At 70.8% G+C, this 55513-nt stretch carries 56 protein-coding genes and 1 riboswitch (2 of these 57 cut by a window edge); of the genes, 17 read left to right on the top strand and 39 right to left on the bottom strand.

Annotation, left to right across the window (positions count from 1 at the left end):
- The 4 genes in view from BLR68_RS07645 to ddaH are tightly spaced (at most 48 nt apart) and all read right to left on the bottom strand, a layout consistent with a single transcriptional unit that may run on beyond the window.
- Nucleotides 1-115, bottom strand: partial view of an alpha-E domain-containing protein gene (locus tag BLR68_RS07645; protein WP_018187417.1) — the beginning only. It extends 818 nt beyond the left edge of the window; only the first 115 of its 933 coding nucleotides appear in the window; it begins with the start codon at nucleotides 113-115; its stop codon lies beyond the left edge, outside the window.
- Complete coding sequence (locus tag BLR68_RS07640) at nucleotides 109-1794, bottom strand: circularly permuted type 2 ATP-grasp protein (RefSeq protein WP_018187418.1); 1686 nt, start codon at nucleotides 1792-1794, stop codon at nucleotides 109-111. The genes BLR68_RS07645 and BLR68_RS07640 overlap by 7 nt, the downstream gene beginning before the upstream one ends.
- 48 nt (nucleotides 1795-1842) lie before the next feature.
- Nucleotides 1843-3060, bottom strand: a complete 1218-nt coding sequence (rocD, locus tag BLR68_RS07635) for an ornithine--oxo-acid transaminase (protein ID WP_018187419.1) — start codon at nucleotides 3058-3060, stop codon at nucleotides 1843-1845.
- On the bottom strand, nucleotides 3057-3920 hold the full coding sequence (gene ddaH, locus BLR68_RS07630; protein WP_018187420.1) for a dimethylargininase: 864 nt from the start codon (nucleotides 3918-3920) through the stop codon (nucleotides 3057-3059). The genes rocD and ddaH overlap by 4 nt, the downstream gene beginning before the upstream one ends.
- 166 nt (nucleotides 3921-4086) lie before the next feature.
- On the opposite strand from ddaH, the gene BLR68_RS07625 reads away from it, so the two are divergent.
- Nucleotides 4087-4836, top strand: coding sequence for a hypothetical protein (locus tag BLR68_RS07625; RefSeq protein WP_018187421.1), 750 nt, complete (start codon nucleotides 4087-4089; stop codon nucleotides 4834-4836).
- 190 nt (nucleotides 4837-5026) lie between these two features.
- Here the strand turns inward: BLR68_RS07625 and BLR68_RS07620 are convergent, their stop codons facing one another.
- Both BLR68_RS07620 and BLR68_RS07615 read right to left on the bottom strand, forming a co-directional pair.
- A complete protein-coding gene (locus BLR68_RS07620) occupies nucleotides 5027-8749 on the bottom strand; it encodes a proline dehydrogenase family protein (protein WP_018187422.1) in 3723 nt (1240 codons plus the stop codon).
- Between the two features lie 57 nt (nucleotides 8750-8806).
- Nucleotides 8807-9367, bottom strand: coding sequence for an acyl-CoA thioesterase (locus BLR68_RS07615; RefSeq protein ID WP_026302916.1), 561 nt, complete (start codon nucleotides 9365-9367; stop codon nucleotides 8807-8809).
- Nucleotides 9368-9499: 132 nt separating this feature from the next.
- Between BLR68_RS07615 and BLR68_RS07610 the strand changes: the two genes are divergently transcribed.
- Nucleotides 9500-10009 (top strand): GNAT family N-acetyltransferase, encoded by a 510-nt coding sequence (locus tag BLR68_RS07610; protein ID WP_018187424.1) that lies wholly within the window; start codon nucleotides 9500-9502, stop codon nucleotides 10007-10009.
- Nucleotides 10010-10197: 188 nt separating this feature from the next.
- Here BLR68_RS07610 and BLR68_RS07605 read toward each other — a convergent pair whose 3' ends face one another.
- The 12 genes from BLR68_RS07605 to BLR68_RS07550 form a co-directional block, all read right to left on the bottom strand.
- The gene (locus BLR68_RS07605) at nucleotides 10198-11922 is read right to left on the bottom strand and encodes a cytochrome b/b6 domain-containing protein (protein ID WP_018187425.1); all 1725 of its coding nucleotides are present in this window, start codon (nucleotides 11920-11922) and stop codon (nucleotides 10198-10200) included.
- 6 nt (nucleotides 11923-11928) lie between these two features.
- On the bottom strand, nucleotides 11929-12918 hold the full coding sequence (locus BLR68_RS07600; protein WP_018187426.1) for an electron transfer flavoprotein subunit alpha/FixB family protein: 990 nt from the start codon (nucleotides 12916-12918) through the stop codon (nucleotides 11929-11931).
- Between the two features lie 18 nt (nucleotides 12919-12936).
- Complete coding sequence (locus BLR68_RS07595) at nucleotides 12937-13713, bottom strand: electron transfer flavoprotein subunit beta/FixA family protein (RefSeq protein ID WP_018187427.1); 777 nt, start codon at nucleotides 13711-13713, stop codon at nucleotides 12937-12939.
- Nucleotides 13714-13791: 78 nt separating this feature from the next.
- Nucleotides 13792-14196 (bottom strand): RidA family protein, encoded by a 405-nt coding sequence (locus BLR68_RS07590; protein ID WP_018187428.1) that lies wholly within the window; start codon nucleotides 14194-14196, stop codon nucleotides 13792-13794.
- Nucleotides 14193-14969 (bottom strand): enoyl-CoA hydratase-related protein, encoded by a 777-nt coding sequence (locus tag BLR68_RS07585; protein ID WP_018187429.1) that lies wholly within the window; start codon nucleotides 14967-14969, stop codon nucleotides 14193-14195. The genes BLR68_RS07590 and BLR68_RS07585 overlap by 4 nt, the downstream gene beginning before the upstream one ends.
- A 29-nt stretch (nucleotides 14970-14998) precedes the next feature.
- Entirely contained in the window at nucleotides 14999-16195 is a 1197-nt protein-coding gene (locus BLR68_RS07580) for a thiolase family protein (RefSeq protein ID WP_040570593.1), read from the bottom strand.
- Between the two features lie 91 nt (nucleotides 16196-16286).
- Complete coding sequence (locus BLR68_RS07575) at nucleotides 16287-18128, bottom strand: hypothetical protein (protein ID WP_256335341.1); 1842 nt, start codon at nucleotides 18126-18128, stop codon at nucleotides 16287-16289.
- A 107-nt stretch (nucleotides 18129-18235) separates the two neighbouring features.
- Nucleotides 18236-19426, bottom strand: coding sequence for a bifunctional 2-methylcitrate synthase/citrate synthase (locus BLR68_RS07570; RefSeq protein WP_018187432.1), 1191 nt, complete (start codon nucleotides 19424-19426; stop codon nucleotides 18236-18238).
- Between the two features lie 22 nt (nucleotides 19427-19448).
- Nucleotides 19449-20348 (bottom strand): methylisocitrate lyase, encoded by a 900-nt coding sequence (gene prpB / locus BLR68_RS07565; protein WP_018187433.1) that lies wholly within the window; start codon nucleotides 20346-20348, stop codon nucleotides 19449-19451.
- A gap of 160 nt (nucleotides 20349-20508) precedes the next feature.
- Nucleotides 20509-22035 (bottom strand): MmgE/PrpD family protein, encoded by a 1527-nt coding sequence (locus BLR68_RS07560; RefSeq protein WP_018187434.1) that lies wholly within the window; start codon nucleotides 22033-22035, stop codon nucleotides 20509-20511.
- On the bottom strand, nucleotides 22032-22703 hold the full coding sequence (locus BLR68_RS07555; RefSeq protein ID WP_018187435.1) for a GntR family transcriptional regulator: 672 nt from the start codon (nucleotides 22701-22703) through the stop codon (nucleotides 22032-22034). The genes BLR68_RS07560 and BLR68_RS07555 overlap by 4 nt, the downstream gene beginning before the upstream one ends.
- A gap of 57 nt (nucleotides 22704-22760) precedes the next feature.
- Nucleotides 22761-23369: a TetR/AcrR family transcriptional regulator gene (locus tag BLR68_RS07550; protein WP_018187436.1), complete on the bottom strand. Its 609-nt coding sequence runs from the start codon at nucleotides 23367-23369 to the stop codon at nucleotides 22761-22763.
- A gap of 66 nt (nucleotides 23370-23435) precedes the next feature.
- On the opposite strand from BLR68_RS07550, the gene BLR68_RS07545 reads away from it, so the two are divergent.
- Together BLR68_RS07545 and BLR68_RS07540 are read left to right on the top strand one after the other, a co-directional pair.
- Nucleotides 23436-24413 (top strand): zinc-binding dehydrogenase, encoded by a 978-nt coding sequence (locus BLR68_RS07545; RefSeq protein WP_018187437.1) that lies wholly within the window; start codon nucleotides 23436-23438, stop codon nucleotides 24411-24413.
- Between the two features lie 49 nt (nucleotides 24414-24462).
- Complete coding sequence (locus BLR68_RS07540; protein WP_018187438.1) at nucleotides 24463-24996, top strand: ribonuclease H family protein; 534 nt, start codon at nucleotides 24463-24465, stop codon at nucleotides 24994-24996.
- A 1-nt stretch (nucleotide 24997) separates the two neighbouring features.
- On the opposite strand, the gene BLR68_RS07535 is transcribed toward BLR68_RS07540, so the two are convergent.
- Both BLR68_RS07535 and BLR68_RS07530 read right to left on the bottom strand, forming a co-directional pair.
- Nucleotides 24998-25474, bottom strand: a complete 477-nt coding sequence (locus tag BLR68_RS07535) for an NUDIX hydrolase (RefSeq protein WP_018187439.1) — start codon at nucleotides 25472-25474, stop codon at nucleotides 24998-25000.
- 16 nt (nucleotides 25475-25490) lie between these two features.
- Nucleotides 25491-26504 carry an aldo/keto reductase family protein gene (locus BLR68_RS07530; RefSeq protein WP_018187440.1) on the bottom strand — a complete coding sequence of 338 codons (1014 nt, stop codon included), beginning with the start codon at nucleotides 26502-26504 and terminating at the stop codon, nucleotides 25491-25493.
- Between the two features lie 171 nt (nucleotides 26505-26675).
- Here BLR68_RS07530 and BLR68_RS07525 point away from each other — a divergent pair, with 171 nt between their 5' ends.
- Genes BLR68_RS07525 through BLR68_RS07515 form a run of 3 tightly spaced genes read left to right on the top strand, consistent with a single transcriptional unit; the run spans nucleotide 26676 to nucleotide 29526 of the window.
- Nucleotides 26676-27719 carry an ABC transporter substrate-binding protein gene (locus BLR68_RS07525; RefSeq protein WP_018187441.1) on the top strand — a complete coding sequence of 348 codons (1044 nt, stop codon included), beginning with the start codon at nucleotides 26676-26678 and terminating at the stop codon, nucleotides 27717-27719.
- Complete coding sequence (locus BLR68_RS07520) at nucleotides 27692-28768, top strand: FecCD family ABC transporter permease (protein ID WP_018187442.1); 1077 nt, start codon at nucleotides 27692-27694, stop codon at nucleotides 28766-28768. Before BLR68_RS07525 ends, BLR68_RS07520 begins: the two co-directional genes overlap by 28 nt.
- The gene (locus BLR68_RS07515) at nucleotides 28765-29526 is read left to right on the top strand and encodes an ABC transporter ATP-binding protein (RefSeq protein ID WP_018187443.1); all 762 of its coding nucleotides are present in this window, start codon (nucleotides 28765-28767) and stop codon (nucleotides 29524-29526) included. The genes BLR68_RS07520 and BLR68_RS07515 overlap by 4 nt, the downstream gene beginning before the upstream one ends.
- A gap of 6 nt (nucleotides 29527-29532) precedes the next feature.
- On the opposite strand, the gene rlmN is transcribed toward BLR68_RS07515, so the two are convergent.
- Nucleotides 29533-30756, bottom strand: coding sequence for a dual-specificity RNA methyltransferase RlmN (rlmN, locus tag BLR68_RS07510; protein WP_018187444.1), 1224 nt, complete (start codon nucleotides 30754-30756; stop codon nucleotides 29533-29535).
- A gap of 90 nt (nucleotides 30757-30846) precedes the next feature.
- On the opposite strand from rlmN, the gene BLR68_RS07505 reads away from it, so the two are divergent.
- The 3 genes from BLR68_RS07505 (at nucleotide 30847) to BLR68_RS07495 (ending at nucleotide 35321) form a co-directional block, all read left to right on the top strand.
- Nucleotides 30847-31731 carry a PRD domain-containing protein gene (locus BLR68_RS07505; RefSeq protein ID WP_018187445.1) on the top strand — a complete coding sequence of 295 codons (885 nt, stop codon included), beginning with the start codon at nucleotides 30847-30849 and terminating at the stop codon, nucleotides 31729-31731.
- A 217-nt stretch (nucleotides 31732-31948) separates the two neighbouring features.
- Nucleotides 31949-33808 carry a beta-glucoside-specific PTS transporter subunit IIABC gene (locus BLR68_RS07500; RefSeq protein ID WP_018187446.1) on the top strand — a complete coding sequence of 620 codons (1860 nt, stop codon included), beginning with the start codon at nucleotides 31949-31951 and terminating at the stop codon, nucleotides 33806-33808.
- Between the two features lie 94 nt (nucleotides 33809-33902).
- Complete coding sequence (locus BLR68_RS07495) at nucleotides 33903-35321, top strand: glycoside hydrolase family 1 protein (RefSeq protein ID WP_018187447.1); 1419 nt, start codon at nucleotides 33903-33905, stop codon at nucleotides 35319-35321.
- Nucleotide 35322: 1 nt separating this feature from the next.
- Here the strand turns inward: BLR68_RS07495 and mmuM are convergent, their stop codons facing one another.
- A complete protein-coding gene (gene mmuM / locus BLR68_RS07490) occupies nucleotides 35323-36246 on the bottom strand; it encodes a homocysteine S-methyltransferase (RefSeq protein ID WP_018187448.1) in 924 nt (307 codons plus the stop codon).
- A gap of 56 nt (nucleotides 36247-36302) precedes the next feature.
- Between mmuM and BLR68_RS07485 the strand changes: the two genes are divergently transcribed.
- On the top strand, nucleotides 36303-36770 hold the full coding sequence (locus BLR68_RS07485) for a GNAT family N-acetyltransferase (RefSeq protein ID WP_018187449.1): 468 nt from the start codon (nucleotides 36303-36305) through the stop codon (nucleotides 36768-36770).
- 46 nt (nucleotides 36771-36816) lie between these two features.
- A complete protein-coding gene (locus tag BLR68_RS07480; RefSeq protein WP_018187450.1) occupies nucleotides 36817-37665 on the top strand; it encodes a Cof-type HAD-IIB family hydrolase in 849 nt (282 codons plus the stop codon).
- A 141-nt stretch (nucleotides 37666-37806) separates the two neighbouring features.
- On the opposite strand, the gene BLR68_RS07475 is transcribed toward BLR68_RS07480, so the two are convergent.
- From BLR68_RS07475 to BLR68_RS07465, 3 genes are read right to left on the bottom strand one after another with little or no spacing between them, the layout of a single operon-like run.
- Complete coding sequence (locus BLR68_RS07475) at nucleotides 37807-38637, bottom strand: SDR family oxidoreductase (RefSeq protein ID WP_018187451.1); 831 nt, start codon at nucleotides 38635-38637, stop codon at nucleotides 37807-37809.
- Nucleotides 38638-38652: 15 nt separating this feature from the next.
- A complete protein-coding gene (locus tag BLR68_RS07470; protein ID WP_018187452.1) occupies nucleotides 38653-39423 on the bottom strand; it encodes an enoyl-CoA hydratase/isomerase family protein in 771 nt (256 codons plus the stop codon).
- Between the two features lie 11 nt (nucleotides 39424-39434).
- On the bottom strand, nucleotides 39435-40196 hold the full coding sequence (locus BLR68_RS07465; RefSeq protein WP_018187453.1) for an SDR family NAD(P)-dependent oxidoreductase: 762 nt from the start codon (nucleotides 40194-40196) through the stop codon (nucleotides 39435-39437).
- Between the two features lie 131 nt (nucleotides 40197-40327).
- Here BLR68_RS07465 and BLR68_RS07460 point away from each other — a divergent pair, with 131 nt between their 5' ends.
- Nucleotides 40328-41053, top strand: coding sequence for an aminoglycoside 3'-phosphotransferase (locus BLR68_RS07460; RefSeq protein ID WP_018187454.1), 726 nt, complete (start codon nucleotides 40328-40330; stop codon nucleotides 41051-41053).
- A 4-nt stretch (nucleotides 41054-41057) separates the two neighbouring features.
- Here BLR68_RS07460 and BLR68_RS07455 read toward each other — a convergent pair whose 3' ends face one another.
- Nucleotides 41058-41399, bottom strand: a complete 342-nt coding sequence (locus tag BLR68_RS07455) for a hypothetical protein (protein ID WP_018187455.1) — start codon at nucleotides 41397-41399, stop codon at nucleotides 41058-41060.
- Between the two features lie 122 nt (nucleotides 41400-41521).
- Between BLR68_RS07455 and BLR68_RS07450 the strand changes: the two genes are divergently transcribed.
- Entirely contained in the window at nucleotides 41522-42025 is a 504-nt protein-coding gene (locus tag BLR68_RS07450) for a GNAT family N-acetyltransferase (protein WP_018187456.1), read from the top strand.
- Nucleotides 42026-42056: 31 nt separating this feature from the next.
- Here the strand turns inward: BLR68_RS07450 and BLR68_RS07445 are convergent, their stop codons facing one another.
- From BLR68_RS07445 to BLR68_RS07435, 3 genes are all read right to left on the bottom strand, one after another.
- Nucleotides 42057-42851, bottom strand: a complete 795-nt coding sequence (locus tag BLR68_RS07445) for an energy-coupling factor transporter transmembrane component T family protein (protein ID WP_018187457.1) — start codon at nucleotides 42849-42851, stop codon at nucleotides 42057-42059.
- The gene (locus BLR68_RS07440) at nucleotides 42848-44233 is read right to left on the bottom strand and encodes an ABC transporter ATP-binding protein (RefSeq protein ID WP_018187458.1); all 1386 of its coding nucleotides are present in this window, start codon (nucleotides 44231-44233) and stop codon (nucleotides 42848-42850) included. Before BLR68_RS07440 ends, BLR68_RS07445 begins: the two co-directional genes overlap by 4 nt.
- A 74-nt stretch (nucleotides 44234-44307) precedes the next feature.
- On the bottom strand, nucleotides 44308-44946 hold the full coding sequence (locus BLR68_RS07435; RefSeq protein WP_018187459.1) for an ECF transporter S component: 639 nt from the start codon (nucleotides 44944-44946) through the stop codon (nucleotides 44308-44310).
- A riboswitch (TPP riboswitch) is annotated at nucleotides 44941-45050 on the bottom strand. It overlaps the preceding gene by 6 nt.
- A gap of 39 nt (nucleotides 45051-45089) precedes the next feature.
- Here BLR68_RS07435 and BLR68_RS07430 point away from each other — a divergent pair.
- Complete coding sequence (locus tag BLR68_RS07430) at nucleotides 45090-46484, top strand: D-alanyl-D-alanine carboxypeptidase family protein (RefSeq protein ID WP_018187460.1); 1395 nt, start codon at nucleotides 45090-45092, stop codon at nucleotides 46482-46484.
- Nucleotides 46485-46487: 3 nt separating this feature from the next.
- Here the strand turns inward: BLR68_RS07430 and BLR68_RS07425 are convergent, their stop codons facing one another.
- From BLR68_RS07425 to BLR68_RS07390, 8 genes are all read right to left on the bottom strand, one after another.
- The gene (locus BLR68_RS07425) at nucleotides 46488-47420 is read right to left on the bottom strand and encodes a J domain-containing protein (protein ID WP_018187461.1); all 933 of its coding nucleotides are present in this window, start codon (nucleotides 47418-47420) and stop codon (nucleotides 46488-46490) included.
- A 1-nt stretch (nucleotide 47421) separates the two neighbouring features.
- Nucleotides 47422-48483: an enoyl-CoA hydratase/isomerase family protein gene (locus BLR68_RS07420; RefSeq protein ID WP_018187462.1), complete on the bottom strand. Its 1062-nt coding sequence runs from the start codon at nucleotides 48481-48483 to the stop codon at nucleotides 47422-47424.
- Between the two features lie 66 nt (nucleotides 48484-48549).
- Complete coding sequence (locus BLR68_RS07415) at nucleotides 48550-49026, bottom strand: hypothetical protein (RefSeq protein ID WP_018187463.1); 477 nt, start codon at nucleotides 49024-49026, stop codon at nucleotides 48550-48552.
- Between the two features lie 71 nt (nucleotides 49027-49097).
- Complete coding sequence (locus tag BLR68_RS07410) at nucleotides 49098-49925, bottom strand: uroporphyrinogen-III synthase (protein ID WP_018187464.1); 828 nt, start codon at nucleotides 49923-49925, stop codon at nucleotides 49098-49100.
- Between the two features lie 169 nt (nucleotides 49926-50094).
- Nucleotides 50095-50361 (bottom strand): hypothetical protein, encoded by a 267-nt coding sequence (locus BLR68_RS07405; protein WP_018187465.1) that lies wholly within the window; start codon nucleotides 50359-50361, stop codon nucleotides 50095-50097.
- Nucleotides 50351-50761: a phage holin family protein gene (locus BLR68_RS07400; protein WP_018187466.1), complete on the bottom strand. Its 411-nt coding sequence runs from the start codon at nucleotides 50759-50761 to the stop codon at nucleotides 50351-50353. Before BLR68_RS07400 ends, BLR68_RS07405 begins: the two co-directional genes overlap by 11 nt.
- A complete protein-coding gene (locus BLR68_RS07395) occupies nucleotides 50758-51171 on the bottom strand; it encodes a hypothetical protein (protein WP_018187467.1) in 414 nt (137 codons plus the stop codon). Before BLR68_RS07395 ends, BLR68_RS07400 begins: the two co-directional genes overlap by 4 nt.
- An 88-nt stretch (nucleotides 51172-51259) precedes the next feature.
- Nucleotides 51260-52681: a protoporphyrinogen/coproporphyrinogen oxidase gene (locus BLR68_RS07390; RefSeq protein WP_018187468.1), complete on the bottom strand. Its 1422-nt coding sequence runs from the start codon at nucleotides 52679-52681 to the stop codon at nucleotides 51260-51262.
- A gap of 50 nt (nucleotides 52682-52731) precedes the next feature.
- On the opposite strand from BLR68_RS07390, the gene BLR68_RS07385 reads away from it, so the two are divergent.
- Complete coding sequence (locus tag BLR68_RS07385; protein WP_018187469.1) at nucleotides 52732-53307, top strand: HhH-GPD-type base excision DNA repair protein; 576 nt, start codon at nucleotides 52732-52734, stop codon at nucleotides 53305-53307.
- A gap of 36 nt (nucleotides 53308-53343) precedes the next feature.
- On the opposite strand, the gene BLR68_RS07380 is transcribed toward BLR68_RS07385, so the two are convergent.
- On the bottom strand, nucleotides 53344-54732 hold the full coding sequence (locus BLR68_RS07380) for a glycine--tRNA ligase (RefSeq protein WP_018187470.1): 1389 nt from the start codon (nucleotides 54730-54732) through the stop codon (nucleotides 53344-53346).
- Between the two features lie 103 nt (nucleotides 54733-54835).
- Nucleotides 54836-55225 carry a DUF4870 domain-containing protein gene (locus BLR68_RS07375; RefSeq protein ID WP_040570577.1) on the bottom strand — a complete coding sequence of 130 codons (390 nt, stop codon included), beginning with the start codon at nucleotides 55223-55225 and terminating at the stop codon, nucleotides 54836-54838.
- A 117-nt stretch (nucleotides 55226-55342) separates the two neighbouring features.
- Between BLR68_RS07375 and BLR68_RS07370 the strand changes: the two genes are divergently transcribed.
- Nucleotides 55343-55513 carry the start of an SPFH domain-containing protein gene (locus tag BLR68_RS07370; protein ID WP_018187472.1) on the top strand. Its footprint extends 1272 nt past the window's final position, so only the first 171 of its 1443 coding nucleotides appear in the window; it begins with the start codon at nucleotides 55343-55345; the stop codon falls past the right edge of the window.

The following is a 55513-nucleotide window of genomic DNA, read 5'->3' as shown; positions in this document are numbered from 1 at the left end:
TCCACGGGTCCTCGAGGAGGAGCTGCAGGTGCACGTCGAGGATGCGGGCGGTGCCGTCGGATCGTTCGATGTAGCGGCCGATCCAGAACAGGCTCTCGGCGATGCGGCTCAGCATCCCTCATCCCCTCCCTCGGCGTCACTGCCCTGCTGCTGCTGCTCCTGCTGTTCGGACAGCGTGCGCGGCCGATCCTGCGGGGAGTGATCCGGCTCGTCCTGTGCGTCGTAGATGATCGGGATGGCCGAGGTCGCGGTGGCCTGCTCGGCGACGAGACCGGCGAGGGACTGCGACTGCCCGTACTCGCCGCGATTCGGCGCGTCGCCGCCGACGATCCAGGTGTCCTTCGAGCCGCCGCCCTGGCTCGAGTTGACCACGAGCTGCCCCTCGGGGAGGGCGACGCGCGTCAGCCCGCCGGGGAGCACCCACACCTCGTCGCCGGTGTTGACGGCGAAGGGGCGCAGATCGGCGTGGCGCGGACGCATCCCGTCGTCGACCAGGGTCGGGATCGTGGAGAGCATCACGACGGGCTGTGCGATCCAGCCGCGCGGATCGGCGCGGAGCTTCGTGCGGAGCGCGTCGAGTTCGGCGGGACTCGCGTCGGGGCCTACGACGAGCCCCTTGCCGCCGGAGCCGTCCACGGGCTTCACGACGAGCTCGTCGAGCCGGTCGAGCACCTCTTCGAGGGCGCCCGGATCCTCGAGGCGCCAGGTGTCGACGTTCTTGAGGATCGGTTCCTCGGCGAGGTAGTACCGGATGAGATCGGGAACGTACGTGTAGAGCAGCTTGTCGTCGGCGACGCCGTTGCCCACCGCGTTCGCGATCGTGACGTTCCCGAGCCGTGCGGCGAGCATGAGCCCGGGGGCGCCGAGCATCGAGTCGGCCCGGAACTGCAGCGGGTCGAGGAAGTCGTCGTCGACGCGGCGGTAGATGACGTCGACGCGGCGCGGTCCGCGCGTCGTGCGCATGAACACCCGGCCGCCCTGGCAGACCAGGTCGCGCCCCTCGACGAGTTCGACGCCCATGAGCCGCGCGAGGAGCGTGTGCTCGAAGTACGCGGAGTTGTAGACGCCCGGCGTGAGGACGACGACGTTCGGGTCGTCGACCCCGGGAGGGGCGGAGTTGCGGAGCGCCTGCAGCAGCTTGTTCGGGTAGTCGCCGACCGGCCGCACGCGCATCGAGACGAAGAGCTCGGGCAACGTCTGCGCCATGACCCGGCGGTTCGAGATGACGTAGCTCACCCCCGACGGCACGCGGACGTTGTCCTCGAGAACGCGCATCTCGCCGTGCTCGTCGCGGATGAGGTCGATGCCGGAGACCTGGATGCGGACGCCGTTGGCGGGACGGATGCCGGCGGCCTGACGGTAGAAGTACTGCGACGACGCGATCAGCTTCGCCGGCAGCACGCCGTCGCGGACGACGTGCTGGTGCCCGTAGGCGTCGTCGAGGAAGGCCTCGAGCGCGCGGACGCGCTGCTGCACGCCCTTCTCGATGCGCGACCACTCGTCGTAGGCGATGACGCGGGGCACGGCATCCAACGGGAAGGGTCGCTCCTCGCCCGCGAAGTCGAACGTGACGCCCTGCGCGAGGTACGAACTGGCGAGCGATTCGGTGCGCCCGCGCAGCTCCTCCTGGGTCATCTGCGCGAGCGCCTGATAGAGCTCGCGATACGACGATCGGGACCGGGCCGCCTCGCCCGGGTGCGCGATCTCGGCGAACATCTCGTCGAACGCCGGAATACCGGACGGGGTCTTGCGAGGCGCCAGCGTGGAGCCGTATCCGTCGAAGAGGTCACCCATGCGACGAGCCTAATCCGGGCGGTGTTGCCGGAGTGTTTCGCCGTGCGGTCAGTCCGCGAGCGCGAGGCGCAGCTGCTCGACGGCCCAGTCGATCTCGGTGGCGCGGATGATCAGCGGCGGCGCCATGCGGATCGTCTGACCGTGCGTGTCCTTGACCAGGACGCCGCGTGCGAGGAGCCGCTCCGCGACCTCGCGCCCGGCCCCCTTCGCCGGGTCGATGTCGACGCCCGCCCAGAGGCCCGCGACGCGGATCCCCGTGACACCCGCGCCGATCAGCGGCTCGAGGCGCGCGCGCAGGTGGTCGCCGAGCGCGAGCGCGCGACGCTGCAGGTCTCCGGTCGCGAGCATCTCGACGACGGCGAGCCCGACGGCTGCGGCGAGCGGATTGCCACCGAAGGTCGACCCGTGCTCGCCGGGGTGGATCACCCCGAGGACGTCGCGGTCGCCGACGACGGCCGACACCGGCAGGATGCCGCCGCCCAGCGCCTTGCCGAGCAGGTACAGGTCGGGCACCACACCCTCGCGCTCGCACGCGAACGTCGTGCCGACCCGGCCGAGCCCCGACTGGATCTCATCGGCGACGAAGAGGACATTCGCCGCCGTGCACGCCTCGCGGACGGCGCGCAGGTACCCGTCCGGCGGGATGACGACGCCGGCCTCGCCCTGGATGGGCTCGATCAGCACCGCGGCGGTGTCGTCGTCGATTGCCGCGGTGAGCGCCGCGGCATCCCCGTAGGGCATGATCTCGAATCCGGGCGCGAACGGGCCGAAGCCGTCCCGCGCCTGCGGGTCGTCGCTGAAGCCGACGATCGTGGTCGTCCGACCGTGGAAGTTGCCCGACGCGACGAGGATCTTGGCACGCCCCTCGGGGACGCCCTTCACCCGGTACGCCCACGCGCGGGCGACTTTGATGCCGGTCTCGACCGCTTCGGCGCCGGTGTTCATCGGCAGGACCATGTCCTTGCCCGACAGCTCGGCGAGCGCCGCGGCGAAGGCGCCGAGCCGGTCGTTGTGGAACGCGCGGCTCGTGAGCGTGAGCCGGCCAAGCTGCTCGGTCGCCGCGGCGACGAGGGCCGGATGCCGGTGCCCGAAGTTGAGCGCCGAGTAGGCCGACAGCAGGTCGAGGTACCGCTTGCCCTCGACGTCGGTCACCCACGAACCCTCGCCCTCGGCGACGACAACCGGGAGCGGGTGGTAGTTGTGGGCGACGTGGGCCTCTTCGGCCGAGATCACGGCGTCCGACGTGGGCAGATCGAGATCGGTCATCGCGCACCTCCGCGCAGTTCGAGCGTGCAGCACTTGATGCCGCCGCCGCCGAGCAGCAGCTCGGACAGGTCGATGGGGACGGGGACGTAGCCGCGCTCCTCGAGCTGCGCGGCGAAGGCGGTCGCGCGGGGCGAGACGAAGACGTGGAGTCCGTCGCTGGCCGCGTTCAGCCCGAAGACGGCACCGTCGGCATCCGACACCTGGATCGCGTCGGGATAGCGCTCGGCGAGGATCCGACGCGACTCGTCGTCGAAGGCGGAGGGGAGGTAGGCGATGTTGGCCCGCTCGACGCCGCCCGGTCCCTCGACGGGATCGAGCACGGTGATCGCGGTGTCGAGGTGGTAGAACCGCGGGTCGACGAGGCGCAGCGAGACGACCTCGCGCTCGAAGACCCGAGCCAGCTCGCGGTGGCTGTCGCCGACGGAGCGGAACCCGGTCCCGGCGAGGATCGTGTCGCCGACGAGCAGGAAATCGCCCTCGCCCTCCTGGACCTCGACGGGTTCGACGACCTCGAAGCCGTGCGCGGCGAACCAGTCCATGAACGGACGCTCCTCGCCGCGCCTTTCGTCGACGCGGAAGCGGACGCCCAACGCCCGACCGCCCACGATGAAACCGCCGTTCGCGGTGTAGACCATGTCGGGCAGACCCGGCACCGCGTCGATGAGCTCGACCTCGTGGCCGAGCGCGACGTACGCGTCGTAAAGCGCCTGCCACTGGCGCACGGCTCTCGCGGTGTCGGTGGGCCGCGAGGGCTCCATCCACGGATTGATGCTGTACGACACCGTGAAGTGCTCGGGCCGGCACATCAGGTATCGACGGTGCTGGGCGATGCGGGTGACCGTGTCGGACTGCGTCGTCATTCTCGCTCCTCGTCTCCGGGGCGGCGGACGCTGTCCAGAGGCCCGACGGAGCTTGCAGAAGCCGACGGATCGGGCACGCCGGATTCCATCATGGCAGGTCGCACCGACGCCGTAGCCGGTGGATGCATGCCGCGCGGGGTGGCCGGTAACTGACAGGATGCAGACCATGGCCAGACGCACGGGTGAACAGACCAGAGCCCTCCTGCTGCGCGCCGGGATGCAGATGCTCCTCGAACGCGGGGTCAGCGCGGGAGTGCAGCACATCCGGCTGCAGGACGTCCTCCGCCGCGCAGGCCTGACGACCGGAGCGGCGTACCGCCTGTGGGACGACCAGGCCGACTACCACCGCGACCTCGCTGTGGCGATGGTGCGGATGCGGGTGGCCGGCCCGGCCGATGCGATCCGCGCCCGCGTCGATGAGCTGATCGCAGCGGGCGCCTCGGGCGAGGAGATCATCCGCGGGGCAGCGCTCGCGCACGTGCAGGCCTCGGAGCTCACGACCGAGGATCCCACCGACCTCCTGGACGCGCAGTCGTTCCGCGTCGCCCTCGCCCTGCGGACGACCGCGGACACGTGGCCCGAGCTGACCGAGGCCAGCTACGAGCGGCATCGGGAGTCGATCGAAGCCTTCATCGAGGTGTACCAGTACGTCATCGACGCCTACGGTATGCGCCTCCGGGAGGGCCTGACGATCGAGGACTTCGCCGAGGCGATGGCCGCTCTGGCGGAGGGATTCGCGATCCGGTCACTCGAGCGACTCGGCCACCCGACGTATCAGCTCTCGGGAGCCGACGGCACCCCGGCGGGCGAGTGGACGCTGCTCGGCCTCACGGTGCGGGCGCTCGTCGATTCGTTCATGACGCCACGCGACGACGCGGACCCCGAGGCCTCCGTCCGCCTGCCGCGTTACGCCTGAACGAACGGATGCCCCGAGCCCGAGACCAGAGGATCTCGGACCCGGGGCCACACTCCCCCCGAAGTGTTCCATGCGCGCTCCCCAGAAGCGCTCGACTATTCAAACAACACGAACGCCGTCGAATCCAGAAAGATAAGTTGTTTTCTTCTGCGGATCGATAAATCCAAGCACATCAGACCGCCGGAGTCCGTCAGATGACCGATTCGCTCCAGTGATCGGGGTTCCCGAACCGGTGAGCGGTGATGGAGATGGCCTGCTCCCGGAGGAACGGGAGCAGCTCGATGCGCCCCGCCTGCGTCATCTCGTCGGCGTAGACGGCGAGGTCGGGGTCGCCGGCGATCGCCACGGCGAGCGCTCCCGCGACCTCGTCCATCTCGGCGCGGGACCCGACCAGCCGCACGCGATCGGCCCGCGACGGGCCGTCCTCCGCGGCAGGCCCGGCCATCCGCGCGATCCACTGCTCGTTCGATTCGACGAACACCTGAACCTCCAGCGCCGTGAGCGCCGAGCGGACCATGGCGGGAAGACCCGTCGGCGTGCTGACGGTGAACGCCGAGCCGGCGCGCACCGCCGCGATGATCGCCCGCACGAGCGCCTGGGGCGCGGCATCCGTCGTCGAACGGATCTCGACGCTCGCGGGCCGGTACCGGAACAGGTTGCGCTCGACACCCAGGTGCGACACGTCGACGACCTTGCCGAAGGTGCGGTTCCACGCGATGGCATCCGAGAGCGCGGCCCGGCGGAGCCACTCGAACGCTTCGTAGCCGAGGGTGGGCTGCGCGGCCTCGATGACGTCGGTGATCGACGAGTCGAGACCCTTCAGGTGCAGAGTCGACGACGCTCCGGCGCCCGCCGTCGGCCGCCACGACCCGAGCCCGATGAGGTGGTTCGGGCCGCCTGCCTTCGCTCCCCCGCCGACCGATGAGCGCTTCCAGCCGCCGAACGGCTGACGCTGGACGATCGCGCCCGTCGTGCCGCGGTTGACGTAGAGGTTGCCGGCTTCGACGCGGTCGAGCCAGAGCGCGAGGTCGTCGGGGTTCTGCGTGTAGAGCCCGGCGGTCAGCCCGTAGTCGACGGCGTTCTGCAGCTCGATCGCGTGCTCGAGCGAACGCGCGTGCATGACACCGAGGACCGGACCGAAGAACTCCTCGAGATGCACGCGCGACCCCGGCTTCACCCCGGTGCGGATGCCGGGGCTCCACAGTCGACCGTCGTACCGCTCGCTCGGCAGTTCGCGCGGCTCGACGAGCCACTGCTCGTCCTCGTCGAGCGTCGTGAGCGCCCACGCGAGCTTGCCGGAGGGCTTCTCGACGAGAGGTCCGACCTCGGTCAGCGGGTCCTCGGGCGAACCGACGCGGAGAGAGGTCGCGGCATCCACCAGCTGACGAGAGAAACGCTGCGACCGGGCGACCGGGCCGACGAGGATCGCGATCGACGCAGCCGAGCACTTCTGACCCGCGTGACCGAACGCCGAACGGACGAGATCGGATGCCGCGAGGTCGAGGTCGGCCGACGGCATCACGATCATGGCGTTCTTGCCGCTCGTCTCGGCCTGCAGCGGAAGGTCGGGCCGCCACGAGCGGAACAGCGACGCCGTCTCGAACGACCCGGTGAGGATCACCCGGTCGACCACCGGATGCGTGATCAGCTGCTTTCCGAGCCCACCCTCGTCGAGGTCGACCAGGGCGAGGACGTCGCGACCGACACCGGCCTCGTCGAGCGCCTCCCAGATCGCCTCGGCGACGACAGCGGCGCAGCGGCGCGCCTGGGGCGCGGGCTTGAAGACCACACCCGATCCGGCCGCGAGCGCGGCGAGCGCTCCCCCCGCCGGGATCGCGACGGGGAAGTTCCAGGGCGGGGTGACCACGGTCACACGGGCCGGCACGAAGACCGCGCCGCTGACGCTGTCGAGCTCTCGCGCGGTCGCGGCGTAGTAGCGGGCGAAGTCGACCGCCTCACTGACCTCGACGTCCGCTTCGGCAAGGGTCTTCCCCGTCTCGGATGCCGCGACCTCGATGAGTTCGCCCCGGCGACCTTCGAGCGCACGCGCCGCGCGCAGCAGCACCTCGGCTCGATCCGCAGCCGGCAGCGAACCCCACGCGTCGGACGCCGCCGTCACCCGGGCGAGGGTCGTCTCGAGCTCCGACTCGGTGCCGATGCGGGCGGCGGTGATCGCGGCATCCCCCGCCGTCGACGTCGCGACCCTGCCGAGGATCGATCGCGCCCACTCACGGTTCGCGGGGAGCGCCGGATCGGTGTCGGCCGTATTGCGGAAGCCGGGGGCACCCGCGGAGACCGCGGTCTCGCGCGAGGAGAACACGGCGGTCTCGACGAACGCGTCGCCGCCGAAGAGGGCGGGACGTCCGGTGGCATCGGCGGGCTGAGTCTCGCCGAGGTCGGTCGGGCGGGAGTCCCTGGCCGCGATCCCGAGGACGACCTGCGTGAGAGCGGCGTCGTCGGCGTCGGTCGCGGGGGCGGCATCCGCCGTCACCGCGTTCTCACCGGCGTCGGGGTTCGCGGTGCGATCCTGGCGGCGCCGCGGGCCCGTGGTCAGCGCGCGGTCGGCGGCGCGCTCGAGCGACGCCGTGAAGCGATCGCGCTCGCGGACGAACATGGCGCGGTCGAAGGCGAGGTCGAACGCGGCGGAGAGGAAGTTCTCGTTCGACGCGTTCTCCTCGAGACGGCGGACGAGGTAGCTGATGGCGACGTCGAACTCGTCGGGGCGCACCACCGGGACGTACAGCAGGACGTGCCCGATCTCGCGCGCGACGGCCTGCACCTGGCCCTGCGCCATGCCGAGGAGCATCTCGACCTCGAGATCGCGCTGCACGCCGCGCTGACCGGCGAGCAGCCAGGCGTACGCGATGTGGAAGAGGTTGTGGCCGGCGACGCCGATGCGCACGGCCTCGGTGTTCTCGGGGCGGAGCGCTTCGTCGAGGCAGCGGACGTAGTTCGCGTCCGTGTCGAGCTTGGTGTCGTACGGAGCGGCCGGCCAGTCGTGCATGACGGCGTCGACGTGCTCCATCGCGAGGTTCGCGCCCTTGACGAGACGGATCTTGATGCGCGCACCACCCGCGGCGACGCGCTCGCGCGCCCACGCGGTCAGCGTGCGGAGGGCGGGGAGGGCGTCGGGCAGGTAGGCCTGCAGCACGATGCCGGCCTCGAGGTCGCGCAGCCGCGGATCGTCGAGGACGCGCATGAACACGGCCATCGTCAGGTCGAGGTCGCGGTACTCCTCCATGTCGAGGTTGAGGAACGTGCCGTCCTCCGCCGCCGACAGGTAGAGGGGACGCAGCCGCTCGACGACGCGCTCTACGATCTCGTCGAAGGCCCACATCGAGAGGTGACTGGCGATGGCCGACACCTTGACCGAGACGTAGTCGACGTCGTCTCGGCGGACGAGCTCGTGGATGCCTTCGAGGCGACGGAGCGCCTCCGACTCGCCCAGGACGGCTTCGCCGAGGAGGTTGAGGTTCAGGCGCGCGCCGGACTCGCGCAGCGTCTGGAGCGCCGGGCCGAGCTTGTCGGGGCGGGCGTCGACGATGAGGTGGCCGACCATCTCGCGCAGCACGCGTCGGGCGATCGGGACGACCGGGGTCGGAAGCAGGGGCGCGACGACACCCCCCGCACGGACAGCGGCACGCAGGTACCAGGGCAGGAAGGCCGGCGCGAGCGGGGCGACCCGCTGCAGATTCGTCGCCGCTGCCGTCAACGACTCCGGCCGCATGACACCGTCGACGAAACCGAGCGTGAACGGCAGGCCGTTGGGGTCCTTCAGCACCCCCGCGAGACGCTCGGCGGCGGGGTCGACAGCGACCTCGGCGGATTCGGCGACCCAGCGCTCTGCGAGGGCGATGGCCCGCTCGGCGAGGTCGGCGGTGGGCGCTTGTGGCGCGACAGACGTGTCCGACATGAGGCTCAGCCTAAGCGTGCCTCGGGCGCGCGCGGCGGGACACGCGAGGGCCGGGCGCTAGGGCCAGATACTGGGCGCTTCCGCACGGGTCGAGGGCAGAGCGGATGCCGCGGCCCAGTCCTGGATCCACTGCGGGATCGGAGCCAGGGTGTCGGGGCGGTGCAGGGCGTCGAAGAGCTCCTCGAGGGGCACGATCCCGCCCGTGCGGCGGAGGAACCGGACGCGCAGGATCATCTCGGCGTAGACCTCTCCCTTCACCACGGCACGGTGCATCTGGAAGACGGCCTTGTCGTCGTGGCCGATGATGCGGCTCTCGACGGTGAACCGCTGCCACAGCTGGAGGGACTTCCGGAAGGTGACGGTCTCGCTCGCGACCACGCCGTACCAGCCGCGCTCATTCATCGTCTGCCAGATGCCGGTGCGGGTCAGCAGGTCGAACCGGCCGAGATCGAACAGCGACGCGTACCGGCCGTTGTTCATGTGGCCGAGCAGGTCGATGTCGGTCGGCAGGGTCCGGAGCCGGACGCGACCGACGGCATCGGGCGGAATCGGTCCGCGGCGGCGGTACATCACCCGCGCGCGCATCAGGGTCAACAGGGTCCGCCACCATACGTTCACGAGCGGTGAGCCTAGCCATGTACACGCGCACAGTGCGGCATCCGTTGTCGCTTGTCGACAGTGCCGGCGCGGCCCGTGCAGGCCCGCCACTGTCGATTTCACGATCCGACGGGCCGTGCGTAGAGTCTGGCCATGGAGCCCGAACTGCAGACCGACACCGTCGTCCGTCCCGTTCGCGACGTGGATGCGGAAGCCCTCGGCCGTGTGCACGCGACGTGCTGGCACGAGACCTACGACCACCTCATCAGCAAGGCCGCCCTCGAGAACGTGTCGGCCCGCCGACTCGCCGAGCTGTGGACCCACTGGGCTCAGCAGGGCCCCGACTTCCGCATGGTCGCCGCCCTCGTGAACGGAGAGATCGTGGGCTTCGCTGGGTCCGGACCCGCCCGCGACCGTGACGCACCCCGCAACCGCGAGCTGTACTTCATCTACCTCCTCGACGCGTGGCACGGCACCGGCATCGGCCAGCGCCTGTTCGACGCCGTCGTGCCCGAGGACGACACCGACCTGTACCTCTGGGTCGCCGAGGACAACCCCCGCGCGCACCGGTTCTACACGCGCAACGGGTTCACGCTCGACGGGGCGAACCACACCGAACCCTTCCTCGGCGAGACGCTGACGGAAGTCCGCTTCGTGCGCTGACGCACGAGCGCGAGACTCGACGGCGCGGCATCCCGTTTCGGATGCCGCGCCGTCGGACTTTGTTCCGGCTGCGCCGGTGAGGCGAGGGATGCACGACCGGTGGGGCGGATGCCGCCTGCGCGGCGCACGGCGGCGACACCAGCGCCGCCGGTCGTGCATGTGTCACCCGACGCGCGCGCCGGGCTGCGTCAGCGGCTCTTGACCTCGCCGAACAGGCGGGCGATCGGGGCGACGACGAGCGGACGCATCGCGACGTAGGCCGCAACGGTGACCGCGATCGAGAGCGCGAAGAGCCAGAAGCCGGTCCAGTTGTCGGCGTACGCCTCGGGGTCGGTCGAACCGGTCGCCGCGTACATGTGGCCGAGGTTCCGGAGGGCCCCGGTCGACAGCACGAGAGCGACGTGGACGACGATGAACAGAACGAAGTAGAGCATCGTCGGGAAGTGGATCTTGCGCGCCCATTCGACGGGGTAGATCCGGTTCAGCGTCGTCGCCTGCTTCGGCCACACCGCACTCATGCGATAGCCGGTGATCGCGGCGAGGGGGGCGGCGATGAAGATGGTGGCGAAGTAGGCGAGCTGCTGGAGCGCGTTGTAGTTCACCCAGCCGTTCTCGGTCGGCCAGTCGAGGGAGACGTACTGGAGAGCCGCCGACACCGCGTTGGGGAACACCTCCCACGAGGTCGGGATCACCCGCATCCATTGGCCGGTTACGAACAGCAGCACGACGAAGATCACACCGTTGGCGAGCCACAGGACGTCGAGGGCCTGGTGCAGCCAGAGGGTCAGGCTCATGCGACGCTTGCGGTCCTTCTTCGAGATCCAGAACGCCGCGGGTCGCTTCTCGGACCTGACCTGCAGCCCGGTGCGGATGATGAGCACGATGAAGAACGCGTTGAGGAAGTGCGACCAGTTGAGCCACGCGGGGAACCCGACGGGGGCCCCCTCGGGCAGGTGGTATTCGCCCGGGTAGGTGGTGAGGAAGTCCTGCAGCGGTTCGAGACTGAGGATCCACCGGACGGCGAGGACCGCCATCGCCGCGACGTAGAGGACCGCGGCGCCGCCGAGGACGACCACGCCGGCCCACTGCACCTTCGTGAACGGGCCGATGCGCGCGGGGTCCGGCTTCGCGGCCGGCCGCCGGGCGACACCGGCGTGCGCGAGCGGCCGTTCGGCGAGCGGTGCGCGCGGCGTGGCCGGCGCGGCGGGCGCGGCGGCCGGGGCGGCGGGCGCGGGCTCCGGGGTGGCGGGCGCGCCGCCCGAGGACGCCGAGACTGCATCCGCGCTCTGAGACTGCGGCGCGAGACCGCTGTCTCGGACTCCACGTGCAGTCTCGCGAGAGGGAGGCGCGGCGCGCGAGGCGGGCGTGGTCTCGGCGGGGGGCCAGGCGTCTCCGCCGGCGGCGCGCGGGAGGCCGCGGCGGACCGCGCCGGAGCCTGCGTCGTCCGCCGAGGCCGCGGCGGCGGAGGCCGCAACGGTGGAGGCCGCCACTGTGGAGGCCGCGGGGGTGGATGCCGCGGGCTCAGCCGCGTCGACGAGGACCGGGTCCGCTCCGTGGTCATGAGCCTCGCGAGGCGGGTTCTCGACGGAGGGGAAGGCCGGGGTCGCGGCATCCGGCGCCGTCGACGCCGCGGGCGGCCAGGCCTCGCCACCCGGCGTGCGCGGGAGTCCCCGGCGCGTCGCAGCACCTCGAGCCGACGCGTTCTGCATCGATGCGGTACCGGTGGGCGCAGTTTCCGTCGGGTCGACGGAAGCGGGTGGCGCGCCGGGCGCGGGCGGGTCGACGGGCGCGGGCGGGTCGACGGGCGTCGCTGCGCCGGCCACGGGCGCAGAGGCCTCCCCGGCGGGCGGCCAGGGGTCGCCGCCGGAGGCGCGCGGGAGTCCGCGGCGCACGGAACGCGCGTATGTCGCCATCCGCTCCTACTTCTTTCCCGCCTCGAGCGCCGCGATCAGCTGCGGCACGACGGTGAACAGGTCTCCGACGACACCGAAATCGGCGATGTCGAAGATCGGTGCCTCTCCATCTTTGTTCACGGCGATGATGGTTTTCGCCGTCTGCATGCCCGCCTTGTGCTGGATGGCGCCCGAGATGCCGAGTGCGACATACAACTGCGGCGACACCGAGACACCGGTCTGGCCGACCTGGTACGAGGAGGGGACGTAACCGGCATCCACTGCAGCGCGGGAGGCTCCGACGGCCGCGCCCAGAGCGTCGGCGAGCTGCTCGACGAGGGCGAACTGGTCGGCCGAACCGAGCCCGCGCCCGCCCGACACGACCTTCGCCGCGCCGCGGAGTTCCGGGCGGCTCGAGACGGCGACCGCCTCGTCGAAGCCCGTGATGGCGGCGGCGGGCGCTCCGGATGCCTCGACCTGCAGCCCGACGATCGTCGGCGCGTCGACGGCCTCGGATCGCGCATCGATCGACCCCTGCCGGACGGTGACCACGAGCGGTCCGTACGTCGCCCCCGCGGTGACGTTGTAGGCGCCGCCGTAGACGGAGTGTTGCGCGAGTACGCCGTCGTCGTCGCGCGAGACGCCCACGGCGTCGACGCAGAGGGCCGCAGAGGTCCGGGCAGCGAACCGTCCCGCGACGTCCCGGCCTTCGATGGAGTTCGAGATCAGGACGGCGTCGGGCTGCACGAGAGCGGATGCCGCGGCCACCGCGTCGACGATCGGCACCGTGAGCGCGGAGTCGGCGCCGCCGAGCCCAGTGGTCAGGACGGTCGACGCGCCGAGGGATCCGGCCGCGGCGGCGAGGTCGGCGTGCCGGGACTCGTCGGCCACGAGGACGACGACGGGGGTGCCGATCGAGGCGGCGGCGCCGATGAGACCGGCGGCGGAAGCGGCCAGCTCCCCGCCGGGGGTCACGTCGAGCCAGACGAGGATGGCGTCAGGGGCGAAGTCGGTCACGATGTTCTCCTCGGTCTCTCACGCCAGCCGGTTCTCGAGCAGGAAGGCTGCGAGCTTCTCGCCGGCATCCCCCTCGTCGACGATCTTCGTCCCCGCCTGCCGCGGCGGCTTCTGCGCGACCGCGGTCATGATCGACTGCGGGGCGGATGCCGGGTCGACGTCGACGTCGAGATCGGCGAGCGACAGCACCTCGAACGGCTTCTTCTTCGCCGCCATGATGCCCTTGAAGTTGGCGAAGCGGGCGTCGGGCAGCGCCTCGGTGATCGAGATGACGGCGGGCAGCGTCGCGGTGACCGACGCGGTGCCGAAGTCCGTCGCGCGCGTGCCGCTGACGCCATCCGTCGTGATCTCGACAGCGGACAGAGCGGTGGCCTGCGGGACGCCGAGGTGCTCGGCGAGCATCGCGGGGAGCACACCGCCGGCGCCGTCGGTGGAGAGGTTGCCGGTGATGACGAGGTCGAACCCGGTGCGGCGGAGAGCTGCGGCGAGGACGCGGGCCGTGACGCCGAGGTCGGCGCCGCGCAGCGCATCGTCGGTGACCTGGACGGCGGAGTGAGCCCCCATCGCGAGCCCCTTGCGGAGGGAGGCGGTCGCGGCATCCGATGCCATCGTCATGACGACGACCTCGGTGCCCTCGTTCGCCTCGGAGTACGTGAGGGCGGCTTCGAGAGCGCGCTCACCGATCTCATCGAGGACACGCTCGGATGCGTCACGCGCGGCGAGCCCCGTCTCGAGATCGAGCGTGCGATCACCCCAGGTGTCCGGCACTTCCTTCAGCAGGACGACGATCTTCATTGACTCCTCCTCGGTATCGCCTCAGAGTCTACGGTCGGGCGCGAGGCTCCCGGTCGGGCCCCGACGGCGGCGGGCGGCTCAACCACCACGGACCGCCGCGACGGCCTCGATCTCGACCAGCTGATCCTCGTACCCCAGCGCTGCCACGCCGATCAGAGTGCTGGGCACGTCATGCTCACCGAAGGCCTCACGCACCACGTTCCACGCCGCCACCAGGTCGTGCCGGTCCGATGAAGCCACCAGAACCCGCGTCGACGCGACATCGGAGAGGGTCGCACCAGCGGCATCCAGGGCGACGAGCATCGTCTCGACGCAGCGCCGAGCCTGACCCGCCACATCACCGACAGCGACCGTCGAGCCGTCGTCGGCAAGCGGGCACGCACCCGCGAGGAAAATCAGCTCGGCCCCTGCTTCGACGTGCGCCGCATACGCATACGGCGCTGCCGCAAGACCCTCGGAGCGCACAAGGCGGACGGCGCTCATCGGTGCCGGAACTCCGGTGCGCGCTTCTCGCGGAAGGCGGCCATGCCTTCCTTCTGGTCCGCGGTGTCGAACAGCCCGGCGAACGCCTGCCGCTCGAACCGCAGCCCCTCCGCCAGTGTCGATTCCACGGCGACGTCGAGCGCCGCCGTCGCCGCGTACAGCGCGGGCAGCGGCTTCGACGCGATGGTCTCCGCCGTGCGCTGCGCATCGTCCAGAAGCTCCGCCGCCGGCACGACGCGCGAGACGAGGCCCGACCGCTCCGCCTCGTCCGCCGTCAGCTGCCGCCCCGTCAGCACGAGTTCCGCTGCCTTGAACGACCCGATCGCCCGCACCAGCCGCTGGGTCCCGCCGAGCCCCGGGATGACCCCGAGACTGATCTCCGGCTGCCCGAACCGCGCCGAGTCGGCCGCGAGGATGATGTCGCACATCATCGCGAGCTCGCACCCGCCGCCGAGCGCATAGCCCGCCACCGCGGCGATGGTCGGCGTCCGCACCGCGGCGAACCGCGACCACTGGCCGAAGTGGTTCGCGAGCAGCATCTCGCTGCCGCTGAGCGCCTCCATCTCCTTGATGTCCGCGCCGGCTGCGAACGCCCGTTCGCTGCCGGTGACGACGATGGCGCCGATCGCGGCGTCGGCGTCGAAGGCCTCCGCGGCATCCACGACATCGTGCATGACCTGCGCATTGAGGGCGTTCAGCGCCTCGGGTCGGTTGAGGGTGATCCACCCGACGCGTCCGCGCGTCTCGGTGAGGATGGTCGCGTAATCCGTCATCCCTTCATGCTCGCAGACGGATGCCTCGGTCAGGCGTCCCAGCGTCGCAACAGCGCAGCGAGCGCCTGGCCGCCGCCGATGCACATCGTGACGATGGCGAACTCTCCGCCCGTGCGCTGCAGGGTCAGCGCCGCACGGACGGTCAGGATCGTGCCGGTCGCACCGACGGGGTGGCCCAGCGCGATCGCCCCGCCGTAGGGGTTCGTCCGCTCCGGGTCGAGCCCCGTGTCGCGCATGACCGCGATCACCTGCGACGCGAACGCCTCGTTGAGTTCCACGGTCGCGACGTCTGCAGGGCTCAGCCCCGTCTGGGCGAAGAGCTTCCGCAGCGCGATCGTCGGCGCGTACCCCATGATCGCCGGGTCGAGCGCCGCGGTCGTGACGGCCTCGATGGTCGCGAGCGCGGGGAGTCCCTCGGCGCGCACGTCCGACTCCCGCATCAGCACCGTCGCGGCGGCGCCGTCGTTGATCCCCGAGGCGTTCCCCGCGGTGACGGTGCCGTCCGGGGTGAACGCCGGACGCAGCCGGGCGAGCGCCTCGAGCGTCGTGTCGGGACGCGGGTGCTCATCCCGTGTCACCTCTACGGGCCGTCGATCGGTGGTCGTCGTGGCGACGATCTCTTCGGCGAAGGCGGCGCGGGCGGCATCCGTCGATGCGCGGCGCTGGGACTCGAGGGCGTACGCGTCCTGCTCGGCGCGCGTCACCCCGAAGCGCTCGGCCACGGTCTCGGCGGTCGTACCCATGTGCCGCCCGCTGAACGGATCAGTGAGCATCGCGAGGGTGCCGTCGAGCAGCCGGCGGTGTCCGAGCGTCGCTCCCGAGCGGGCGTCCATGTCGTAGAACGGCATCCGCGTCATGTTCTCGGCGCCGCCGGCGACGGCGACATCGATGCCACCCCAGCGCAGCTCCTGCGCCGCCGACCAGATCGACTGCAGCCCCGACCCGCACAGCCGGTTCACCGTGAAGGCGGGGGTGTCGTCGGCGAGGCCCGCCGCGAGCGCGATGCGTCGAGCGATGTAGGCGTCGCCGGCGACCTGACCGATCGCGCCGATCACCACCTCGCCGACGCGGGACGGGTCGACCTTCGAGCGGTCGAGAGCGGCGGACACCGCCTGCGCGCCCAACTCGTGTGCGGGTGTCCCTCGGAAACCGCCGTCGAAGCGGCCGACGGGAGTGCGCGCCCCGGCGACGATGACGATGCGCTCCGTGCTCGTGGTGTCCACCATGGCCTCATGCTCGCAGACCGCGCCGACGCCGTACATACGACCGCGCCGCAGCCTTTGACGAGCTGCGGCGCGGTCGCCGGGATCGATGACGTCAGCGCGTGGCCGGGACCTCGAACCGGAGGAACGCGGATGCCCCGTTGCCGATCAGCACCGTGGGTGCGACGATCGTGGCCTCGCCGGCCTTCCTCGGCCCCGCCGTCGACGTGTACCACGTCTCCCGCGTGATGACATCGGAACGGTAGTTGTCGTCGAGCCCCGCGACGAACTGCGCGAAGGACCGCGGGTCCGGCCCTTCTCCACCGAACTCGTCGTCGGCGTCCGGGGCGAACAACTCGACCTGGTACGTGCTGCGCACATCCTTCGGCACGGTGACCGTGAACGGCGCGTACTCGGTCACCTTCTTCGCACCGGGAGCCGGCGCGAGCACCGTGCGGAACGAATACGACCCGCCACGAGCGGCCTTCAGGACACTGCCCGAATCCACCGTCACCCACCTGCCGCTCTTCAACATCTGCACACCGCTGAACGCCGCCGCCCGGTAATCCGCCTCGAAACGCGTCAGGACGTTCACCGACAGGATCCGCACATCCTCGAACGGGTTGCTCTGCAGCGCCGCCACATCATTCGCGACACCATCACCCACGTAGTAGGGCAGTTCGGAGGGGCTCGCGTAGCGGTTCACGTTCTTCAGGGTCGCCGTCGCACCGTCGGCCCGCTGATACGTGATCGTCCACTCGACCCGCGCAGAGCCCTTCTGCACGTTGTCGAGCATCCGGACCGCCTCGTTGCCCATCTGCGCGTACGCGGCGCCGGGGATGAACCCCGGCTCGGACACCTTCGTGACCGTCGTGTTCTTCAGGGTGCCGTAGGCGCTGGTGGTCCGGATTTCGATCGTCGGAGCGGGCACGCCGAGCTTGCCGCGGATGCCGGCGGTCCGATCGTCGAGGAGCTTGCCCTTGACCCGGCCGATCGCGCTGACCATCTTGTACGAGCCGGCGGAGTCGGGGACGATGCGCGCCGCCGATGCGCCGTGGATGCTGGCGGAGAGAGCCGAGTTGCCGCTGCCGGGGTGGCCGTAGGCGAAGACCTCCGTGCCGCAAATGGCGGTCACGGTGCCGACGCTGGCCTCGGTGACGGCGCCGTAGCCGTACGACATCGCGATGTTGCCGCCGACGACGATCGGATAGTCGGCCGCGCGATTCTCGCCACCGGGCACGGCGAGGCCGCCCGCCACCGCGCCGCGGAAGCCGGGGATGCGTTCACTGAGTCTGTCGGTGGCGTCGTCCAGGTCACTCGCCGACGTCCCGATCGTCACTCGCACCGGCTCGATGCGGCGAAGCGTGCTGCTGCGACGAGCCGTCGACTTCTCGTCGGCCATCCGCTCGACGGTCTGCGTCTGCGACGGGCTGAGCGTCTTGGATGCCGGCAGCGCGCCGATCGCCTTCATGTACGCGGCCGGCGTCACACCCGCGACGTTGTCGGGGAGCGAGCTGAAACCGTACGACACCGCGCCGAGCAGGGCGCCGTCCGCGTCGTAGACGGGCGAGCCGGATGCCCCGGCCCACACGCCCGCGGCGAGCGAACCCGACGTGCCGTTGACGATGTCGCCGTCGAGCTTCACGAGGAGCAGATCGCGCGGCTTGCCCGCGGCATCCGTCCCCAACGCGTTGTCGAGCTTGCCGATGTACTCACCGGTGAAGGTCGTGGGCTTGGTGCCCTTGACGGTGGAGCGCCAGGTGACGGGCTCGCCCTCCTTCAGGCCGCTGATGGGCGAGATCGCCAGGCGCTGGCCCGGCAGATCGCAGAAGAGGTTCGGGTCCGACGAGACGGCGTTCGCCGGCGCCGCCGTGAGTGACGCGATGAGGACGGTGGCGGCAGCGGTCGCCACGGCGACGCGCGAGACCCCCGATTTCCGCGCAGGACGGTATGACATGGTGCGTTCCCCCCAGGGTGACGTGTGCGCGCCGAGACCGAAGGTGCTCGGCCACTGGTCACGCAGATGTCCTGAATACCACGTGCGCACGCCCCCGTGGGGAAAGATCAGCCCGCGGCTTCCTCCGGCCGCTCGAGAGCCTCGACCTCGGCGGCATCCGGGACGTAGCCCTCGATGTGCCGCTCGTCCAAACCGCTGTACGCCGCCAGGGGTCGGATGAGGGCGTTGGATGCCTGCTGTTCCATGATGTGCGCCGTCCACCCGGTGATGCGGGCGGCGATGAACAGCGGCGTGAACGTCAGCGTGTCGAAGCCCATGAGGCTGTACGCCGGGCCCGACGGGTAGTCGAGGTTGGGGTAGATGCCCTTGCGCGAGACGAACTCGGACTCGAGCGTCTCGTACAACTCGGCGACGTCGGGCCGGTCGTAGTGCTCGACGAGCGTGTCGAGCGCGGCCTTCATCGTCGGCACGCGCGAGTCGCCGCGCTTGTAGACCCGGTGGCCGAAGCCCATGATCTTGCGCTTGGCGGCGAGGGCCTCGTCGAGCCACGGCACGACGGCGTCGGCCGAGCCGATCTCGTCGAAGATGTGCATGACGGCCTCGTTCGCGCCGCCGTGGAGCGGTCCCTTCAGCGCGCCGATCGCACCGACGACGGACGAGTACAGGTCGCTGAGAGTGGACGCGATCACGCGGGCGGTGAACGTCGACGCGTTGAACGAGTGCTCGGCGTAGAGGACCATCGAGCGGTTGAACGCGTCGATGACGGCCTCGTCGGGCTCCTCGCCGAAGGTCATCCAGAGGAAGTTCGCGGCGTACCCGAGGTCCTCACGCGGCTCGACGATCTCCTGCCCCCGGCGGCGGCGCTGACCGTACGCGACGACGGCGGGGAGGATGGCGAACAGGCGGATGCTGCGGTCCAGGTTCTCCGCCGGCGTGCCCGCGGCGTCGAGCACATTCGCGATGCCCGCGGTCTCGAACGACCCGAGCAGGCTGACGACCGTCCGCGCCTCGTCCATCGGGTGGGCCGAGGTCGGCATCGCGTCGATGAAGGAGCGGATGTCGGCGGGCAGCGCCCGGTTCGCCCGTTCGACCGCCTGCAGCTCGGCGAGCTGGTCGCCGGTCGGCAGTTCGCCGTGCCACAGCAGGTAGGCGACCGCCTCGAACGGCTGCGTGGCCGCGAGCTCCTGTACGGGATACCCGCGGTACAGCAGGGAGTTCGTCTCGGGGTTGACCTTGCTGATCGCCGTCGTGTCGGCGTAGACGCCGGCGAGGCCCTTCTTGATGTCGGGGTCGCTCATGTTCGCTCCTGTTCGTCGACCGTCAGCGGTCGATGCGGAAGGTGAAGACGTTCGTGTCGAAGTGGTTGTACGACTCGTAGTCGATGAGGTCGTACAGGTCGGCGCGGTGCTGCATCTCGCCGAGGCGGGACGTCAGGTGCCCCTCGTCGATCAGCGTATCGAGCGCGCGCTCGGCCGCGCCCATCGCGATGCGCAGAAGCGACACCGGCCAGATCACGATGTTCACCCCGACGTCCCGCAGCTGGTCGACCGTGAACAGGTCGCTCTTGCCGAACTCGGTCATGTTCGCGAGGATCGGCACGTCGACCGCCTCGCGCACGGCGGCGAACTCCTCGAGGGTCCGCATCGCCTCGGGGAAGATCGCATCGGCGCCGGCATCCACCAGTTTGCGCGCGCGGTCGGTCGCGGCATCCAGCCCGTCGACGGCCCGGATGTCGGTGCGCGCCATCACGAGGAAGTTCGGGTCGCGACGCGCGTCGACGGCGGCGCGGATGCGCTTGAGTGCCGTGTCCTCGTCGACGACCGCTTTGCCGTCCAGATGGCCGCAGCGCTTCGGGTTCACCTGATCCTCGATGTGCGCACCGGCGATGCCGGCGTCCTCGAGGGTCTGGATCGTCCGCGCCACGTTCATGGGCTCGCCGAACCCCGTGTCGGCATCGATGATCGCGGGGAGCTCCGTCTGGCGGGCGATCTGCTGGCCGCGGGCGGCGACCTCGGTCAGGGTCGTCAGTCCGATGTCGGGGAGCCCGAGATCGGCGGAGAGGACGGCGCCCGAGATGTAGACGCCCTCGAAGCCCTTCCGTTCGATGAGGCGGGCCGACAGCGGGTTGAACGCGCCGGGGAAGCGCAGGAGTTCCCCCGTCGCGAGCCGCTCGCGGAACAGACGGCGCTTCTCGTTCGCGGGTGTCTGTGCGTACAGCATCAGCGCGCCTCCCTTCCGCCCACGGGGCGTTCCGTATTCAGTCCCGACGTATCGTCGCCGTCGACACGCGCCCCTGAACCGCGCGGTTCGAGACACCCGCCAGGCCGGACGCCCGAGCGCAGAGACTGAATACCGAACGCTCGACCCATCAGCCCGGTCATCAGAACAGCCCCTTCGGGGCCGGCGCCGCTTCGAGCACGCCCGGCGCGGCGACGATGTCGAGCTGCCGCACCTCGTCGGCCGTCAGCTCGGGCAGGCGCTCCACCAGCGCGAGGAACCGATCGATCTCGGCGGGCTCGAGCACGGGCTCCGCCAGCAGCCGGAACTTGCGCACGTAGTCCGCGCGGGCGAACGGGCGGGCTCCGAGGGGATGTGCATCCGCGACGGCGATCTCATCCACGACGGTCGAGCCGTCGGTCAGCGTGATCTTCACGCGGCCGCCGAACGCCTTCTCGTCAGGGTCCTCCGAGTGGTAGCGCCGCGTCCACTCGACATCCTCGGCGGTCGTGACCTTGTGCCACAGCTCGACCGTGTCGGGGCGGCCGGCGCGCTCGGGCGCGTAGGAGTCGACGTGGTGCCAGCCGCCGTCCTGCAGTGCGACCGCGAAGATGTACGGGATCGAGTGGTCGAGCGTCTCGCGGGATGCTGTGGGGTCGTACTTCTGCGGGTCGCCGGCGCCCGAGCCGATCACGTAGTGCGTGTGGTGGCTCGTGTGCAGCACGATCGAGGCGATGTTGGCCGGGTCGCGGAGTTCGGGTCGCTCGGTGCCGAGCTTGCGGGCGAGGTCGATCCAGGCCTGCGCCTGATACTCGGCCGAGTGCTCCTTCGTGTACGTGTCGAGGATGCCGCGCTTCGGCTCCCCTGCTGCCGGGAGCGGCACGTCGTACGCGGCGTCCTTGCCGTCGAGGAGCCACGCGATGACGCCGTCCTCCCCCTCGTAGATGGGGGACGGCGAGGTCTCGCCGCGCATCGCACGGTCGACGGCCTCGACCGCCATCTTGCCGGCGAAGGCGGGGGCGTGCGCCTTCCACGTGGAGATCTCGCCCTTGCGCGACTGACGCGTCGCGGTCGTGGTGTGGAGAGCCTGGCCGACGGCCTGGTAGATCGTGTCGACGTCGAGGCCGAGGAGCGTGCCGATGCCCGCGGCCGCCGAGGGGCCGAGGTGTGCGACGTGGTCGATCTTGTGCTTGTGCAGGCTGATCGCTCGGACGAGGTCGACCTGGATCTCGTATCCGGTGGCGAGGCCGCGGACGAGCGCGGCGCCGTCGGCGCCGACGTGCTGCGCGACGGCCAGGATCGCGGGGATGTTGTCACCCGGGTGCGAGTACTCCGCCGCGAGGAACGTGTCGTGGTAGTCGAGCTCGCGCACGGCGACGCCGTTCGCCCACGCCGCCCACTCGGGGCTCGTGCGGGTCTCGTTCGGCACGCCGAACACGGTGCCGCCGTACCCGCCGGCCGACACCGGGTGCGACAGCGCCTGCGAACGGGCCGCGCTGACGGGTCGACGGGTGAGGGATGCCGCGGCCACCGCCGCGTTGTCGATGATCCGGTTCACGATCATGTCGATGACGTCGGACTCGACCGCGACCGGGTCGACGGCGACCTGGGCGATCTTGTAGGCGAGCTGCTCCTCGCGGGGAAGCGGCTCGTCGCTGCGGTAGACGCGGACGTGGTGGGTGACGGTCATGTCGTTTCCTCCGGGGTGTCGGACAGGGAGTCGAGTATCGAGGTCAGGGCGTTGTGCAGGTGCACGTGCGTCGCGTGCGCGGCGAGGTCGGCATCGCCTGACGCGATCGCGCTCGCGATGAGACGGTGCTCCGAGACGGATGCCGCGAGTCGTTCGGGCTTGTCGCGGGCGAGACGCCGGACGCGTACGAGATGCGTGCGGACGGTGCGCAACGCGGACGTCAGGTAGTCGTTGCCGACGGCCGCGTCGAGCTCCGCATCGAATCGCGCGATGAGCGCGTAGTACGCGTCGGCATCGGAGACGGGCCCATCGCCGGCGTCGACGGCGGCGAAGTCCGCGGCGAGCGCAGCGAAGACCGAGCGATCCGACGCACGCGAGGCCAACCGCGCCGCCGTCTCCTCCAGCGCGCGGCGGACGTCGAACAGAGCGCGGATGTCGTCGACGTCGATGCCGGTGACGACGGTGACCCGCGGCGATGCCTGCTCGACGAGCCCATCGGCGGCCAGACGGCGGAGCGCCTCACGCAGCGGGGTCCGGCTCACCCCGAGCCGCGCAGCCTGCTCGACCTCGCCCAGCACGGCGCCGGGGCGCAGCGTGCCGTCCTGGATCTCGCCCAGCAGCGTCTCGTACGCGCGCACGCCGGCGAAACGCGCGGGGGCATCGGTCATGGCCTCAGTGTATGCACAAGGCAACCCTCCGGGGGCGGGCGAGCCTGAATCGGGAAGTTATGTATACACGGACACGGCACCGGCATCCCATGAGGCGACGGCCGTCAGCACGGCCTCGAGGCTGCGGTCCGCGGCATCCGGATCCACCCTCGCGACGGCAAGCGCCGCGATGACGAGCGATGCGCAGACCTCCGCCAGCGCCGCTCGCGACCCTGCGGAGATCTCGGGTCGCGCGGAGTCGACGCCCGCAGCGATCGCGGATCGGAGCTCATCCGTGTAACCCGTGACGAGCGCACGCACGTCCGGATCGTCGTCGACGACGGGTGCGCACGCGGCGTTGAGCAGCAGGCATCCCGCCTGCGCCCGGGGGGTGCCGCTGGCGATCGCAGCGCGCATCTCGGCGATGTACCGCTCGAGCGCCTCGGGACCGGCATCCGCCTGATGTAGGCGACCGATGCGCGAGCGCACGACCTCATCGAGGTACCGCGCGACGACGGCTTCGAAGAGCCCCTTCTTGCTGCCGAAGGCGTGGTAGAGGCTCGAGCGCTTCAGACCGGTCGCTTGCTCGAGCTCGCCGATGCCGGTCTCGGCGTAGCCGCGCGCCCAGAAGACGTCGCGCGCGGCGCGGATGACGTCGTCGCGGTCGAATGCGCTGGTGCGGCCCATGGTGGATCCTCTCGGTCACTCGTAGTATATTGTACCGATCGTTACACAATGACGCTTGGAGAAAACATGCGCGCAGTCACCCACCCCGTTTTCGGCGAACCGGCCGACGTCCTGGAGACGACGGAGACCCCCGACCCGACGCCCGGCGCCGGAGAGGTCCGCGTCCGCCTCCTCGCCTCCCCCATCCACAACCACGACCTGTGGACCATCCGCGGCACCTACGGCTTTAAGCCGGAACTCCCCGCCCGCTCCGGCACCGAGGCCGTCGGTGTCGTCGAAGAGCTCGGCGAGGGCGTCGAGAACCTGCAGGTCGGTCAGCGTGTCGCCACCGGCGGCACCTTCGGCGTCTGGGCCGAGCAGTTCGTCGCCCGCGCCGCAGGCCTCATCCCCGTGCCCGAGGGCCTTCCCGACGAGCAGGCCGCGCAGCTGGTCTCCATGCCGTTCAGCGCGATCAGCCTCATCGACTTCCTCGACCTCAAGCCCGGCGACTGGATCGTCCAGAACGCCGCCAACGGCGCCGTCGGCCGCATGGTCGCTCAGATGGGTCGCGCCCGCGGCCTGAACGTCGTCGGTCTCGTCCGCCGCAGCGCCGCCGTCGCCGAGCTCGCCGATCAGGGTATCGACCGCATCGTCGCCGTCGACACCGACGACTGGCGCGACAAGGTCGCCGAGATCACCGGCGGCGCCTCGATCATCGCCGGCGTCGACTCCGTCGGCGGCGAGTCGAGCGGCCACGTCCTCTCGCTCCTCGGCGAGAACGCCACCCTCGTCGTCTTCGGCGCGATGGATGCCCCGGTCATGGAGCTCGCCTCGGGTCCGGTCATCTTCCGCCACATCACGATCAAGGGCTTCTGGGGCAGCAAGGTCAGCACCGAGATGGATGCCGCCAAGCGCGGCCAGCTCTTCGGCGAGCTCGCCCAGCACCTCTCGTCCGGCGTCCTGACCCTCCCGGTCTCGGCGACCTTCCCGCTCGAGCAGGCGCGCGACGCCGCCCGTGCGAGCCTGACCGCCGGCCGCGTCGGCAAGGTCCTGCTGCGCCCGTGACCCGGGGCCTGTGCGCGGCCTCCGTGCCGCGCACGGGTACCGTGGACCGGTGACCGAAACCTCCCGCTATGTCGTGGCCACCGACGGCGCCTGCAAGGGCAACCCCGGACCGACGGGGTGGGCCTGGGTCGGCGAGGACGGCCACTGGGCCGCGGGCTCGGTCATCCAGGGCACCAACAACGTCGGCGAATTGCTCGGTCTCCTGAAGGCGATCGAGGATCACGCGGATGTCAGCGAGCTCGTGGTCCAGGCGGACTCGAAGTACGCGATCGACACCTACGAGAGGTGGATGGACGGTCACCGACGCCGCGGCTGGAAGACCTCCACCGGTGCGCCGACCAAGAACGTCGACCTTCTCGAGCAGCTGATCGTGGCTCGTGACGCCCGCCGCGCGGCAGGCCTTCCCGACGTCGTACTCGAGCATGTCCGCGGCCACCGGGGTCACGTCCTCAACGAGTGGGCCGACGAGCGCGCCGTGCGCGGGGCGGAACACGCGGCATCCGGCAAGGAATCCGCGTGGTCGTCGCTCGGCGGCAAGCACGAGAAGCTCGACGTGTCCGAGGCGCCCAAGAAGAAGCGCTGACTCAGCGGGCCTGAGCCAGCAGCTCCACCAGCCGATCGAGTGCGGGCCGCTGCCCCTTCACGACGCGTTCACGGGCCCGGGCCAGCGGCATCCACTCGGCGCGATCGACCTCCGGGAACGATGCCGTCCAGCCCGATCGCGGCGGCCACTCCATCTCGAACTCGCCGAACACGAACGCGTCCGCCTCGAAGCCGGCGCCGTCGGCGACGAAGACCGTCACCCGCTTGCCCGACGAGTACGCGAACGTGCCGAGCTCGGCGTAGTCGGCCTCGGGCGGCAGGACGCCGAGCTCTTCGTCGAACTCCCGCTTCGCGGCATCCAGCGCATCCTCGCCGTCCTCGAGCTCGCCCTTCGGGATCGACCAGGCACCCTCGTCCTTGTTCGCCCAGTACGGCCCGCCCATGTGAGCGACGAACGCCGACACCCCGCCCTCACCGTCGAGACGGTAGAGCAGGATGCCGGCGCTGTGCGTGGCCACGGACGGGCGACGCGCGTCAGATCAGGCGGGACTTCGGTGAGACCGAGTACGTCTCCTCCGGGTCGGTAACCGCTGCCGGCGCGAGCGCATCGTTGATGGCGGCGTACGTGTCGTCGTCGAGCTCGATGCCCGAGGCCTTCACGGTGTCCTCGAGCTGCTCGGGACGCGACGCCCCGATGATCGCCGCGGCGATGTTCGGGTTGTGCAGCACCCACGCGAGGGCGAGCTGCGGCATCGTGATGCCCGCACCCTCGGCGATCGGCTGCAGCTTCTGCACGGCGGAGAGGGTCTCGTCCTTCATGAAGCGCTTGATCATGTCGGATCCGCCCTTCTCGTCGGTCGCGCGCGACCCCTCGGGGAGCGGCTGACCCGGCTTGTACTTCCCGGTGAGGACGCCCTGCGCCAGCGGCGACCAGACGATCTGCGAGATGCCGAGCTCCTCGGAGGTCGGGACGACCTTGCCCTCGATGACGCGCCACAGTGCGGAGTACTGCGGCTGGTTCGAGACGAGCTGGAAGCCCAGTTCCTTCGACAGAGCGTGTCCGGCGCGGAGCTGCTCAGCGGTCCACTCGCTGACGCCGATGTAGAGCGCCTTGCCCTGGCGGACGATGTCGGCGAAGGCCTGCATCGTCTCCTCGAGCGGGGTCTCGTAGTCGTAGCGGTGCGCCTGGTAGAGGTCGACGTAGTCGGTGTTCAGCCGCTTCAGCGAGCCGTTGATGCCCTCGAGCAGGTGCTTGCGCGACAGCCCGTGATCGTTCGGACCCTTGGGGCCGGTCGGCCAGTAGACCTTCGTGAAGATCTCGAGGGACTCGCGGCGCTGACCCTTGAGTGCCTCGGCGAGGACAGACTCGGCCGCCGTGTTGGCGTATGCGTCGGCGGTGTCGAACGAGCTGATGCCGAGGTCGAGGGCCTTGTGGACCGTCGCGATCGCCGCGTCGTTCTCGACCTGGGACCCATGGGTGAGCCAGTTGCCGTAGGTGAGTTCGGTGATCTTGAGGCCGCTGTTGCCCAGGAATCGATAGTTGACCATGTCACCGACGCTACTCCCGGGCCTCGTCCGGATTCGCCCCTTGACAGAGTCTCGCCAAACGCGGCGGACGGCGTCGAGGCACCCGGTGCCGAGCGAGGTGATTCGGGAAGGTAAGGCTTACCTTGCTACGATCGACCATCGACGTCCCCGGCCCCCGACGAGAGACCATCGATGCCCTTCCCCCGCCGTTCCGCTCTGCTCGCCACCCTGACCGTCGCCGCCCTCGCCCTCTCGGGCTGCGGGGCCTCCGAGGTCGTGGCGCAGAAGGCCGCCTCCTCCGGCGAGGAATCGACCGACTACCCGCTCACGATCGAGAACTGCGGGCGGACGGTCGAGGTGGATGCGGCGCCGCAGCGCGTCGTGTCGCTCGATCAGAACTCGACCGAGATCCTCCTGTCGCTCGGCCTCGCCGACCGCATCGTCGGCACCGCGTCGTGGACGGACCCCGTGCTCCCATCGCTCGCCGAGGCGAACGAGGACGTCCCCCGCCTCGCGGACAACGCCCCGACCTATGAGGTCGTCCTCGGCACCGACCCCGACTTCGTGACGGCGTCGTTCGGGCGCCACTATGCCGAGGGCGGCGTCGTCACGCGCGATCGGCTGGATGAAACCGGCATCGGCTCGTACCTCTCGCCCACCGACTGCTCCGACGACCGGAGCGTCAACGGCGGCGGGACGCGCACCACCCCGCTGACCGTCGACGATCTCTATCGCGAGATCAGTGAGCTCGCCGAGATCTTCGACGTCCCGTCCCGCGGCGACGCGCTCATCGCCTCACTGAAGAAGCGCGCCGCGGCAGCCGTCGAGGGCGTCGACTTCGGCGGCGAGAAGGTGCTGTTCTGGTTCGCCGACACCCGCACGCCCTACGTCGCGGGCGGCAGCGGCGCCCCGGCGATCCTCGCGCGCGAGACCGGCATGACTCCTGCGTTCCCCGCCGAGACCGACGACTGGCCGGCCACCTCCTGGGAGGCCGTCGTCGACGCCGCTCCCGACGTGATCGTCCTCGGCGACCTGCAGCGCGACCGCTTCCCCGGTGACCGACTCGACGACAAGGTCGCCTTCCTCGAGAGCGACCCCGTCACCCGCTCGCTCGACGCCGTGAAGAACACCCGCTTCATCGCGCTGCACGGCGCCGAGATGAACCCGTCGATCCGCTTCGTCGACGGACTCGAGAAGATCCGCGCCTGGTGGGACGAGAACGAGGCGGGGCGCTGACCGCCACCGCGGCGCTGCCTCATCGCCGGGCCCGCCGCATCCCGCTCGCGATCGTCGCCACGGCGCTGTCGGTCGGCCTCGTCGTCCTGACGATCGCCGTCGCACTGACGCTCGGCCCCGCGAACGTGTCGCTCGTGAACGTCCGCGACGTGATCACGAACCACCTCGGCCTCACCGACATCCCCGTGCGCGTCGCGGCCGACGCGATCGTCTGGCAGGAGCGCCTCCCCCGGGCGCTCGTCGCCGCGGCGTGCGGTGCCGGTCTCGGGCTCTGCGGCGTCATCCTGCAGTCGTTGCTGCGAAACCCCCTCGCCGACCCGTTCGTCCTCGGCGTCTCCTCCGGCGCCTCGACCGGCGCGGTCCTGTTCGGCGTGTTCGGGATCGGCGGCGGCATCCTCACCCTCTCGGGCGGCGCGTTCCTCGGCGCACTCGTGGCGTTCGGGCTCGTCCTCGTCGTGTCGCGCTTCACGGGCGGGGGCACCGCATCGTTCATCCTGGCGGGCATCGCGGCGACGCAGTTCTTCTCCGCGCTCACCTCACTCGCCGTGTTCGCCTTCGCCGACTCCGACGAGACGCGCGGCGTGATGTTCTGGCTCCTCGGCTCGCTCGAGGGCGTCCGCTGGGACGACGTCGTCCTCTGCGCCGTCGTCGTCCTCATCGGCTCGGTCGTCGCGGTCGCCTCGGTGCGCCCACTCGACGCCTTCGCGTTCGGCGACGACGTCGCGGCATCCCTCGGCATCCATGTCGCGCGCACCCGGATGCTGCTCCTCGTCCTGACCGCCCTGATCGCCGCGACCCTCGTCAGCGTCGCCGGCGCGATCGGGTTCGTCGGGCTGGTCCTGCCCCACGCCGCACGCCTGATCGTGGGCTCCCGTCACGCCCGCGTGATCCCCGTGACGATCGGTCTCGGCATGGTGTTCATGATCGGGGTGGATGCCGTGTCCCGCGTCGCGTTCGCGCCGACACCGCTCCCCGTGGGTGTCGGCACCGCGCTGATCGGTGTGCCGGTCTTCGTCGCCCTCCTCGTCCGACGTCGGAGGCGCGCATGAGTCTCGTCGCCGAGCACGTGTCGTGGCGCCGCGGTGGCGCCCTCGTCGTCGACGACGTCTCGCTCGCACCGAAGCCCGGATCCGTCGTCGGCCTCCTCGGCCCCAACGGGTCGGGCAAGTCGTCGCTCCTGCGCCTGCTGCAGGGCATCGCGAGACCCGACGCGGGCCGGGTCCTGCTCGACGGTTCCGACCTGCGGCACCGCGGACGTCGCGAGGTGGCGCGGACCGTCGCCGCGGTCACGCAGCACGCGACGACCGAGGTCGACCTCACGGTCCGCGACGTCGTCCGCCTCGGCCGCACACCGCACGCCTCGCTCTGGGGGCCGGATCGCGCCCGCGACGATGAGGTCGTCGACGCCGCCCTCGCGCAAGCGGGCCTGACGGCGAAGGCCGATGCCCGCTGGCACACCCTCTCGGGCGGCGAGCAGCAGCGCACGCAGATCGCCCGCGCCCTTGCGCAGGAACCCCGCGAGCTCCTGCTCGACGAGCCGACCAACCACCTCGACATCCGCCATCAGCTCGAGCTGCTGAGCCTCGTGCGCAGCCTCCCCGTCACCGTCGTCGTGGCCCTCCACGACCTCAACCTCGCGGCGATGTTCTGCGACGAGGTGCTCGTCCTGGCCGCCGGCCGCGCCGTCACGGCCGGCCCTCCGGCCGAGGTCCTCACGGACGGACTCATCGAGGAGGTCTACGGCGTCCGGTGCCGTGTCACGGTCGACGACGGTCGCCCGACGATCGCCTTCACGCCGCCGGCGTGACCGGGATCAGACGGATGCCGCGGCTACCTGGTCGTCCTCGGTCGCCACGAGCTGGCCGCACGCGCCGTCGATCTCCTTGCCGCGGGTGTCGCGGAGGGTCGTCGGGATGCCGGCCTCGTTGAGGCGCCGGACGAACTCGTTCTGCACGTCGACGTCCGACGAGGTCCAGATCGATCCGGGCGTCGGGTTGAGCGGGATGGGGTTCACGTGCACCCAGCCGCGGCCGCGCTGGTTGAGCTTCTCGGCGAGGAGGTCGGCGCGCCAGGCGTGATCGTTCATGTCCTTGATGAGCGCGTACTCGATCGAGACGCGCCGGCCGGTCTTCTCGAAGTACTCGCGCGCAGCGTCGAGGGCCTCGTCGACCTTCCACCGCGAGTTCACCGGGATGAGCTCGTCGCGCAGCAGATCGTCGGGCGCGTGCAGCGACAGCGCGAAGGTGACCGGAATCTCCTCGGCGCTCAGCTTGCGGATCGCGGGCACGAGGCCGACGGTCGAGATCGTGATGCCGCGGGCGCTCATGCCGAGGCCGTGCTTCTTGTCGACCATCGTTCGGACGGCCTGCATGACGCGGGCGTAGTTGGCGAGGGGTTCGCCCATCCCCATGAAGACGATGTTCGTGACGCGCTCGTCCTTGTGTCCCACCTTGCGGGGGTCGCCGAGGCCGCCGTCGGCGATGAGGCGGTTGGCGCGGACCACCTGGTCGACGATCTCGGCCGCCGACATGTTGCGCGTGAGCCCGGCCTGACCGGTGGCGCAGAACGGGCAGTTCATGCCGCAGCCGGCCTGGCTCGACACGCACAGCGTGATGCGGCCGGTGTAGCGCATGAGCACCGACTCGACGAGGGCGCCGTCGTGCAGACGCCACAGGAACTTGATCGTGTCGCCGCCGTCGGTCTCGAGGCGGCGCACCTCGGTCATGAGGTTCGGCAGGAGCCCACCGACGAGCTCCTCGCGGTTGCCCGCCGGAAGGTCCGTCATGTGGGCGGGATCCGACGTGTAGTGCTGGAAGTAGTGCTTCTCGAGCTGCCCGGCGCGGAATCCCGGCATCCCGAGTTCTTTCAGCTTCTCGACGCGCGCCTCATGGTCGAGGTCGGCGAGGTGCACCGGCGGCTTGCCGCGCTTGGGGCTCGCGAACTGCAGGAGCGGGCGACCCTCGGCATCCTTCGCCTGCGTCCACCCCTCGGTCGCGGGCCGCACCTGCTTGGGGGATGTCGTGCGCACGGCGGACATGCCCTCAGGGCGCGCGGAGGGGGACTCGGTCATGGTCCCAGGCTACCGGGACGGGCTGGGCGGATGCCGGGCGGCCCTAGACTCGTCGCCATGACGGATGGGGCTCCGCAGCGTCGCGGAACGGTTGCGCACAAGGTGCTCAACAACAACGTCGTGATCTCCCTCGACGAGCAGGGTCGGGAGCGGGTGCTCATGGGCCGCGGCCTGGGGTTCCAGCTGAAGCCGTCCGACACCCTCGACCCCGCCAAGGTCGAGAAGACCTTCATCCTCGACACCGGGGAGGACGGCGAGCGCGAGCGCCGCATGCTCACCGACACCCCTTACGCGATCATCGAAGCGGTCTCGCGGGCCGTCGACCAGGCCGAACGATCGCTCGGTCACCAGCTCGGCCGCCCGCTGACGATCGCCGTCATCGATCACGTGCAGTTCGTGCTCGAGCGGCTCGCGAAGGGCATCCGCATCCCGGTGGCGAACATGCCGGAGCTGCGGGTCCTGCACCCCGCGGAGTTCGCAGCCGCCAAGGCAATGGCCGAGTCGATCTCGGCTGCCCTTGACACGGAGCTGCCTGCGGAGGAAGCCGTCTTCCTCACGATGCACGTCCTCAACGCGACCCGCGACGAACCCAACGGCACGGCGGCACTGCTGTTCCGGCGTGTGCAGCACGTCGTGATGACGGTCGAGAACGGCCTCGGCGTCTCGCTGGACGTCGACAGCCCCGACTACGCGCGGTTCGTCCTGCACATCCAGTTCCTGCTGCAGCGTCTCGTGTCGCGCACGATGCTCCGCAGCGGCGACAGCTCGTTCTTCGAGTTCGCGAAGCACAGCTACCCGCGCTCGTTCGCCATCGCCCAGGAGGTCAAGGCGTACGTCATGGCGGCGACCGAGTCAGAGCTGACGGATGAGGAGCTGCTCTACGTGATCGTCCACGTCGAGCGCCTGGCCTCCCAAGTCGGCGCCGCACCCACCGGGAACTGACCCTGGCGCTTTCATGCGGGCGCATGCTAACGTGACGTTCCGCAGGGCGATGCAGCCCTGCACGCGACGGATTGTTACTGCGGCAGCAGGCAAAACCTGAACTCACATCGCTTTCGAGCGATGAACGAGTTCAGGTTTTTTTGTTGCCCGGAAACGGACCCGACGCGTGCCCCACCCGAGACTGCCGCGCCGATGCGGCAAGGAAGAGCGTGTCCCCATGGACTACTCGAAGACCGCGGCCGGAGTCCTCCAGGGCGTCGGCGGAGAAGAGAACGTCAGTTCGCTCGTGCACTGCGCGACCCGGCTGCGTTTCGTGCTGAAAGACGAGTCGAAGGCCGACACCGCCGCCGTGAAGGCGACGCCCGGTGTCGTGACGGTGGCTCAGGCCGGTGGCCAGTACCAGGTCGTCATCGGCAACGACGTCCCCGACGTCTTCGCCGAGATCGGCAAGATCTCGAAGCTCGGTGCAGCCTCTTCCGACGGCGCCGCGAACGATGCCCCGAAGGGCAATCTGTTCAACCGCTTCATCTCGATGATCTCGTCGATCTTCACCCCCGTCCTCTGGGCGCTCGCCGGAACCGGTCTGCTGAAGGCGTTCCTGGCCGCGGCGGTGACCTTCAACTGGATCACGACGGACACGACCACCTACGCCGTCCTCAACGCCCTGTCGGACGCGTTCATCAACTTCCTGCCGATCGCGCTGTCGATCACCGCCGCGCGGTACTTCAAGGCGAACGAGTGGACCTCGCTGGCCATCGCCGGAGCCCTCGTCTACCCGACGATGGCGGGCCTCGTGGGCCAGCCTGGTCTCACCTTCTTCGGCATCCCGTTCACGATGGTCAGCTACGTCTCGAGCGTCATCCCGATCATCGTGGTCGTGTGGCTGCAGAGCCACGCCGAGAAATTCCTCTACCGCGTCCTGCCGGGCGCCGTGAAGCGCTTCATGACCCCGATGATCGTGGTTCTGTTCGCTGTCCCGCTCGTGTTCGTCGTCATCGGCCCGATCTCGGACCTCCTCGGCGGCGGCCTCGGCAAGGGCATCGGCTGGGTCTTCGACAACGCTCCGTGGGCGGGCGGCGCCATCATGGGCGGCCTCTGGCAGGTCTTCGTGATCTTCGGGCTGCACTGGGGCCTCGTCCCGCTGTTCACCCTCGAGTTCCAGACGACGGGGCAGATCCTGCTCGTCGGGCCCGTGTTCGCCGCCGTCCTCGCGCAAGCAGCCGCCGTCGCCGGCGTCTGGGTCCGCGCCCGCAACAAGAACCTCAAGTCGCTGGCCGCGCCCGCGACGCTGTCAGGCTTCCTCGCCGGGATCACCGAGCCCGCGATCTACGGCATCAACCTGCCGCTCAAGCGCCCGTTCGCCTTCGGTATCGTCGGCGGCGCGATCGGTGGAGCGATCATCGGCATCGGCGGCGTCTTCGCGAAGGCGTTCGTCGTCCCCTCCGGTCTCGCCCTCCCGGCGCTTTTCGGCAACGGCAACATGATCATGCTCATCATCGGCCTCGGCGTCGCGATCGTCGTCCCGTTCCTGCTCACCGTGATCGTCGGCTTCGTCGAGCCGGCCGAGGATGCCGCCCCCGCGCCGGCCTCGGCGGAGAACGACCTCGTCGTCCTCAGCCCGCTCGACGGGACGGTCGTCGACCTGTCCGAGACGCCGGATGCCGCGTTCGCGGAGGGCGCGCTCGGCGACGGCGTCGCGATCCTCCCCCGCAGCGGCGCCCTGTACGCACCGTTCGATGCGACGGTCGCCGCGGCCTTCCCGACCGGTCATGCGATCGGTCTGCGTCACGCCGACGGCGCCGAGGTGCTGATCCACATCGGCATCGACACCGTCAAGCTCGCCGGACAGCACTTCGATGTGAAGGTCACCACCGGCCAGCAGGTGAAGGCCGGCGATCTGCTCCTCGAGTTCGACGGCGACGCGATCGAGAAGGCCGGGTACGACCTGACCACCCCGATCGTCGTCACCAACGGCGAGCTCTACCCGGCGATCGCGGACCGCGCCTCGGGCCCCGTCGCGCACGGCGAGCCGCTGTTCACGGCGGTCTCGGTCGAGTCCGCTGCCGTCACGGCCTGACCCGATCCGGATGCCGGGTGTCCCGCACCCGAAGCGGGGCACCCGGCATCCATCCTCCCCCTCGAAGACACACGACACGACACGAAAGCGACTCATGAGCACCATCTCGTTCCCCGACGGCTTCCTCTGGGGCGGCGCGACCGCCGCGAACCAGCTCGAGGGCGCGTACCTCGAAGACGGCAAGGGACTCTCGATCCAGGACGTGATGCCGCAGGGCATCATGACCCCCCGGACCGACGGCCCGACGGACGACAACCTCAAGCAGGTCGGCATCGACTTCTACCACCGCTACGCCGAGGACATCGCGCTCTTCGCCGAGATGGGGTTCAAGACCTTCCGGTTCTCGATCGCCTGGAGCCGCATCTTCCCGAAGGGCGACGAGACCGAGCCCAACGAAGCCGGCCTCGCCTTCTACGACCGCGTCCTCGACGAGCTCGAGCGCCACGGCATCGAGCCGCTCGTCACGATCTCGCACTACGAGACCCCGCTGCACCTCGCCGAGACCTACGACGGCTGGGTCAACCGCGACATGATCGGCTTCTACGAGCGCTACGTGCGGACGCTGTTCACGCGATACGGCGCGCGCGTGAAGTACTGGCTGACCTTCAACGAGATCAACTCGATCGTCCACGCCCCGTTCATGTCGGGCGGCATCAACACTCCGAAGGACCAGCTGTCCCCCTCGGACCTGTACCAGGCGATCCACCACGAGCTCGTGGCATCCGCCCTGGCGACGAAGGCCGCCCGAGAGCTGGCGCCGAACGCGCAGGTCGGGTGCATGGTGCTGTCGATGCCGGTCTACCCGCTGACGCCGAACCCCGACGATGTGTTCGCCGCCCTCACCACCGAGCGGGTGAACCTCGCCTTCGGTGACATCCACGTGCGCGGCGAGTACCCCGGCTACTACCTGCGGAGCCTGCGCGAACAGGGCGTCGAGCTGAACATCACCGACGAGGACCGGACGCTCCTCAAGGAGAACACCGTCGACTTCGTGTCGTTCAGCTACTACTCCTCGATCTGCGAGACGACCGACGAGTCGAAGCGCGTCATGGGCGAGGGGAACCTCTTCGGCGGCGTCAAGAACCCGACGCTCAAGGAGTCGGAGTGGGGCTGGCAGATCGACCCCGTGGGCCTTCGCCTCGTGCTCAACCAGTTCTGGGACCGCTGGCAGAAGCCGCTGTTCATCGTCGAGAACGGCCTCGGTGCGAAGGACCAGCTGGTCGAGGTCGACGGTGTGAAGACCGTCCAGGACGACTACCGCATCGCCTACCTGCAGGCGCACCTCGAGGCCGTCGGCGAGGCGATCGCCGACGGCGTGGATCTCATGGGCTACACGACGTGGGGCTGCATCGACCTCGTCTCGGCGTCGACGGCGCAGCTCAGCAAGCGGTACGGATTCATCTACGTCGACCGCAACGACGACGGATCGGGATCGCTCGATCGCTACAAGAAGGCGTCGTTCGACTGGTACGCCGAGGTGATCCGCACCAACGGCGCATCGCTCTCGCGCTGACTCACCCCCCGATGCGGTCGTGGTTCGCCACGGCCGCATCGCTGTGTCCCGGGCCGCCGAGCCGTGCCGCGAGCGCCGCGATGTCGGCGGGGGTCGTCCGGCAGCATCCGCCGATGAGGCGGGCACCGGCATCCACCCATGCCTCCGCCTCGGTGAACGCCGCTCCCGCCTCGCCCCGCCAGGACCGGGATGCCGCGTCCCACGTCTCGCCGCTGTTCGGGTAGACGACGGCGGCCGTCCCCGTCGGCACACGGTCGAGCACGGTGGTGATGAGCGGCGGCGCGCAGCAGTTGGCGCCGACCGCGACGACGCCCGGGGCGGAGGCCGCCGCGGCGAGCGCGCCTGCGAGGCCGTCGCCCTCGAACGCCGTACTCGCTGCCGAGAGCGAGATCCATGCCGGGACGTCGATCCCCTCGAGCGCGAGGGCGATCGCCTCGACCTCGGCGGGAGAGGCGATGGTCTCGATAGCGAGCAGGTCGGGTCCCGCACCGGCGAGCACCTCGATCCGACGGCGATGCCAGCGGGCGAGGTCGGCGACCGTCATCCCGTAGTCGCCCGTGTACTCGCTGCCGTCGGCGCGCACGGCTCCGAAGGGCCCGACGGATGCCGCGACCCACGCCCGTCCTTCCGCCGCCTCGCGGGCGAGCCGGACCGACGCCGCGAGCAGCCCGTCGACGGCTGCCCTGTCGCGCCCGGCCGCACCGAGGTTGTCGTACCCGAGTTGGTACGAGGCGGTGGTGATCACCTCGGCGCCCGCAGCGACGAACTCGGCATGCACGTCGCGGACGTCCCCCGGCGCGTCGATGAGGACGCCGGCCGACCAGAGGGCGCCGGTGAGATCGTGCCCCCGAGCCTCGAGCATCGTCCCGAGTCCCCCGTCCAGGATCAGGGGGCGGTCGGCGATCGCGGTGCGGACATCGGACATGCGGTCACTTTAGGCTCGCGGGGCTGCGGCCCCGGTCCCGCATTACGCTGAATGATGTGACGACTCCCCGCATCCGCCCGATCTCCGTCGACGACGCGGGCGAGGTCCTCACCCTGCAACGGGCCGCCTTCGTGCAGGAGGCGCTCATCTACAACGCGGTCGACATGCCGCCGCTCACGCAGACCCTCGACGAGGTGCGGGCCGAGCTCGAGGAGAACCTCGGCTGCGTCGCTCTCGAGGGCGAGCGCATCGTCGGCTGCGTGCGTGCCCGCGTCGACGGGGATCTGCTGCTCATCGGCCGCATCGCGATCGCCCCCGACCCGCAGGGTTCCGGGCTCGGCACGAGCCTGCTCACCGCGGTCGAGGAGCGGGGCCGTGAGGCCGGCGCGACGACGGCCGAGCTGTTCACCGGGTCGCTCAGCGAGGCGAACATCCGCCTGTACGAGCGCGAGGGGTACGAGGAGAGCGAGCGGGTGCCCGGGGACGACGGCACCGAGCAGGTCTTCCTGCGCAAGAAGCTCTGACCCCGGCGCGCACCGGCCGTCCATCTTCATCCGGGAGAATGGAGGGATGACGCGCATCGCTTTCCTTGACGTGGACGGAACCATCCTCGAGCACGGGACGGCGATCGCCGACTCGACGATCACCGCCATCCGGACGGCGCGTGAGAACGGGCACCTGGTCTACCTCTGCACGGGACGCGCGGCGGGCGACATCCACCCCAAGGTCCGTGAGATCGGATACGACGGCGCCATCACGAACGGCGGCGCGTACGCCGTCCGCGGCGAGGAGCTGCTGTTCGCCGACCCGATGCCCCGCGAGGACACCGACCGGCTGATCTCGTACTTCGAGTCCGAGGACATCGACTTCTTCCTGCAGTCCGATGAAGCCGTCTTCGCGAGCGAGGGCGTCGGCGGGATGCTGGACGAGTACTTCGCCGAGCGCCGCAAGCGCCACCTCGAAGAGGCGCGCCGGCTCGGCCAGACCGACACGATCGAGCCGAAGCCGATCGTCACGTATCGACCCATCAGCGAAGCGAACCTCGACGCGATCGCGAAGACCACGTTCATCAGCAAGCGCTCCGACAGCGTCGACCGGGCCCAGGCCGACCTCGGCGACCGGTTCCACGTCATCCCCGGCAGCATCCCGCTCCCCGGCGGATCGAACGGCGAGATCGGCCTGCGCGGCGTGAACAAGGGGTCGGCGATCCTCCGGGTCCTCGACACGCTCGGCCTCGACGTCGCCGACGCGATCGGCATCGGCGACAGCTGGAACGACGCGGAGATGTTCGACGTCGTCGGCTCCCCTGTCGCGATGGGCAACGCCGACCCCGCCCTCAAGGAGCGCGCCGGGAACGTCACGACCGACGTGCTCGACGACGGCGTCTGGAACGCGTTCGTCAAGCTCGGCCTCGTCTGAGGCTGCGCGCGGCGGTCGATGCGCGTGCGCGGATGCGGCGGCGCCTGCGCGTGCGCGGATGCAATGGATCGGGCGCGACACCCCGGCATCCGCTCGTGACCCTCGGCGTGTCGCGCCGAGACTCCTGCTTCCGCGAACGGGTCAGTCGAGGAAGATGTCGGGGAACAGCTCGGTGTCGGGCGTGCCCGGCGTCGCCGCATAGCCCGAGAAGTCCGTGACACCGGCATCCCGCAAGACGTCCTCGACGATGAGCGTCTGACCGGTGTATTCGCGGGCCGGCTTGCGGAGCACCTCGTACGCCGCGTCGGCGTAGACCTCGGGCGTGCGGCTGACCTTCATCATCCGGTCGCCGCTGAGGGCGAACTGCACGGCGGCCGTCGCGATTGTGGTCTGGGGCCAGAGGGTGTTGGCGGCGACGCCGTCCTTCGCGAACTCCGCCGCCATGCCGAGCGTCGCCATCGTCATGCCGTACTTCGCGAGCGTGTACCCGGTGTGCGCGCCGAGCCACTTCGGCGACAGGTTGAGGGGCGGCGACAGCGAGAGGATGTGGGGGTTTGCGGCATCCTTCAGGATCGGCAGCGCCGCGCGCGACAGCATGAAGGTGCCGCGCACGTTGACGTCCTGCATGAGGTCGTACTTCTTCGCGGCCAGCTCGAGCGAGCCCGACAGGTCGATGACCGACGCGTTGTTGACGACGATGTCGATGCCGCCGAACTCGCCCTGCGTCTTCATGACGGCCTCGGTGATGTCGCCGTCGTCGCGGACGTCGCCGACGATGGGCAGCGCGTTGCCGCCTGCTGCACGGATCTGCTCGGCGGCGGAGTGCACGGTGCCCTCGAGCTTCGGGTGAGGCGTGTCGGTCTTGGCGAGCAGGGCGACGTTCGCGCCGTCACGGGCGGCGCGAAGGGCGATCGCGAGGCCGATGCCTCGGCTGCCGCCCGACATGAGGATGGTCTTTCCGGCGAGGGTCATGGGTTCTCCAGGGGATCAGGATCGACGCGAACGGGATGCCGCGGCGAACGCGGCGACGCGGGCTTTCGAGTCGGCGGTGTCGAACGCGGCGCCGATCGTGCGGGCCTCGTCGTCGAGGTTGTCGGCGAAGGACCGGTGCGCACCGGTGCGGACCAGGCGCTTCGCCTGGCCGAACGCGCCGGTGGCGCCGTCGAGCCAGACGCGCGCGATCTGCTCGGCACGCTCGCCGGGCTGGTCGACGACCTCCGCGACGAGCCCCCACTCGAGCGCCGTGGACGCATCGATCGTCGTGTCGGAGAGGAGCAGCTGCAGCGCGCGGCGCTGCCCGATCGCGGCGGGCAGAAGGGTCGAGACCCCGAGGTCGGGAGTGAGCCCGATGTTCGCATACTTGCTGACGAACACCGCGCGGGGCGACGCGACGATGTAGTCGGCCGTCAGCATCAGGCCGAGTCCACCGCCGGCGACCGCGCCCTGCACCGCGGCGACCATCGGGATCGATGACTCCACGAACGTCCGGATGCCGTCGTGGATGACCCCGGCCATCTCGGTGATCGTGCCGCCGCTGCCGCCCGAGGTCGCCATCTGCACGACGTCGCCGCCGGCGCAGAAGGCCGGGCCCGCGGCATCCAGCACGATCGCCCCGACCGTGTCGTCGCCCGTCAGCTCGTGCGCGAGGTCGCGCCAGCGCGTGCCCATCTCGAAGTCCATCGCGTTCAGCGACGCGGGGCGGTTGAAGGTCAGCCGCGCGAGGGCGCCGTCGCGCTGCAGCAGGATCGTGTCGCTCATCGGTTCTCCACTCATCTGGGGGCCATGCGGATCGAGCCGTCGAGGCGGATCGTCTCACCGTTGAGGTACCCGTTCTCGACGATGTGCTGCACGAGCGCCGCGTACTCGTCGGGCTTGCCGAGGCGGGCGGGGTACGGCACCTGCTGACCGAGGGACTCCTGGGCCGCCTCGGGGAGGCCGGCGAGCATCGGGGTCTCCATGATCCCCGGTGCGATCGTGCAGACGCGGATGCCGGAGCGCGCCAGCTCGCGCGCGATCGGCAGGGTCATGGCGTGCACGCCGCCCTTGCTCGCGGAATACGCAGGCTGCCCGATCTGGCCGTCGAACGCCGCGACGGACGCGGTGTTCACGATGACGCCGCGGTCTCCGGATGCCGTGGGTTCGGTCGCCGCCATCGCCGCCGCCGCGTGCGCGATGACGGTGTACGTGCCGATGAGGTTGATGCGAACGATCCGCTCGAAGTCCGCCACGGCGTTCGGCGACCCGTCCCGGGCGAGGACCTTCGCGGGCGGCGCGATGCCGGCGCAGTTGACGGCGACGCGGAGCGGGGCGACGGCGGATGCCGCGGCCACCGCGGACTCGACCTGGGCGGCATCCGTCACATCGGCGGCGGCGAAGGTCCCATCGAGCTCGGCCGCGATGTCGGCCCCGGCAGAGGACGGCAGGTCGACGATGACGACGTGCGCGCCCTGCGCGGCGAGGCGGCGGGCGGTGGCGAGCCCGAGCCCGCTGGCTCCCCCGGTGACGACGGCGGATGATCCGGCGATGTCCATGCGCTCTCCTTCGAACGGTATCGGGTTCCACCCGACGCGCGACTGGGTGCCACGGCGACGGGATGCCTCCAGGCTAGCCGTCCCACGCTGCGGGCACGACAAACCCATCCCCGCGACGGCAGAATAAGGGGATGTCGATCCCGCAGCACGACGCTCCGGTGCCGCCGATCGCGCGCCGGCTCGCGCGCGGCGCGGCCCTGACGCCGGTCTGGACCAACAAGCTCGGCGGGATGACGCTGCGCACCGACGACGAGCGTTACATCAAGATCGGACCGGTCCACCTCGAGACCTCGATGTCCGACGAGGCCGAACGGCTGGCCTGGGCTGCGCCGTACGTCCGCGTGCCGACCGTCGTCGAGCAGGGCGACGACGGGGAGACCGAGTGGCTCGTCACCAGATCGATCGCCGGGCTCTCGGCGGTGCACCCCGACTGGGTCGCGCGTCCCGAGACGGCGGTCCGGGCGATCGGCGAGGGCCTTCGCGCGCTGCACGAGAGCCTGCCCGTGGCATCCTGCCCCTTCGACTGGACTGTGCCGTCGCGGGTCGCGAACGCGGCGGAACGGGGTGTCGTCGTGCCGGCCGACCTTCGGGACGGGCCGCCGATCGAGCAGCTCGTCGTGTGCCACGGCGACGCGTGCGCGCCGAACACGCTGATCGGCGACGACGGCCGGTGGAGCGGTCACGTGGACCTGGGGCAGCTCGGACTCGGTGACCGCTGGGGCGACATCGCCGTCGCGGCGATGAGCACCGGCTGGAACTACGGCCCCGGCTGGGACGGCCTGCTGCTCGAGGCGTACGGCGTCGACCCCGACGAGGAACGCCTCGCGTACTACCGCGACCTGTGGAACGCGACGTGAGGCGTCAGCGCATGGCCGCGTCGAACACCGCCACCGCGGCGAGGTAGCCGGCGACGACGAGGGCCGTCGAGACGAGCGGCACCCAGGCGAGGTCCCAGCCGGTCCGGCGGGCGACGACCGCCGCGGACACGGTGACGAGGATGCTCGCTGCCGCCGCCGCGATGAACAGCATGCCCGCGGCATCCGCTGCAGCCCCGTCGCACGACGCCCCGCAGGCACCGCCGGCGAAGACGGTGTGGAAGAACCAGAGCACCGCGGTGACGACGATCGCGAGCACCTGGATGACGGCGACCGCGAGGACCGCGGCCACCCCGGTGGGGCGCGACGCTGCGGTGCCGGCGGTCATACCGCGGACGCTACCAGCCGCCGGGGTCGTTCGCTCGCGCCGAAGGGCGACGCGCGGCGCGGAACACCCGCCACATGGCGCGAGCGAAGACCGACCCGCGGCCGGGCGCATAGGCTCGTCCGGTGAGCGAACGGACGAGCACCGGACCCCGCCTCCTCGAGGTCGCGTGGGACGACCCGCGTGCGACGGCACTCCGAGACGAGTTGGATGCCGACCTCGGCGCCCGCTACGACGGGTTCCACGGCGACGAGCCGGCCGAACGCCGCGCCGCCCGCTCCCGCGCGCTCGCGATGCACCCGGATGACATCGTCGCGACGCTGATCGCGGTGGATGCCGACGGCACCCCCACGGGCCACGTCATCCTCCGCCGCCTCGGCGACGAATGGGAGATCAAGCGACTCGTCGTCACCGCGGCGGCTCGGGGTCGCGGCATCGCGCGCGCCCTCATGCATGCTGCCCTCGACCGGGCCCGCACGGGCGGCGCGGAGCGCGTCATCCTGCAGACCGGCATCCCGCAGCCCGAATCGGTCGCCCTCTACGAGTCGCTCGGGTTCACCCGCATCCCGGTCTACGAGCCGTACGCCGAGACGATGCCCCGCTCGATCTGCTTCGCGTACGTGTGCTGAGGGCGCCCGCGCGACAGATGCGCCAGGCGCGTCACATCCAGACGAACCGGAACGAGCCGACGGCCACCGCAACGCCGATCGCCGCCGCCATGATCGCGAGGGCGCCGACCACGGCGATAGCGTCCCGCCGCGAGAGCCGTGACGTGCGCGCCCACGTGCGCTGGATCGCCGAGCCGAACCCGCGGGCCTCCATCGCCGTCGCGAGTCTCGTCCCGCGTCGCACCGCGAACACGAGCAGCACGAACGCCATCGAGAAGAACCGGCGCACCGCGTTCCGGTCCCCCACGCCGCGGGCACGCCGTGCGAGCCGCATCGCGCGCCAATCGTCGACGAACAGGCCGAGCGTCCGCGTGCCGGCCAGGACGCCGAGCACGAGCCGCGCGGGCAGCCGCACGATCTGGGCGAGGGCGGCCGCGAGCTCTATCGGGTCGACGCGGCTGAACAGCAGGATCGTCGGCAGGGCCAACGCGATGACGCGGATGCCGACGGCCACCGCGAAGGCGATGGAGTCGTCGCTGATCGTGGCGTACCAGAACGACGCGTAGACCCGTCCGCCCGGTTCCGCGTAGAGCAGCATGCTGAGCCCCGCGACCGGCATGAGGACGAGGATCGGCGCCATACGGCGAAGGACCGTCCCGATGCCGATGCCGGTCAGGGGGATGCAGAGTGTCAGGAGCACGACCGCGACCGCTGCGCTGACCGCGTCGATCGTCGTCAGCAGCGGGATCGACAGGACGAAGGCGATCAGGATGCGGACGGCCGGGTTCACGCCGTCGAGCCAGGCGTCCCGCCTCGCCGTCTCGATGCCGGAGCGGGCGAGGGTCATGGCGCCACCGCCCCGAGGTCGATGCGCCGCCCGCCGAGCAGCCGGACGACGTCGTCGTCGTGCGTGACCGCGACGACCGCCCGGCCGCCGGCGATCTGCTCCTGCAGGAGCGCGACGATGCCCGCCCACCCGCGGCGATCCTGCCCGAACGTCGGCTCGTCGAGGACGATGACCTCCGGCGACGTGGCCAGCACGGTGGCGACCGACAGCCGCCGCTTCTGCCCGCCCGAGAGGGTGAACGGGTTCGCCCGCGCGAGCGCCACGAGTCCGAGACGGTCGAGCAGGTCGTCGACGACCGCGTCGATCTCGGCGGCCGGCAGCTTCAGCGCGCGCGGGCCCACCTCGAGCTCGGCACGGGCGGTCGAGGCGAGGAACTGATGCTCGGGGTCCTGGAAGACGGTGCCGATGCGGGTGAGCAGCTCGCGCGAGGTCCACCGCGACGGCCGCACACCTTTTCGTCCCGCCGGCACGACGCCCGCCTCGACCGTCCCGGCGAACTCCGGCAGCAGGCCCGCCAGGGTGAGGGCGAGGGTCGACTTGCCGACGCCGTTCGGACCGGTGACGACGGATGCCGCGCCTGCCGGCACGTCGATGTCGAGTCCCTCGCGCACCGGGGTCCGCCCGTCGCGCGAGACAGCGAGCCCGCGAGCGCGGAGCGCGACCGGACCGCCCGCCGCGGCCGGCGGCAGCGCAGGGAGGTCGACGGGATGCCCCGGCAGCCAGACCCCCGCGGCGAGGAGCGCGTCGGCGTGACGCGTGAACACCTCGGCGGGCGTGCCGTCAGCGAGGAGACCCCCGTCCGCGTCGAGCACGACGACGCGCGTCATCAGGTCGACCCAGACGTCCGTGCGGTGCTCGATGACGACGAGCGTGGCGCCGGTGGCATCCACCGCCCGCCCCACCGCGGCCCGGACCTCTCGCACCCCCACGGGGTCGAGGTTGGCGGTCGGCTCGTCGAGCAGGAGCAGGCCGGGATCCATCGCCAGCACGCCCGCGATCGCGAGGCGCTGCTTCTGTCCGCCCGAGAGCTTCGCCGTCTCGCGGTCCAGGGGCACGTCGAGACCGACGGCGTCGAGCGACGCGCGCACCCGCTCGGGGATGCGCTCGGGCGGGACGCCGAGGTTCTCGCACCCGAAGGCGACGTCGTCGCCGACACGCGACAGGACGACACCGGCGTCGGGGTCCTGCAACACGAGCCCGACCCGGCCGCGCTGGGTGGTCGGGTCGGCACCGTCGACGGTCATCCGCCCCGACGTCGTCCCGTCCTCGTCGCCGCCGAGCAGACCGGCCATCCCGGCGAGGAGCGTCGACTTGCCTGCACCCGACGCACCGAGAAGCAGCACGCGCTCCCCGGGCGCGATGTCGAGATCGACGTCGCGCACGGCGGGGAGGCGCCGGCCGGCGTAGCGCCAGCCCCACCCGCGGGCGCGCAGTCCCGCGGGCCGGGACCCGCCGGTCAGACCTCGTCCGCCTGTTCTCGACCGGCCGCGAACCGACTGAGTGCGCCGGTCTTGGCGAGGGCGCGGACGAGCAGCCACCCCACGACACCGGCGAGCGCGATGCCCGAGACGATGATCGTGCCGAGGTAGATGAGGTTGAACTCGAGGGTCTTGGCGATGTTGGGCGACGAGCCGAAGAAGAACTCGAAGATCCAGGCGGCGACACCCGCGCCGACGCCCGCGAGCGCGGCCACGCCGATGCCGAAGCGGCGGTAGAGGAACACGGCGAAGATGAGCTCCGCGCCGAGACCCTGTACGAGACCCGACAGCAGGGTCGAGGCGCCCCAGACGTTGCCGATGATCATCGACACCACGGCGGCGACGACCTCGACCAGCAGCGCGGCACCTGGCTTGCGGATGACGAGACCGCCGATGACACCGCCGATCAGCCAGATGCCGACGGCGAAGCCGCCGAGGCCGGGGGTCGCGGCATCCATCACTTCGAACCAGCCGTAGCCGACCCCGTTCCAGAACCAGAACAGAAGGCCGACGGCGACGCCGAGGACGGCGGCGACGACGATGTCGACGACGCGCCAGCGGGAGCGGTTCGGTGACGAAGCGGTGAGCGTGTCGGTTTCGGACGCGACAGCGTGCATGTGTGTTCTCCTCCCTGCGCCGGCATGATCCGGATCAGGTTCGACGGTCGAAGCGTGGGTCGCTTCCTCTCAGCCCGGCTCACCGGACTCCCGTGGTTGTGCGTCGAGTATAGCCGCAGCCCCGGGCGCGATACCGTGGTCCCGTGACCGTGGACGACGCCGCTACCCGCACGCGCCGGCCCCGGCGCACCCGGCCCTCCGACGACCCCGCGCCGGCGACGAGGCTCGCTCTCGCCTGGGTCGACGACGACGGGCATCCGACGACGCGCGTCGCACCGGCGACAAGCGGGGCGGCGTACGACCTGCTGCCGCCGATGCGACGCCGGCGGCGGACCCGCGGACGCGTGATCGGGATCCCCGCGCTCGCGATCGTCGCCCTTGCGACGACCTACACGACGGCCATGCTGCTCTGGCCGCTCTCGTCCACCACAGCGACGGCGACGGCGACCGAGACGGCGCCGCTGGCCGGTGCTCCAAGCGCCATCTCGTGGCCCGCCGACGGCGAGGCCGCGGTCGGCATCGAGGGCTTCCCCGCGGCGGTCTCGTCGAACGATCCCGCACAGATGGCGAGCACCACGAAGCTCGTGACCGCCCTCGTCATCCTCGATCAGAAGCCGCTCGCGTCCGGCGAGCAGGGGCCCGCCTACGACTTCGGCTTCGCGGACCGGCAGGAGTACTGGCGCTACGTCGCGCAGAACCAGTCGGCGTTGAACGTGCCCGACGACGGCTCCCTCTCCGAGTACCAGATGCTCCAGGGCATGCTGATGGCGTCGGCCAGCAACTACGCGAACCGTCTCGCGACCGACGCGTTCGGCTCCGTCGCCGACTACGCGACGGCTGCCGACGCGTGGCTCGCGAAGAACGGCCTCGACGGCATCACGGTGACGGATGCCTCCGGCTACGACCGCGGCAACGTGGCGACCCCGGCGGCGATGATCGCGCTGGCCGAGAAGGCCCTCGAGAACCCGGTGATCGCCGAGATCGTCGGGACCAAGACCGCGGAGCTCCCCGGCGCGGGGACGTTCGAGAACACCAACGCCCTCCTCGGCACGGACGGCGTCGTGGGACTGAAGACCGGTAGCTACGCGGGGTACTACAACCTCGTCGCCGCGCAGAAGATCGACGTCGGCGGCATCCCCACGACCATTTTCGCCTCGGTCGCCGGGCAGCCCACGAACGATGCGCGTGCCGGCGAGGCCGAGCGCCTGCTCGGCGACCTCGCCGACGAGGCCGCTGCTCCGACGGTCCTTCCGGCGGGGACCGTCGTCGGTGAGGCCAGGACGGCGTGGGGCGCGAAGAGCCGCATCGTCACGGAGAAGGATGCGTCGCTGCTGCTGTGGAACGGCGCGACCGCGAAGAGCGCGGCATCCTTCGACGTCGAGGGCGATGCGACGGCAGGCGCGGACGCCGGAGACCTCACGCTGACGGGTCCGGCAGCCGAGGTCGAGGTGCCGCTCAGCGTCGAGAAAGCCCTCCCCGGCCCCGACGCCTGGTGGCGGCTGACGCACCCGCTCGAGCTCACGGGCATCGGCGGCTGACGCTCAGGCGAACCGGACCGTCTGCTGCAGTCGGGTCCGCACGTCGAACAGCTCGTTGCCGCCGATCTCGCGCGCTCCGCTGACGCCACGGCGGAGCACCGTCGCGAGGGCGCTGCGGGCGACGACGGCCACGGGGAGACCCTTCACCTTGCCGAGCTCCTCGACCGCCGAGACGACGTCGTCGTCGGGCAGGACGACGAGCGCCGCACTGAACTTCACCTTCGCCGCGCGGCCGAGCCCGCGCGCCGCGAGCACGAGCTGCGCGACCGGCGAGCCCACGACCGCGTCGCCCTCGATCTCGCCCCGGCGGGTGCGGACGGGCGCTCCGAAGTCCTCCGAGAGAACGGCGTACAGGCCGCTCGGGCCCAGCACGATGTGATCGAGCTTCACGTCGAGATCGCGGCGGTCGGCGGCGACGTCGTGCCAGACCGTGTACCCCATCCCGAGCTCGGCGACGATGCGCGCCGTAGCCTCCTCGGCGAGCGCGTCCGCCAAGAGCCGCCGCACCTCGTGAGGGGCGCTCCGCACCAGGCCCGGGTCGTACGGATCGGGCAGGTCGACGCCGCGGCCGGCCCACTCGCGGATCAGGTCGAGGTAGCGTTCGCGGCGCCAGCCGCCGGGCTGTCCGAACGACCGGGCGCGCGGCCGGGTGTCGGTCTGGCGCGCGGCCGGACGCCACATCGGAGCGGACGCGTCGGGCGCGTACGACACGGTGTCCCCGAACCCCTGCCCCCGGTCGTACGAGGCGCGCGCCTCGGCGGTGCCGACGAGTTCCCACGCACGCTGCACCTGGACGAACTGCGCGGCGTCGCCGCCGGTGTCGGGGTGGGTCTGCCTCAGACGCAGGCGATAGGCCTTGCGGAGATCTTCGTCGGTCGCATCAACCGCGACGCCGAGCACCTCGTAGGCCGAGGCGGAGAGAGGACTGTCGAACACGTCAGCTCCAGAGGGGGACGGTGGGGGCGAACGACAGCGCCTGCGCCGCCGTGCCCGCAGGGACCTCGGCCAGGGTCGCCGGCCGCCACCGGGGCGAGCGATCCTTGTCGACGAGCTGCGCGCGGATGCCCTCGACGAGGTCGGGCTGCGTCCGCCCGAACCACTCGACCAGGGCGTACTCCTGCGCGAGCGCCGCCCGCAGCCCGGGCACCCCTCGGGCGGACCGCACGGCGGCCAGGGTCACGATGAGTGCCGTCGGCGCCTGGGTCTCGAGCTCGTCCGCGGTGGCGCGGGCATCCGCTTCGGGCCGCGCCCGCAGGCGCACGATGACGTCGGCGACCGTCTCGGCCGCGAAGGCGTCGTCGATCCAGCCGCGCGCCGACGCCAGGCGCGACGGTTCGGGCGTCTCATCGAACAGCATCGTGATCTCGGTCGGGGTGTCCGGGTCGGCGCGCGTGACGAGCGCGTGGCGGACGTCGTCCAGCCGATCGGCGGGCACGAGGTGGTCGGCGAATCCGGCGTAGATCGCGTCGGCGGCATCCATCGTCGCGCCCGTCAGCGCGAGGTACTCGCCGATGCGGCCGGGAGCGTGCGCGAGCAGCCACGAGCCGCCGACATCGGGGGTGAAACCGATGCGCGTCTCGGGCATCGCCAGGCGCGAACGCTCGGTCACGATGCGCACCGAGGCGTGACCGGCCAAGCCGATCCCCCCGCCCATCGTGACGCCGTCGGCGAAGACCACGATCTGCTTCGGGTAAGCGGCGATGCGCGCATTGAGCGCGTACTCGTCTCGGAAGAAGCCCATCGCGGCCTCGGCATCCCCCGCCAGGATCTGCTCGCGGAGGGTCCGGACATCGCCGCCGGCGCAAAAGCCGCGATCACCCGCGCCGTCGAGCAGGACGAGGCGGATGTCGGGATCGTGCTCCCAGCGGTCGAGCGCGTCGGCGATGCCGCGGATCATGCCGTGGTCGACGGCGTTGATCGCTTCGGGCCGGTCGAGGGTGATGCGCCCGACACTGCCCTCCGCACGGACGAGCAGACGGGATGCCGCGGGTTCACTCACCCGGGCAACGTTACCGGGCCGCTCCCCCGCACCGGCCGAGAGCGGCGTCGGTCAGGCCTGTACCGGTCAGGCTTGTGCCGGGCGCGGCGCGCGGCGCCGGGACGGCCGCCCCGTCGGACCCGCCGCGGCATCGCCGCTCTGCACCGGGATCTCGGTCGTGACGAGCTGCACGACGTCGGTCGGCTCGTCCTCGACGTCGAGGCGGAGCGCCTGCACGAGCGCCAGACCGTGGCGGGTCGTGATCACGAGCCGCTGGAACTCCGCGTCGCCCTCGAGGTCGATCACGACCGACGGCCTCCGACGCCGGACGAGGATGAAATCGTCGCCGCCGGCGGAGCGCCAGATCCCCATAGCGACCGTCCGGGGGACGACGGTGCCGGGAGCGGGGACGCCGCGCAGCCACGTCCACGGATCGTCGACGAGCTGCACCTTGACGATGTGCGCGCGCTCGACGCGGACGGCATCCTTGCGGAACGCCAGCACACGCTCGGTGGCGGAGAGCGCGACCTCCAGTCGCGACGAATCGAGCAGCAGCGTCACCATGGGATCAGTCTGCCAAACGCATCCACCGCGACGGATGCCCGAGCCGCAACGATACGGTCTCGACCACGGCCTCAGCCCTGGATTCGGGGGAACGAACCGGTGGGAGGGGCGAGTTCGTCGATCGCGTGCGGGAGCGGGAACTGACCGACGGCGGCGATGAGACCGGCGACCGTCTGCTCCTTCGCCGTGACGCTGACGCCGAGGCCCGCACGCCGTGCATCCTTCGCGGTACGGGGGCCGATGGCGGCGATGACGGTCGCCTCGGGGATCTCGGGGAACTGCTCGTACACCTGCTCGGCGACCGATCCGCTCGTGACGAGGATCGCGTTGATGCGTCCGGAACGGACATCGGTGGCGACCTTGTCGGTCACGGGCACGCCGACGGTGCGGTACGCGATGACGCTCCGGACGTCGTGCCCCGCCTCTTCGAGCAGTCGGGTCAGGACGGGTTTGGCGAGTTCGCTGCGAAGCGTGAGCACGCGCATCGGGTCGGGCTCGAGCGCGATGAGCTGAGCGGCCATGCCGGCGGCGGAGTTGTCCTCCTCGGGGACGAGATCCACGCGGTAGCCGACGGCGCCGAGAGCGGCGGCGGTCGTCTCGCCGACGGCGGCCACGCGCGTCGTGTGCGGGATGACCGCTCGGTACGCATGCAGGACGTCGACCGTGGTCGAGCTCGTGAGGGTCACCCAGTCGAACGCGCCTGAGGCGAGGTCGCGGAGTGCGGATTCGAGGTCGGTCGGGTCTTCGGAGGGTGCGAAGTTGATGAGCGGGGCGATGACCGGCGTCGCTCCCTGGGCACGCAGAGCGGCGGCGACGCTGTCACCCCAGGGACCTCCGCGCGGGACGAGCACACGCCAGCCCTTGAGGGGCTTCGGTGCTGTCGCAGCGGATGTGTTCATGGTTCGACTCTCGTATAGGCGGTGGCCGCCCCGCAGCGAGACGGCCGACGCTCATCGACATGAGCGCGGATGCGCACGTTCGGGACCGTGTCGTCGGCAGCACTCGCGCCGTCGCCGCTGCCTGTTCCGAGCATACCCCCGGCGTCGGGAGCGACGACGCGGGGAGGCGTCAGCGCGTGTACAGGCGGACGACGCCCCAGACGACCACGCCGACGGCCAGCGCAGCGCCGACCACGGCGACTGCGGCACCGGACGGGTTGCGGTCCGCGAAGCCACGCGCCGAGACCTGCGCGCGCCGCGTGGCGCGAGCCGCCCGCTTGGGGACGTTCGCCTTCTCTTCGATGGCCGCGAGGGCCGCCTTCAGCTCAGCGCGCGCACGCTCGACCGGGTCGGTGATCCCGAGCGGGACGGCGGTGCGGGGGAGGTCAGAACTCATCGGCCACTTCCTTCACGATTCGGGCGTCGGTAGACAGTGCCTTCGCGGGATTCTCACGATTCTTCATACGCCGGACCCTCAGGTACCCGAGGAACGCGGTGATGACCACCAGCAGCAATCCGAGCACGACGAGGATGAGAGCCGCCAGCCAGGGCGCCATCCACGACGACAGCCCGATGACGGTGAACGCGCCGATGGCCGGCAGCGTCCAGAACAGGAAGAAGAGGGCGAGGACGAACCAGAGGCCGACGATGCCGGCATCCTTCCCGGTCCGCGCCGCCCACGTCTTCGCCGCGGTGATCTCGGCGACGATCAGGTTCTTGACGAGCTCGGGCAGCTCTCCGACGAGACCGAGGAGACTCTCGTCGCGGCGGTCCCGGAATCCGCGGGGGGTGCTCATGACGCGGACGAGGGCTTCCTGCGCGCGCCGCCCGTCGAACCGGACGAGGCCCGGCTCGCCGGCTTCTTCGCGGAGCCGGACACGGCGTCAGCGGTGGTCTTGGCGGCGTCCTTCACGTCGTCGGCCGCATCCTCGGATGCGTCGAGCGCGGCGTCGAGCTTCTGGCCCGGGGTGCCCGAGGTGGTCGCGGCGCGGGTGACCTTGACGGCACCGTTCCAGAGGACGCTCGGCAGGGCGAACGCGGCGGACTTGCCGAACTCGGCGACCTTGTCCACCTGCTTCTGCACGGCGGGCGTGTTGTACACCCGCAGGTAGGCGTCCTTGATCTGCTCGTAGCGCTGGCGGCCCGCGCGGGCCCCGAGGACGTAGCCGGCGGTGAGTCCGACGACGATTCCGATCTTGCCCTTCATGGCGATTCCTCACGTTCGAAGCGATGTGGTGCCGAGCACCCAGCGTATCGGCGCATGCCGTTCGCGGTATCCACCCTTGACAGGCGGCTCAGGTCGTTGCACCCTCACCGTCGGAGTGCCACAGGAGGCCCGATCGGATGCGTTCCGCTTCGGTCTCGGCATCGGTGGCGACCCGGGCGAGCCCGGTGCCGTCGATCCAGGCGCCCACGACGCCGAGGCGCTCGTTCGTGCGGGCCGCACGGCGCAGCTCGTCGCGCGCGGGCGACAGGGCCGATGACGGCAGCGCGCGCGGCCAGCGCGCCCGGTACGCGGCGCGGACGGTGCCCACGTCGGCGCCGAGGAGCTCGGCGGCCGCCGCCGTAGCTGCGGCGATCGCCTCGGCATCCGTCCCTTCGCCGGCGGGCAGGGTCACACGGACGATGTGCGGTTCGCCGTGTTCATGCGGCCACGTCGCCGTCGCGTGGACTACCGCGAGCGCCGCCGCCTCGCCCGGGACGGCGTAGACCGCGTGTCCCCGCGGACGCGCGTCGAGGCCCGGGGCGTCGAGGACGAGCGTCACGACGTCGACGTCTTCCGGAGAAAGGGTCGGGCCGTCGAGGCCGTCCAGGTGCGGGGCGAGCAGCCGTCGAGCGGTGCGCTCGGGTGTCGCGACGATGATCGCATCGACCTCGTGGACGCCGCTCTCGCCGTCCGCCGCCGCCCACGACAGCGACCACCCGGCACCCGCACGCTCGATCGCGGTGACCTCCGCCGCCGCGCGGACCTCGACGTCGAGGTCCGTCAGGCGCTCCGCGAGAGCATCGACGAACACCGACATCCCACCCGCGATGCTCGCGCGAGAAGGGGCGGCGTCATCCTTCCCGGCCAGCTGCTGCGCGACCGCGCCCGAGAGCGAACCGGTGCGGGTGAGCGCGGAGTTCAGACCGCGAGCAGCGCGATCGACGTCCACCTGCTCGGGCGGCACGCCATGGATGCCGTAGGTCAGGGGAGCGACCATGCGGTCGAGGATCCGCTCCCCCACGCGCTGGCGCACGAGGGTGCCGAGGTTCCGCTCGGCACCGATCGTCAGCGGTGGGCGCAGGCGGTCCACGTACGCCCGCCACGCGCCGCGTGCACCGATGATCCGGCGCGCGCGGGGGTCGAACGGGTTGGCCGGGATGCCGAGGATCGACGCCGCCGGCAGCGGCGCGACTCCGTGCGGACCGGCGACCCAGGTGTCGGCGTCCTGCGCCGGGACCATGGCGTCGCGCAGGCCCAGTTCGTCGATCAGCTCGGCCAGGGCGCCGGGGGCGACGCGGAAGCCGTCGGCCGCGACATCCGTCATCGTGCCGTCGAGCTCGGCGGAGGCGACGATCCCCCCGAGGCGATCGCCCGCCTCAAACAGCGTCACACCGATCCCGACCTTCGCGCAGTGGAGTGCCGCGACGAGCCCGGCGATCCCGCCCCCGACGACGGCGACCCGCGCCCGTCGGGCCTGCGAGATGAGGTCGGTGGCGGCGTCGGCGGTCATCCTCCCATCCTCCCCCACCCGCACCTTGCCGACGGTGGGAACATGGAGGCATGGCCCTGCACATCACCGGCGACGGTGCCGCCGACGCACTCCTCACCGACGAACCGCTCGCCCTCCTGATCGGGATGCTGCTCGACCAGCAGATCGCGATGGAGACCGCGTTCGCCGGCCCGCTGAAGATCCGCGACCGCACGGGTGGGCTGGATGCCGCGCAGATCGCCGCGGCCGATCCCGAGGAGTTCGCGGCCGCCTTCAGCCAGACCCCGGCCGTCCACCGCTTCCCCGGTTCGATGGCCGCTCGCGTGCAGGCGCTCTGCCAGACGCTGGTCGACGAGTGGGCCGGCGACGCCGCGGCGCTGTGGAGGCAGGGCGAGCCCGACGGGCGGACGGTGCTGAAGCGGCTGAAGGCGCTTCCGGGGTTCGGCGACCAGAAGGCGCGCATCTTCCTCGCCCTGCTCGGCAAGCAGTACGGGTACACGGGCGACGGGTGGCGCGAGGCCGCCGGCGCCTACGGCGAGGAGGGCTCCTTCCGCTCGGTCGCCGACATCGTCTCGCCGGAATCGCTCACGAAGGTGCGGGAGCACAAGCGCGCCGCGAAGGCGGAAGCCAAGGCCGCCAAGGGCTGACGCCTCGCGCCGCAGCGGGCGCGAGGCGTCGCGGGGTCAGGCGCCGCGCAGGCGCGGGGCGAGGTAGGTGTGCAGCTCGGAGAGCGAAACTCGCTCCTGCGCCATCGAGTCGCGATCGCGGATCGTCACGGCGTCGTCGTCGAGCGAATCGAAGTCGACCGTGACGCAGAACGGCGTACCGATCTCGTCCTGGCGCCGGTACCGGCGTCCGATCGCACCCGCGTCGTCGAAGTCCACGTTCCACCCGTTGGCGCGCAGATCGTCGGCGACCTTGCGGGCGAGGGGCGACAGGCGCTCGTTGCGGCTCAGCGGCAGGACGGCGACCTTTACCGGCGCCAGGCGCGGGTCGAGGCCCAGGACCGTGCGGGTGTCGGTGCCGCCCTTCGCGTTCGGCACCTCCTCCTCGCGGTAGGAGTCCACGAGGAACGCCATCATGGCGCGGGTGAGACCGAAGGACGGCTCGATGACGTAAGGGACGTAGGTCTCGCCGGATGCCTGGTCGAAGTACGCGAGCTTCTGCCCGGACGCCTCGATGTGACTCGAAAGGTCATAGTCGGTGCGGTTGGCGACGCCCATGAGCTCGCCCCACTCCTTGCCCGCGAAGCCGAACCGGTACTCGACGTCGATCGTCGCGGTCGAGTAGTGGGCGCGGTCCTCTTCGGGCACGTCGAACTGCCGCATGTTCTCGGGATCGATGCCGAGGTCGAGGAACCAGTTCCAGCACGCCTCGACCCAGTGGTCGAACCACTCACCGGCTTCGGCGGGCGGCGTGAAGAACTCGATCTCCATCTGCTCGAACTCGCGCGTGCGGAAGATGAAGTTTCCGGGTGTGATCTCGTTGCGGAAGGCCTTGCCGACCTGGCCGATGCCGAACGGCGGCTTCTTGCGCGACGCGGTCAGCACGTTCGAGAAGTTCACGAAGATGCCCTGAGCGGTCTCGGGGCGCAGGAAGTAGAGGCCGCTCTCGTCATCGACGACGCCGAGGTAGGTCTTCACGAGACCCGAGAACGACTTCGGCTCGGTGTACTGACCCTTGGTGCCGCAGTTCGGGCAGGGCACGTCGCCGAGACCGTTCTCGGCCTTGCGGCCCTTGCGGGCTTCGAAGTCCTCGATCAGCGTGTCCTCGCGGAAGCGCTTGTGGCACTGGAGGCACTCGACGAGCGGGTCGGTGAAGGTCGCGACGTGCCCCGATGCCTCCCACACGCGCTTGGGGAGGATGATCGACGAGTCGAGGCCGACCATGTCGCCGCGTCCGCGGACGAACGTCTGCCACCACTGGCGGCGGATGTTCTCCTTGAGCTCGGTCCCGAGGGGGCCGTAGTCCCACGCCGACCGCGACCCGCCGTAGATCTCGCCCGCCTGGAAGACGAACCCGCGGTGACGGGCGAGGGCGATGACTTTGTCGAGACGGGACTGCTCGGCCACGGTGGCTCCAATGGTCGTTGTGAAGAGGGTGCGCGACAGCGCGGACGCCGCAGAACGCGGCATCCGTCAGTCTATCCGGGCCTCTTCGCCGGGGCGACGCGGCTCAGGAGACGAAGCGGATCGTCACCGGCGGGTTGTACCACTGCCCCTGGTTCGCCTTCACGGCGCCGATGATCGCGATCACGATCAGCAGCACGTAGACGGCCAACAGGATCAGCAGACCGATGCCAATGAGGATGAGGATGGCACCGACAATGCTGGCGATGAGCATCGTGAGCTGGAAGTTCAGCGCGGCGGCCGTGTGCGCGCGCACGAACGGACCGCGGTCGCGCAGCACGAGGTAGGCGACGAGTGGCCCGACCCATCCCGTGAAGATGCCGCTGAGATGCGTGAGGGTCGCCCACAACTTCTCGTCCTCGGGACGCATCGGCGGCACAGGCGTGTACGCCCCGAACGGGGGCTGGGGCGGCTGCGGAGGAGGAGGGGTGGTCATGAGGCCAGCGTAGGGCGGGAGCCGCACCCTCGTCACGCGGCTGGAGTAACCGATACGTTCGTAGTGGGCACGTGCACCGTGCCGCGCACAGACATCGAGACTCGGGGGAAATCACACATGGACGCACTCGTCACAGGCGGGGCTTTCGTCATCGGCGCCATCGCCGTCGTCGCCGTCATCGTCTTCATCATCATCTTCATGGTGGTGCTGCGGGCGTGGTACAAGGTCGCCAAGGCCGACCAGGCGCTCGTCATCGTCGGACGCAACCAGAAGAACGCGTCGGGGGAT

Source organism: Microbacterium sp. 77mftsu3.1 (genome assembly GCF_900100525.1).
Taxonomy (GTDB): domain Bacteria; phylum Actinomycetota; class Actinomycetes; order Actinomycetales; family Microbacteriaceae; genus Microbacterium; species Microbacterium aquilitoris.
This window is presented reverse-complemented; position numbering and strand designations above follow the sequence as displayed.

Coding starts and splice junctions, on each gene's coding strand:
- BLR68_RS07570 (WP_018187432.1), bottom strand. CDS start 19,426: ATGAGCGACCCCGACATCAAGAAGGGCCTCGCCGGCGTCTACGCCGAC.
- BLR68_RS07550 (WP_018187436.1), bottom strand. CDS start 23,369: ATGGGCCGCACCAGCGCATTCGACCGCGACGACGTCATCCGCGCCGCG.
- BLR68_RS07515 (WP_018187443.1), top strand. CDS start 28,765: ATGAGTCTCGTCGCCGAGCACGTGTCGTGGCGCCGCGGTGGCGCCCTC.
- BLR68_RS07580 (WP_040570593.1), bottom strand. CDS start 16,195: ATGGTGGACACCACGAGCACGGAGCGCATCGTCATCGTCGCCGGGGCG.
- BLR68_RS07400 (WP_018187466.1), bottom strand. CDS start 50,761: ATGAGCACCCCCCGCGGATTCCGGGACCGCCGCGACGAGAGTCTCCTC.
- BLR68_RS07390 (WP_018187468.1), bottom strand. CDS start 52,681: ATGACCGCCGACGCCGCCACCGACCTCATCTCGCAGGCCCGACGGGCG.
- rocD (WP_018187419.1), bottom strand. CDS start 3,060: ATGACCGATCTCGATCTGCCCACGTCGGACGCCGTGATCTCGGCCGAA.
- ddaH (WP_018187420.1), bottom strand. CDS start 3,920: ATGACGACGCAGTCCGACACGGTCACCCGCATCGCCCAGCACCGTCGA.
- BLR68_RS07625 (WP_018187421.1), top strand. CDS start 4,087: ATGGCCAGACGCACGGGTGAACAGACCAGAGCCCTCCTGCTGCGCGCC.
- BLR68_RS07405 (WP_018187465.1), bottom strand. CDS start 50,361: ATGAGTTCTGACCTCCCCCGCACCGCCGTCCCGCTCGGGATCACCGAC.
- BLR68_RS07525 (WP_018187441.1), top strand. CDS start 26,676: ATGCCCTTCCCCCGCCGTTCCGCTCTGCTCGCCACCCTGACCGTCGCC.
- BLR68_RS07375 (WP_040570577.1), bottom strand. CDS start 55,225: ATGACCACCCCTCCTCCTCCGCAGCCGCCCCAGCCCCCGTTCGGGGCG.
- BLR68_RS07435 (WP_018187459.1), bottom strand. CDS start 44,946: ATGCACGCTGTCGCGTCCGAAACCGACACGCTCACCGCTTCGTCACCG.
- rlmN (WP_018187444.1), bottom strand. CDS start 30,756: ATGTCCGCCGTGCGCACGACATCCCCCAAGCAGGTGCGGCCCGCGACC.
- BLR68_RS07505 (WP_018187445.1), top strand. CDS start 30,847: ATGACGGATGGGGCTCCGCAGCGTCGCGGAACGGTTGCGCACAAGGTG.
- BLR68_RS07605 (WP_018187425.1), bottom strand. CDS start 11,922: ATGGCGACATACGCGCGTTCCGTGCGCCGCGGACTCCCGCGCGCCTCC.
- BLR68_RS07445 (WP_018187457.1), bottom strand. CDS start 42,851: ATGACCCTCGCCCGCTCCGGCATCGAGACGGCGAGGCGGGACGCCTGG.
- BLR68_RS07555 (WP_018187435.1), bottom strand. CDS start 22,703: ATGACCGATGCCCCCGCGCGTTTCGCCGGCGTGCGCGCGTACGAGACG.
- BLR68_RS07470 (WP_018187452.1), bottom strand. CDS start 39,423: ATGAGCGACACGATCCTGCTGCAGCGCGACGGCGCCCTCGCGCGGCTG.
- BLR68_RS07460 (WP_018187454.1), top strand. CDS start 40,328: ATGTCGATCCCGCAGCACGACGCTCCGGTGCCGCCGATCGCGCGCCGG.
- BLR68_RS07410 (WP_018187464.1), bottom strand. CDS start 49,925: ATGAACACATCCGCTGCGACAGCACCGAAGCCCCTCAAGGGCTGGCGT.
- BLR68_RS07480 (WP_018187450.1), top strand. CDS start 36,817: ATGACGCGCATCGCTTTCCTTGACGTGGACGGAACCATCCTCGAGCAC.
- BLR68_RS07575 (WP_256335341.1), bottom strand. CDS start 18,128: ATGTCATACCGTCCTGCGCGGAAATCGGGGGTCTCGCGCGTCGCCGTG.
- mmuM (WP_018187448.1), bottom strand. CDS start 36,246: ATGTCCGATGTCCGCACCGCGATCGCCGACCGCCCCCTGATCCTGGAC.
- BLR68_RS07530 (WP_018187440.1), bottom strand. CDS start 26,504: ATGGTCAACTATCGATTCCTGGGCAACAGCGGCCTCAAGATCACCGAA.
- BLR68_RS07455 (WP_018187455.1), bottom strand. CDS start 41,399: ATGACCGCCGGCACCGCAGCGTCGCGCCCCACCGGGGTGGCCGCGGTC.
- BLR68_RS07465 (WP_018187453.1), bottom strand. CDS start 40,196: ATGGACATCGCCGGATCATCCGCCGTCGTCACCGGGGGAGCCAGCGGG.
- BLR68_RS07385 (WP_018187469.1), top strand. CDS start 52,732: ATGGCCCTGCACATCACCGGCGACGGTGCCGCCGACGCACTCCTCACC.
- BLR68_RS07415 (WP_018187463.1), bottom strand. CDS start 49,026: ATGGTGACGCTGCTGCTCGATTCGTCGCGACTGGAGGTCGCGCTCTCC.
- BLR68_RS07545 (WP_018187437.1), top strand. CDS start 23,436: ATGCGCGCAGTCACCCACCCCGTTTTCGGCGAACCGGCCGACGTCCTG.
- BLR68_RS07500 (WP_018187446.1), top strand. CDS start 31,949: ATGGACTACTCGAAGACCGCGGCCGGAGTCCTCCAGGGCGTCGGCGGA.
- BLR68_RS07620 (WP_018187422.1), bottom strand. CDS start 8,749: ATGTCGGACACGTCTGTCGCGCCACAAGCGCCCACCGCCGACCTCGCC.
- BLR68_RS07595 (WP_018187427.1), bottom strand. CDS start 13,713: ATGAAGATCGTCGTCCTGCTGAAGGAAGTGCCGGACACCTGGGGTGAT.
- BLR68_RS07585 (WP_018187429.1), bottom strand. CDS start 14,969: ATGACGGATTACGCGACCATCCTCACCGAGACGCGCGGACGCGTCGGG.
- BLR68_RS07610 (WP_018187424.1), top strand. CDS start 9,500: ATGGAGCCCGAACTGCAGACCGACACCGTCGTCCGTCCCGTTCGCGAC.
- BLR68_RS07640 (WP_018187418.1), bottom strand. CDS start 1,794: ATGGGTGACCTCTTCGACGGATACGGCTCCACGCTGGCGCCTCGCAAG.
- BLR68_RS07495 (WP_018187447.1), top strand. CDS start 33,903: ATGAGCACCATCTCGTTCCCCGACGGCTTCCTCTGGGGCGGCGCGACC.
- BLR68_RS07395 (WP_018187467.1), bottom strand. CDS start 51,171: ATGAAGGGCAAGATCGGAATCGTCGTCGGACTCACCGCCGGCTACGTC.
- BLR68_RS07475 (WP_018187451.1), bottom strand. CDS start 38,637: ATGACCCTCGCCGGAAAGACCATCCTCATGTCGGGCGGCAGCCGAGGC.
- BLR68_RS07560 (WP_018187434.1), bottom strand. CDS start 22,035: ATGACCGTCACCCACCACGTCCGCGTCTACCGCAGCGACGAGCCGCTT.
- prpB (WP_018187433.1), bottom strand. CDS start 20,348: ATGCTGTACGCACAGACACCCGCGAACGAGAAGCGCCGTCTGTTCCGC.
- BLR68_RS07590 (WP_018187428.1), bottom strand. CDS start 14,196: ATGAGCGCCGTCCGCCTTGTGCGCTCCGAGGGTCTTGCGGCAGCGCCG.